The organism is Rubrobacter marinus (assembly GCF_011492965.1).
Taxonomy (GTDB): Bacteria; Actinomycetota; Rubrobacteria; order Rubrobacterales; family Rubrobacteraceae; genus Rubrobacter_F; species Rubrobacter_F marinus.
Map to the genome: position 1 here is coordinate 114,912 of NZ_CP045122.1, position 57,671 is coordinate 172,582.

General features: G+C 67.9%; 50 protein-coding genes, 2 pseudogenes and 1 riboswitch (2 of these 53 cut by a window edge). Of the genes and pseudogenes, 7 read left to right on the top strand and 45 right to left on the bottom strand.

Annotated features, from left to right (window positions below):
• From GBA65_RS21820 to GBA65_RS25675, 8 genes are all read right to left on the bottom strand, one after another.
• On the bottom strand, nt 1–996 hold the 5' portion of the coding sequence (locus GBA65_RS21820) for a cation diffusion facilitator family transporter (RefSeq protein ID WP_166398739.1). Its footprint begins 3 nt before the window's first position; only the first 996 of its 999 coding nucleotides appear in the window; its start codon is at nt 994–996; its stop codon lies off the left edge, out of view.
• Nucleotides 997–1,090: 94 nt separating this feature from the next.
• Nucleotides 1,091–1,825, bottom strand: a complete 735-nt coding sequence (locus GBA65_RS21825; RefSeq protein WP_166398740.1) for a ZIP family metal transporter — start codon at nt 1,823–1,825, stop codon at nt 1,091–1,093.
• Nucleotides 1,826–1,904: 79 nt separating this feature from the next.
• Nucleotides 1,905–2,339: a hypothetical protein gene (locus GBA65_RS21830; protein ID WP_166398741.1), complete on the bottom strand. Its 435-nt coding sequence runs from the start codon at nt 2,337–2,339 to the stop codon at nt 1,905–1,907.
• Nucleotides 2,340–2,479: 140 nt separating this feature from the next.
• The gene (locus GBA65_RS21835) at nt 2,480–2,707 is read right to left on the bottom strand and encodes a hypothetical protein (RefSeq protein ID WP_166398742.1); all 228 of its coding nucleotides are present in this window, start codon (nt 2,705–2,707) and stop codon (nt 2,480–2,482) included.
• 27 nt (nt 2,708–2,734) lie between these two features.
• Complete coding sequence (locus GBA65_RS21840) at nt 2,735–3,388, bottom strand: DUF305 domain-containing protein (protein WP_166398743.1); 654 nt, start codon at nt 3,386–3,388, stop codon at nt 2,735–2,737.
• A gap of 1 nt (nt 3,389) precedes the next feature.
• On the bottom strand, nt 3,390–3,896 hold the full coding sequence (locus GBA65_RS21845; protein WP_166398744.1) for a DUF3105 domain-containing protein: 507 nt from the start codon (nt 3,894–3,896) through the stop codon (nt 3,390–3,392).
• A 194-nt stretch (nt 3,897–4,090) separates the two neighbouring features.
• Complete coding sequence (locus GBA65_RS21850) at nt 4,091–4,387, bottom strand: hypothetical protein (protein WP_207956404.1); 297 nt, start codon at nt 4,385–4,387, stop codon at nt 4,091–4,093.
• Nucleotides 4,388–4,566: 179 nt separating this feature from the next.
• A complete protein-coding gene (locus tag GBA65_RS25675; protein ID WP_166398746.1) occupies nt 4,567–6,546 on the bottom strand; it encodes an LTA synthase family protein in 1,980 nt (659 codons plus the stop codon).
• Between the two features lie 831 nt (nt 6,547–7,377).
• Between GBA65_RS25675 and GBA65_RS21860 the strand changes: the two genes are divergently transcribed.
• Nucleotides 7,378–7,758, top strand: coding sequence for a CPBP family intramembrane glutamic endopeptidase (locus GBA65_RS21860; RefSeq protein WP_166398747.1), 381 nt, complete (start codon nt 7,378–7,380; stop codon nt 7,756–7,758).
• Here GBA65_RS21860 and GBA65_RS21865 read toward each other — a convergent pair.
• The 8 genes and pseudogenes from GBA65_RS21865 to GBA65_RS21900 form a co-directional block, all read right to left on the bottom strand.
• Entirely contained in the window at nt 7,747–9,954 is a 2,208-nt protein-coding gene (locus GBA65_RS21865) for a transglutaminase family protein (protein ID WP_166398748.1), read from the bottom strand. The genes GBA65_RS21860 and GBA65_RS21865 overlap by 12 nt on opposite strands.
• A gap of 189 nt (nt 9,955–10,143) precedes the next feature.
• A complete protein-coding gene (locus GBA65_RS21870) occupies nt 10,144–11,934 on the bottom strand; it encodes a VanW family protein (protein WP_166398749.1) in 1,791 nt (596 codons plus the stop codon).
• A 58-nt stretch (nt 11,935–11,992) separates the two neighbouring features.
• On the bottom strand, nt 11,993–13,072 hold the full coding sequence (locus GBA65_RS21875) for a S1C family serine protease (RefSeq protein WP_228282065.1): 1,080 nt from the start codon (nt 13,070–13,072) through the stop codon (nt 11,993–11,995).
• A gap of 98 nt (nt 13,073–13,170) precedes the next feature.
• The gene (gene mrdA, locus GBA65_RS21880) at nt 13,171–15,246 is read right to left on the bottom strand and encodes a penicillin-binding protein 2 (RefSeq protein WP_166398750.1); all 2,076 of its coding nucleotides are present in this window, start codon (nt 15,244–15,246) and stop codon (nt 13,171–13,173) included.
• Nucleotides 15,247–15,301: 55 nt separating this feature from the next.
• Nucleotides 15,302–15,847 (bottom strand): sortase, encoded by a 546-nt coding sequence (locus tag GBA65_RS25885; RefSeq protein WP_323127113.1) that lies wholly within the window; start codon nt 15,845–15,847, stop codon nt 15,302–15,304.
• A gap of 950 nt (nt 15,848–16,797) precedes the next feature.
• Nucleotides 16,798–16,995, bottom strand: a complete 198-nt coding sequence (locus GBA65_RS25680) for an undecaprenyl-diphosphate phosphatase (protein ID WP_266096640.1) — start codon at nt 16,993–16,995, stop codon at nt 16,798–16,800.
• A 5-nt stretch (nt 16,996–17,000) separates the two neighbouring features.
• Nucleotides 17,001–17,680 (bottom strand): annotated as a pseudogene (locus GBA65_RS25685) (undecaprenyl-diphosphate phosphatase).
• A gap of 221 nt (nt 17,681–17,901) precedes the next feature.
• Nucleotides 17,902–19,323 carry a VanW family protein gene (locus GBA65_RS21900; protein WP_166398753.1) on the bottom strand — a complete coding sequence of 474 codons (1,422 nt, stop codon included), beginning with the start codon at nt 19,321–19,323 and terminating at the stop codon, nt 17,902–17,904.
• Nucleotides 19,324–20,346: 1,023 nt separating this feature from the next.
• Between GBA65_RS21900 and GBA65_RS21905 the strand changes: the two genes are divergently transcribed.
• Complete coding sequence (locus tag GBA65_RS21905; protein ID WP_166398754.1) at nt 20,347–20,841, top strand: CBS domain-containing protein; 495 nt, start codon at nt 20,347–20,349, stop codon at nt 20,839–20,841.
• A 228-nt stretch (nt 20,842–21,069) separates the two neighbouring features.
• Here GBA65_RS21905 and GBA65_RS21910 read toward each other — a convergent pair whose 3' ends face one another.
• The 11 genes from GBA65_RS21910 to GBA65_RS21955 all read right to left on the bottom strand — a co-directional run bounded on the left by GBA65_RS21910 (nt 21,070) and on the right by GBA65_RS21955 (nt 29,955).
• Entirely contained in the window at nt 21,070–21,495 is a 426-nt protein-coding gene (locus GBA65_RS21910; protein ID WP_323127109.1) for a methyltransferase family protein, read from the bottom strand.
• A 201-nt stretch (nt 21,496–21,696) separates the two neighbouring features.
• Nucleotides 21,697–22,350, bottom strand: coding sequence for a methyltransferase family protein (locus GBA65_RS21915; RefSeq protein WP_166398755.1), 654 nt, complete (start codon nt 22,348–22,350; stop codon nt 21,697–21,699).
• 131 nt (nt 22,351–22,481) lie between these two features.
• On the bottom strand, nt 22,482–22,826 hold the full coding sequence (locus tag GBA65_RS21920; RefSeq protein WP_166398756.1) for an ArsR/SmtB family transcription factor: 345 nt from the start codon (nt 22,824–22,826) through the stop codon (nt 22,482–22,484).
• Nucleotides 22,827–22,908: 82 nt separating this feature from the next.
• Entirely contained in the window at nt 22,909–23,568 is a 660-nt protein-coding gene (locus GBA65_RS25690; RefSeq protein WP_266096627.1) for an Nramp family divalent metal transporter, read from the bottom strand.
• Complete coding sequence (locus GBA65_RS25695) at nt 23,555–23,968, bottom strand: divalent metal cation transporter (RefSeq protein ID WP_323127114.1); 414 nt, start codon at nt 23,966–23,968, stop codon at nt 23,555–23,557. The genes GBA65_RS25690 and GBA65_RS25695 overlap by 14 nt, the downstream gene beginning before the upstream one ends.
• A gap of 382 nt (nt 23,969–24,350) precedes the next feature.
• On the bottom strand, nt 24,351–24,938 hold the full coding sequence (locus tag GBA65_RS24850; protein WP_228282044.1) for a universal stress protein: 588 nt from the start codon (nt 24,936–24,938) through the stop codon (nt 24,351–24,353).
• Between the two features lie 292 nt (nt 24,939–25,230).
• Entirely contained in the window at nt 25,231–25,617 is a 387-nt protein-coding gene (locus GBA65_RS21935) for a hypothetical protein (protein WP_166398758.1), read from the bottom strand.
• A gap of 414 nt (nt 25,618–26,031) precedes the next feature.
• Nucleotides 26,032–26,493, bottom strand: coding sequence for a QcrA and Rieske domain-containing protein (locus tag GBA65_RS21940; protein WP_166398759.1), 462 nt, complete (start codon nt 26,491–26,493; stop codon nt 26,032–26,034).
• A 153-nt stretch (nt 26,494–26,646) separates the two neighbouring features.
• The gene (locus GBA65_RS21945) at nt 26,647–27,099 is read right to left on the bottom strand and encodes a DoxX family protein (RefSeq protein ID WP_166398760.1); all 453 of its coding nucleotides are present in this window, start codon (nt 27,097–27,099) and stop codon (nt 26,647–26,649) included.
• A gap of 163 nt (nt 27,100–27,262) precedes the next feature.
• Nucleotides 27,263–28,453, bottom strand: coding sequence for a ZIP family metal transporter (locus tag GBA65_RS21950; protein ID WP_228282045.1), 1,191 nt, complete (start codon nt 28,451–28,453; stop codon nt 27,263–27,265).
• Nucleotides 28,454–28,473: 20 nt separating this feature from the next.
• Nucleotides 28,474–29,955 (bottom strand): multicopper oxidase domain-containing protein, encoded by a 1,482-nt coding sequence (locus GBA65_RS21955; protein ID WP_228282046.1) that lies wholly within the window; start codon nt 29,953–29,955, stop codon nt 28,474–28,476.
• 51 nt (nt 29,956–30,006) lie between these two features.
• Here GBA65_RS21955 and GBA65_RS21960 point away from each other — a divergent pair, with 51 nt between their 5' ends.
• The 3 genes from GBA65_RS21960 (at nt 30,007) to GBA65_RS21970 (ending at nt 31,755) form a co-directional block, all read left to right on the top strand.
• Nucleotides 30,007–30,789 (top strand): metal-dependent transcriptional regulator, encoded by a 783-nt coding sequence (locus tag GBA65_RS21960; RefSeq protein ID WP_166398762.1) that lies wholly within the window; start codon nt 30,007–30,009, stop codon nt 30,787–30,789.
• 53 nt (nt 30,790–30,842) lie between these two features.
• A riboswitch (cobalamin riboswitch) is annotated at nt 30,843–31,002 on the top strand.
• A 33-nt stretch (nt 31,003–31,035) separates the two neighbouring features.
• A complete protein-coding gene (locus GBA65_RS21965; protein ID WP_228282047.1) occupies nt 31,036–31,254 on the top strand; it encodes a CbtB-domain containing protein in 219 nt (72 codons plus the stop codon).
• Between the two features lie 21 nt (nt 31,255–31,275).
• Entirely contained in the window at nt 31,276–31,755 is a 480-nt protein-coding gene (locus GBA65_RS21970; RefSeq protein WP_166398763.1) for a CbtA family protein, read from the top strand.
• Nucleotides 31,756–32,501: 746 nt separating this feature from the next.
• Here GBA65_RS21970 and GBA65_RS21980 read toward each other — a convergent pair.
• From GBA65_RS21980 to GBA65_RS21995, 4 genes are all read right to left on the bottom strand, one after another.
• The gene (locus tag GBA65_RS21980) at nt 32,502–33,239 is read right to left on the bottom strand and encodes a ZIP family metal transporter (RefSeq protein WP_228282066.1); all 738 of its coding nucleotides are present in this window, start codon (nt 33,237–33,239) and stop codon (nt 32,502–32,504) included.
• Nucleotides 33,240–33,377: 138 nt separating this feature from the next.
• Nucleotides 33,378–35,939 carry a heavy metal translocating P-type ATPase gene (locus GBA65_RS21985; RefSeq protein WP_166398887.1) on the bottom strand — a complete coding sequence of 854 codons (2,562 nt, stop codon included), beginning with the start codon at nt 35,937–35,939 and terminating at the stop codon, nt 33,378–33,380.
• A 48-nt stretch (nt 35,940–35,987) separates the two neighbouring features.
• Nucleotides 35,988–38,525: a heavy metal translocating P-type ATPase gene (locus tag GBA65_RS21990; RefSeq protein ID WP_166398765.1), complete on the bottom strand. Its 2,538-nt coding sequence runs from the start codon at nt 38,523–38,525 to the stop codon at nt 35,988–35,990.
• Complete coding sequence (locus tag GBA65_RS21995) at nt 38,522–38,899, bottom strand: ArsR/SmtB family transcription factor (protein ID WP_166398766.1); 378 nt, start codon at nt 38,897–38,899, stop codon at nt 38,522–38,524. Before GBA65_RS21995 ends, GBA65_RS21990 begins: the two co-directional genes overlap by 4 nt.
• Nucleotides 38,900–39,454: 555 nt before the next feature.
• Here GBA65_RS21995 and GBA65_RS22000 point away from each other — a divergent pair.
• Nucleotides 39,455–40,501 (top strand): annotated as a pseudogene (locus GBA65_RS22000) (AlbA family DNA-binding domain-containing protein); the annotation flags it as partial.
• Nucleotides 40,474–41,580, top strand: coding sequence for a tyrosine-type recombinase/integrase (locus tag GBA65_RS22005; protein ID WP_166398767.1), 1,107 nt, complete (start codon nt 40,474–40,476; stop codon nt 41,578–41,580). The pseudogene GBA65_RS22000 and the gene GBA65_RS22005, both read left to right, overlap by 28 nt.
• Nucleotides 41,581–42,159: 579 nt before the next feature.
• On the opposite strand, the gene GBA65_RS22010 is transcribed toward GBA65_RS22005, so the two are convergent.
• From GBA65_RS22010 to GBA65_RS22075, 14 genes are all read right to left on the bottom strand, one after another.
• Nucleotides 42,160–44,463: a vitamin B12-dependent ribonucleotide reductase gene (locus GBA65_RS22010; protein ID WP_166398768.1), complete on the bottom strand. Its 2,304-nt coding sequence runs from the start codon at nt 44,461–44,463 to the stop codon at nt 42,160–42,162.
• A gap of 15 nt (nt 44,464–44,478) precedes the next feature.
• Complete coding sequence (locus GBA65_RS22015) at nt 44,479–45,306, bottom strand: hypothetical protein (protein WP_166398769.1); 828 nt, start codon at nt 45,304–45,306, stop codon at nt 44,479–44,481.
• Between the two features lie 76 nt (nt 45,307–45,382).
• On the bottom strand, nt 45,383–46,474 hold the full coding sequence (locus GBA65_RS22020) for a hypothetical protein (RefSeq protein WP_166398770.1): 1,092 nt from the start codon (nt 46,472–46,474) through the stop codon (nt 45,383–45,385).
• The gene (locus GBA65_RS22025) at nt 46,467–48,524 is read right to left on the bottom strand and encodes a hypothetical protein (RefSeq protein ID WP_166398771.1); all 2,058 of its coding nucleotides are present in this window, start codon (nt 48,522–48,524) and stop codon (nt 46,467–46,469) included. Before GBA65_RS22025 ends, GBA65_RS22020 begins: the two co-directional genes overlap by 8 nt.
• A 148-nt stretch (nt 48,525–48,672) precedes the next feature.
• Complete coding sequence (locus GBA65_RS22030; RefSeq protein ID WP_166398772.1) at nt 48,673–49,338, bottom strand: hypothetical protein; 666 nt, start codon at nt 49,336–49,338, stop codon at nt 48,673–48,675.
• Nucleotides 49,339–50,047: 709 nt separating this feature from the next.
• A complete protein-coding gene (locus tag GBA65_RS22035; RefSeq protein WP_166398773.1) occupies nt 50,048–51,181 on the bottom strand; it encodes a protein kinase domain-containing protein in 1,134 nt (377 codons plus the stop codon).
• A gap of 372 nt (nt 51,182–51,553) precedes the next feature.
• Nucleotides 51,554–51,781 (bottom strand): DUF4926 domain-containing protein, encoded by a 228-nt coding sequence (locus GBA65_RS22040; protein WP_166398774.1) that lies wholly within the window; start codon nt 51,779–51,781, stop codon nt 51,554–51,556.
• Between the two features lie 3 nt (nt 51,782–51,784).
• Nucleotides 51,785–52,168 (bottom strand): DUF6883 domain-containing protein, encoded by a 384-nt coding sequence (locus GBA65_RS22045; protein ID WP_207956398.1) that lies wholly within the window; start codon nt 52,166–52,168, stop codon nt 51,785–51,787.
• 265 nt (nt 52,169–52,433) lie between these two features.
• The gene (locus GBA65_RS22050) at nt 52,434–53,105 is read right to left on the bottom strand and encodes a hypothetical protein (protein ID WP_166398776.1); all 672 of its coding nucleotides are present in this window, start codon (nt 53,103–53,105) and stop codon (nt 52,434–52,436) included.
• 84 nt (nt 53,106–53,189) lie between these two features.
• Nucleotides 53,190–53,612 carry a hypothetical protein gene (locus GBA65_RS22055; RefSeq protein WP_166398777.1) on the bottom strand — a complete coding sequence of 141 codons (423 nt, stop codon included), beginning with the start codon at nt 53,610–53,612 and terminating at the stop codon, nt 53,190–53,192.
• Between the two features lie 8 nt (nt 53,613–53,620).
• The gene (ruvC, locus tag GBA65_RS22060) at nt 53,621–54,169 is read right to left on the bottom strand and encodes a crossover junction endodeoxyribonuclease RuvC (RefSeq protein WP_266096638.1); all 549 of its coding nucleotides are present in this window, start codon (nt 54,167–54,169) and stop codon (nt 53,621–53,623) included.
• A gap of 55 nt (nt 54,170–54,224) precedes the next feature.
• Nucleotides 54,225–54,638, bottom strand: coding sequence for a response regulator transcription factor (locus tag GBA65_RS22065; protein ID WP_166398778.1), 414 nt, complete (start codon nt 54,636–54,638; stop codon nt 54,225–54,227).
• A gap of 935 nt (nt 54,639–55,573) precedes the next feature.
• Nucleotides 55,574–56,701, bottom strand: a complete 1,128-nt coding sequence (locus GBA65_RS22070; protein WP_166398779.1) for a hypothetical protein — start codon at nt 56,699–56,701, stop codon at nt 55,574–55,576.
• A protein-coding gene (locus tag GBA65_RS22075) for a hypothetical protein (RefSeq protein ID WP_166398780.1) crosses the window boundary here: on the bottom strand, nt 56,698–57,671 show its 3' portion. 307 nt of this gene lie beyond the right edge of the window; the window shows 974 of its 1,281 coding nt (coding positions 308–1,281); its start codon lies off the right edge, out of view; the stop codon is at nt 56,698–56,700. The genes GBA65_RS22070 and GBA65_RS22075 overlap by 4 nt, the downstream gene beginning before the upstream one ends.

The following is a 57,671-nucleotide window of genomic DNA, read 5'->3' on the forward strand; positions in this document are numbered from 1 at the left end:
CCGTGCGTCCCGTTTCTTTATCTCGGGGAGGAACTTGAGACGCCGTCCTTCCCCCTCGGCCTCGTGGTCGCCGACGTGGTCCACCTGAAGCGTGGTGTGCTCTAAGCCGAACTCCCGGTAGAGCACCTTCTCGACCTCGCGGCGCCTCTCGTGGCAGTCCTCGTTCTGGCCGACGAGGACGTGGGCGGCAAGGGCCGGGAAGCCCGATGTGATCTCCCAGACGTGCAGGTCGTGGACCTCCTCGACGCCCTCCACCCCGACCATCTTCCGGCCGACCTCGTTCACGTCGACGCTGCGCGGGGCGCCCTCGAGCAGGACGCTCGTCGAGTCGCGGAGGAGCTTCCAGGAGGAGCCCAGGACGAGTACTGCGATGAGGACGCTGATGATGGGGTCGGCGTAGCTCCATCCGGTGAAGATGATGATCAGGGAGGCAGCGATGGCGCCGACAGAGCCCATCACGTCGGCCATCACATGGCGCAAAGCCCCCTGTACGTTGAGGCTCTCGCCTCCCGAGCGCGAGAGGATCACCGCCCCCGCGACGTTCACCAGGAGCCCGAGGACGGCGATGAGGAGCATCCAGCCCCCGAGGATCTCCGGGGGGTCGGAGAAGCGCCTTATCGCCTCGTAGAAGATCCAGATCGAGATCGCCACGAGCGTGACGCCGTTGGCGAGGGCGGCGAGGATTTCGGCGCGCTTGTAGCCGAAGGAGCGGTTGGGAGTGGCGGGCCTGCCCGCGATCCACACAGCGAACAGGGCGAGCCCCAAGGAGGCCGAGTCGGAGGCCATGTGCCCGGCGTCCGCGAGCAGCGCGAGGGAGCCCGTGATCAGGCCGCCGACCACCTCCGCGGCGACGAAGGAGGTCGTCAGGGCGAAGACGACCGCCAGGGCCTTGCGATCCGCCCCGTGCCCGTGCGAGTGGCCGGCCCCACCGTGGTCGTGGCCGCTGTGGTGATTGTCATCATGGGAGTGTCCGTGCCCCCCGTGCGAATGTGCCATGTCTCCGAAGCCTTCCTTCCGTTCGGTCCTGCTTTCGCTTCGTCTCGTGGAGGTTGTCGCCGATTGTGGCCTGCCCTAAGGGGGGCTCACGTCGCTATTCCAGGTAGGCCGAGATCAGGGCGAAAAGGGCGAAGCCGCCGACGAAGAAGAGCGGCGCCAGGCGCCCCTCCCCCTCCTGTAGGGCCTCGTGGGCCTCGGGTACCAGCTCCTCGACGACCAGCGTGGTGAGGACGCCCGCCGTGAAGGTGAGCAGCATGAGCTGGTACAGCTCAGGGGCCCCGCGCATCCCCCAGTACCCGATCGTCGCGCCGAGGAAGATGGGCACCGCGAAGGCCGCGGATAAGAGCAGGCGCGTGCGCCTGGGGGTGCCCGCGTTCCTGAAGTTCGCCATCGTCGCGTACCCCTCCGGGACGTCCGCCGGCACCTGCCCCAGGGCAAGGAGCAGGCCCAGCCCCACAGCGACCGTCGAGCCTGTCCCGATTAGCACCCCGTCCGAGAAGAGGTCCACCGAGACCCCAAAAAAGATTACGTAGGGACCCGCGCTGCCCCCGCCGAAGCGCTCGCTTATCGCCTCGACGGCCGAGTCGACGGCGACGTAGAAGGCGCCGCCCAAAGCGAACGAGAGGACAATAAGCCAGGGCGGGTCGGCCTCGACCGCGCGCGGCATGAGCTCCACGGCCACCACCGCGATCACGATCCCGGCCGCAGCGTGCAGCGCCAGGCTCAGCGCGCGGCGGGAGGGACGGAAGAGCTCGGCGAGCAGCCCCCCGGCGAGATTGCCGACCGCAGGCATCGCGGCGAAAAGCAGTACGATAAGGTAATCTCTCATCGGCCGCTGCTCCAAAATCTCGTTGCAGCAACCCCGTTGCTCCCGCAACAGTAGGTGTGTCGGCAAAGCAGGATCGGCATCAGTGGTCTCCGAAACGCGTAAGCCGTCCGAACAGCGCGAACGCCAGCGCGGCGTAAACGACGAGCAGGAAGACCATGAACCAGCCCTCCTTGCTGAGACCTCGACCCCGCCGCAGCGCGACGAGCGCGACGACGAGCGCCACCTCCGCCGCGGTAGCCGATAAGTCTAGCGCGCCAACGCCCTCCACCTCCCAGGCGTGCGGCCCTAAGAACGGTATCCCTGCCGTACGCGTCACGAGCCACAGGGCTACGATCACGAGGTTGCCCGCGATGCCGACGGTATAGAAGGAGGATCCCCAGGGCCCACGCAGCAGGACGACGGCGTACGCTCCTTGGACGACGGCCGAGCCAACGAAGAAGGTCCCGTAGCCCCACCACTCCTCGAAGTGCTCGGGCGCCGCGAAGAGGTGGATCAGGGCCGCCGACAGGGACAACGTCGCTGCCGCGTACGAAGTTCGCGCCGCTCTATCCGTAAGAAAAGTCCCTCCGGTCCGATTCATCACTGCCTCCTCGAACGGAAGCGCACCGCGCTGCACCGTGAGGCCCTCGCGCGGAACCCGGATCCGTAAGGCCACTACTCCTGCCGGTACTGTTGCAGCGCCAACCAGAGCCCCGCGCCGACCTCGACCGCGGCCAGGGCTCGGACCAGGGTAGGCCGCTCTGCGAAGGCCTCCATCGCTACCTTGTAGCCCTGCGGCCCGAACCTCCACAGTAAGCTGTGCCTCCGTGGGGCCACAAGCCCGACTACCCCGTCCCCAACGACCAGCATCGCGACCAGTTCTGCGATATTCCTTGCGTCCATTGCTTGCTTCCTCTATGTTCTTCCGGTCTACTCGTCGGCGTCCATGTCCATCCCGTCCATACTCGGCTCTTGGTCTTCGACGGGTGGGGCGCCCATGTCCTCGAGCATCTCCTGCATAACCTCGATCTCGGCACGTTGGGAAGATTCGATGGCCCCGGCCAACTCCTCGACCGCGGGACGGTCCGTTTCTTCGAGGACGGCTTGGGCCATATCCAATGCCGCCCGGTGGTGGGGGATCAGCAATTCAAGGAACATCCTGTCCGCTTCCTCGGGGGACGCATCGGCGAGGGCTTCCACCTCTTCCGGGGAGGCCATGCCGGGCATGAGGCCTTCGGTAGGCATTTCCATCCACGCCATCGCGGGCTCGGATCCGGTGGGGGAGAGGCCCCAGGCGGAGAGCCAACCCTGCATCTGCCCGATCTGTCCCTGCTGCGTGAGGGCGATGTCCTCGGCGAGGATCCTCACGTCCTCATCCTCGGTCTTATCTCGCACGATCTCGGCCATCTCGACGGCCTGGGTGTGGTGCGCGGACATGTCCCTGGCGAACCCCGCCTCCGACGACCCTTCCCCGGGCGGCCTCCCCGACAGCCACAGCCACACCGCGAGCCCGAAGAGCACGACCGTCGCCGCCGCGAGGACCCAGACGAGGAAGGGATCCGCGGCCTTTCGCGAGCCCTTCATCCTAAGCCGTCTCCGCCGTCCCGCCGGTACAGGCCGCACCCGGCTCGGGGGTCTGGGGGCCGCGCCGGAAGGACTGTACGAACTCCTGGAGCTTGGGATCGTCCGCGCTCTCGACGGAGAGCTGCTTGCCCCACGCCGAGGCCACGATCGGGGTGTCCGCCGGAAGGTCGGCGTAGGGGCTCGCCATCAGGCAGTCCCGGCCCTCCACGAGCTCCCTCAGCCCGTCCTTGCCTTCCTGCGGGAGGTCTGGGGAGTAGGTGATCCAGACCGCGCCGTGCTCCATGGTATGCACCGCGGTCTCGTTCTGCACCGGCTCTTCGTAAAAGGCCGCATTTTGCCACACGTCGTTGTGCTCCCCGCCCACCGGCGGGCTCTGCTCGTAATCCACGGCGTCGGGGGTGTGGCCCTGCTCCACTTCGAACTCCTCTACCCCTGCGGGCTCTCCGCCGCCCCCGCTGCCCATGTCTATGACGACCACGGCGACGAAGGCCGCGAGTACCGCGAGCACCGCTGCCCCTATAATGATGGTTCCCCAGCTACGTTCCCTACCGATGCCTCTGCCCGCGGGGTTGGGGGCTCCCCGACCGTCGCTCTGCTTGCCCAACACGAATCCTTTCTCCTTGAACTTCGGGTACCGCCGGACATGGGCCGGGGGCGCCGCAAAGCCGCCACCGGCCAGGCCGGCGTGTTCGGAGGCCTGCTCTAGAGGCCGAAAAGAACCCGGGGAGGAGGGGTGTCGGGCGAAAGGTAGGTTTCGACGGGGCGTCGATGGTCGCCGACGAATCGCCGGCCGAGGAGCGACGCGAAGGCGAGCGTGGTGGCAGCGGAGTTCACGAGCACGGCGGCCACGCAAGCGGCCGAGAAACCGCCGCCGTGGGCCGCGTGCGAGGAGGACTGAGAGGGCTCGGGGCAGCCGCCTGCGCCGCACAAACCCGCCGCGTCGAGGTAGGGGTGCATCGCCAGGAACGCAGCCACAAGCACCGCAAGGAGCGCGACCATGTGTGTGCGGCGTACGGTCAACAAAGCGAACGAATTATACAAACGGTAGGGCGCATGTTGCGCCCCCGACCTGATCCGAGTCGGCGAGGTCCGAAAAGACTCGCGCACTCTTCCGAGCCGCGTACGCCGTCGGGTACTCGAAAGCGCAGAACCTCGGCCAGGGCGCCTGCGGGTCGGCGTCAGCCGCCGTAGTCGTCGGCGACGCCCTTGCGCCACTCCAGGAGCGCGTTCCGCCGCCTCTCGATCTCCTCGTCGGGGAGATCTTCGGCGAGGTTGCGCTGCTCCAGGGGGTCCTTCGACAGGTCGAAGACCTCGTCTGGCTGGTTGCCGTAGTGGTAGATGTACTTCTCGTTGCCCTTCAGGCTCGCCAGGCACTGGCGGTCGCCCCAGCAGCTGAAGTTCAAGGCGCGGTCCTCGGGGATCGCGCGTAGGGAGTTGCCGTCGTACTCCCCGCCCCGGATCCCGTACCCCAAGAGGTCGGCCACGGTCGGGAGGATGTCCGTCTGGTTGACCGGGGCCCCGACGCGCACGCTTCCGTTGAAGCGTTGGGGGTCGTGGACGATCATTGGTATCCTGAGGCCCTCCTCGTAGGGCACGTTGTCGTGCTGGCGGCGTCCGTCGTGCTCGCCGAAGGCCTCACCGTGGTCGCCGACGATCACGAAGACCGTGTCCTCATAAAGCCCCATCTCCTTGTACTGCTCGAAGAGGTCGCGCAGGAAGTAGTCCTCGTAGCGCACGGTGTTCAGGTACCGGTTCACCTCGTCCTCCTCGCCGAAGTCCTCGCGCCCGTAGCGATTGTCGGGGGCCCTGTAGTCGTGGTGGGCGGTGACCGTGAGGTAGGTCGCCATGAACGGCTGGCCTTCGGGTTTACGCTGCTGCAGCCACCTCCGGCTGGGGTCGAGCATGATCGCGTCCTCGTAGCCGAAGTAGTTGGCCTCCTCGAACCCCGTCGGATCCATGGACTCGACCGGGAAGAAATCCTGGTACCCGAAGTTCTCAACCACCTCCCGGCGCCGCTCGAACTCGCCCGTCGCCGACGAGAAGAAGGCCGTCCGGTAGCCCTGCTCCCCCAAAAGCTCGGGCAGGCACCGCGCCGGTATACCGTCGCCCAATGTCTCGGTGCCTCGGCGATCCGGGGGTGGGTTGATGCCACAGTTGATAGCGGTGAGACCGTTGGTGGTGTGTGGAACCACCGCGTAGGCCCGCTCGGCGAGTAGGCTGTCCTTCGCCAGCTCGTCCATGAACGGTGTTATGGTCGGCTCCCCCTCCTCCTGGTCCGAGGGGGTCAGGGACTTGTAGGGAGTCACAGACCGGGCGCGGGTCGAGTCGAGGACCACGACGACGACGTTGCGCTTCTGGGTTTGCGCCGTCTCCACCAGCTCTGCCGCCGGGGCCGGCTTCGCCGCCCGGGCCAACCCGGTGACCTCCGGGTTCGTCGCCGTCTCCTCGGTTGTCGACTCCTCCATCTCCTCCGCCACCACGTTGATGAAGGCGTCCCTGGAGAAGGACTCACGGGCGTCTGCGGGGCCGCCGGGCAAGAGCGCGAAGGAGAACATCGCGTACGCCGCCAGGCACGAGCCGACGGCGCCGAGCCAGGAGGCCCTCGGTGTCCCCGCCTCCTCCTGCGTGGCGGGCCACCCGCGCCACCGGCCGACGAAGCGCGTGAGGAGCCAGGGGCCGAGGATTGCGTAGGCGAGGACGGCCGAGACCAGCAGCCAGAGCATCGGGGACGCCTCCGAGGCGGCGACGGGCAGGACCTCCCCAAGGTTGGAGAGGGAGTAGAGGATGGTGTGGAAGTCCAGGGGGGAACCCGTGGCCGTAAAGAACCGGTAAGCCCCCGTCACGACCAGTGCGACGAGGATCGTCGATCCGTGGAATAGGGCGACGACGATCCAGCGGAGAAGACCCTTCCTGGCGACCGCGAACAACCCGATCCAGAGCAGCGCAAACCCCAAGGTGAACAAAAGGTCGGATCTCAAGAGCCCCAATGCCCCGGTAAGCCCCGCGTCTTCGGGCCTCGACGCGATGAGCGAGACTTTCAGGGCCAGATCGTAGACGGCGAACGGTACGAGGAGGGCGAGCAGGTACGCCCACTCGCGGCGGGTTAGGAGCAGGCGAGAGCGCCGGGGCGCTCCTCGTCGTGAATCTCGGGTAACCATAAATCGCGACGAGTTTAACAAAACTTTCACGAAATCCAGAATCCTGCACGACGTTGCGCGGACGCGGGCTCGGACACGGCCGCGGCGGCTTCTCCTCACCCCTCGCCTCCGGGGTGTCCTGCTGGGCGTCCTATCGCAACCAACCGCCCGAGCGACTACCCGTCCTCGGCGACGGGAGAACACAGTCGGATCACGGGCGCGAGAGCCCGCTTCGGTCTCCCAGAGCAGGGGCCGGATACACGCCAGACACTTAGGTCACCTTGCTCGCCTACGAGCAACCGGCTTGCGCAAAGGAGCGCGGGGGCCGGAATAATCGGCCAACGGCGATATACTCGGGGTGCTTATGAGGAAAGATCGTGGACGGCAGGGCATGAGCTTGGGCGTTCGGGCCGGGGTGGTGTCGGGGCGCAACGGTAAGTCCCCGAGAAGTCGGGCCGCGAGCCGTATCGCGTCGTGCCGCCGGGACGGCGCGTGCCCCACGGGGTGGGGTCGTGATCGAGAACCCGGCCGTGCTGCTGCTCTCGGTCGTGGCGCAGAACGTCGTCCTGGTCGTGCTTACGGTTGGGTTGTTCTGGGCAGGGTCTTCTTAGCCCGGAGGCTCGGCGCGGGGGCCGGTTACTCGTTGAGGGCTCTCGGCATCTCGAGGCCCAGGGGCGGCTTTGCCGCGGCGGCCGGGATCGGGTTCATCGTGGGCCTCGGGGTGGTGGTTGGTAGCCTCGTGATCGGGGCTTGAGCGCGCTCGTGTTGGAATCTCTGGGGTACTCGGCCGAGAACGAGGCTCAACGGTCGCTGCTTGGGGGCTTACGGGGTTGGGTGCAGGAGAGCCCGGGCGTGGCGATAGGGGCCGCCTTGCTCGTGATCGTGCTCTTCGGGCCCGCCGTCGAGGAGTTCGTCTTTCGTGGCGCCATCTTCGGCGGCCTGTACCGCCTGGGGGCTCTCTTTTCACGCAGGATGGGGGGGCGCGCGGAGGGTGCCGCCCGTTTCGCGGACCGGTTCTCTTTCCTGGGGGCGGCGCTCCTCTCGTCGGCCGTCTTCGCCGCGCTCCACCAATCCGCGGTCATAATCCCGGCGATCTTCTTGTTGGCCGTGGTGCTCTGCCTGCTCTACAGGAGGACGGGCAGCCTCCTATCGCCCTTCGTGGCGCACGCGACCTTCAACTCCTTCACCGTGTTGATCATCGTCCTGAGCGCCATAGGCGTGTCACCCCCTTAAGCGTCGTCGTAGGCGCGCCCACTGTGCCCTTTTCGCCAGCCTTCGCTTAAGAGATACCGCTACGGAGGTAGGGTTGATCGCCCCCAAAAAGCGCCTCCATCGCGGCACCTTACGGAACTCTCGGAGGGCATCCTCGTAGGGTTCGACGATCTTCGTCTCAGGCGCGGCCGAGTACAGGTGTTCGGAGTAGATCCGGGCGAACACCCCGAACGGTTCGACCTCCAAGCCCCGGTCCTTTGCAGCTCCGACCAAGCGCTCGGTGGGGGTGAGGGTTCGGTCGTCCGCGCCATACCCGTTCGACGCAAGGGGCCAGGAAACGTCCTCGAGACGGCCCGTGAGGTCGCGATACAGGGCCTCGGGCGTGGTTCGGGCCGCGAGCGCCCGCTTGAGGAGCGGAGTGCCTCCCGTGAGCAGGGCAAGCGTTAGCAGGATAGGGAGGAGCACGCCGGTGGTCGCCCAAACGCCGAGGCCCCTCCCCGCGGCGTCCGCCGGCTCCTGCAACGGCACACGTCCGTCGGGTTCAGGCTCATCGGCGCGGCCGGCGCCCCGATCGACGTCGGGAGGTACCGGCGCGCCGGGACTCGCGGTGCCCGAGGCGCCCGTGGGACCGGGCGCGTTCGCCTCCATGACGGAGGGGACGCCGAAGCCCGGCGTGGGGTCGAAGGGGTACCAGCCGACCTCGGGGAAGTAGATCTCCACCCACGTGTGCATGTTCTCCCCCCGCACCACGTACTCGTCGGGCCCGACCTCCTCCCCCGTCCTGGCGCCGTACACGAGCCGCGAGGGAACCCCGAGCTCGCGCGAGAGCAGCGTCATGGACGTCGCGAACTGCACGCAGAAGCCCTCTCTGCCGTCGCCGAGGAACTCCTCGAGGGCCCTGTCCGCCCGCCCGTAGTCCACGTCGAGGTTGTAGGCGAAGCCGCCGTCGTAGAGCAGGTAGCGCTCGATCGCCCGGGCTTTCTCGTAAGGCGTCGCGTCCTCGAGGCTGTAGTCCTCGCGAATCTTCCCGGCCGTGTCCTCCACCTCCCCCGGCAGGCCGCGCGGGAGCTGGAGGAACCTCTCGCGCACGGCGGCCGGGTAGTCGATGCCGGCCTCCTCGAGCTGCCGCTCGGTCGGTTGAGGGACCAGCGAGAGGACCCGGTAGCGGGAGCCGCCGGAGAGGGTCTCGTCCGAAACCCAGGAGCCGTCGGGGCGTTGTTCGGCGTCGGGCAGGGAGACCGAGGCCATGCGGTACCCTCCGAAGACGGCCTCGGTTTCGGCGTTCAGCACCTCGAAGCGCTGCTCGACGATGCGGGTCTCCACCCCTTGCGCGACCTCCCGGCCGTCGTCCTCCCCTGGGCGGACCCTGCTCGACCACCGCGCGCCGTCGAAGTAATCCAGGGTACCGCCGCGCCACAGGAGCGGCTCCTCGCTCCTCACCCTGAGCAGCTCGTTCTCGCGCCCGGCGTTCAGGTAGTTGCCGACGTCCGCCTCCACCGCGAGGCGAGAGGTGGTGCCGGTCCCGATCTGCGTCCAATCGATCAGCGCCGGGCGTATCGCCGCCCCGGCCAGCGGGGTGCTGGGCAGCGCGAGCACCAGGCCGACCACGATGACCCCCGCCAGGAGACCGCCGATCGGTCCGAGACGCCCACCTCCCGCCCCGGAGATCCCGGTCCCGGCCTCCCCGGAAGGGGTGAGCAGGAGGATGGCCACGCAGGAGGCGAGGAAGAGGGCGAAGTAGGGCCCGATCCCCGCCTCCTGATTGACCGTGCTCACGAGGCCGATGGTCAGGCCCAGCACCGCCATCGAGGGGACGGGGCTCCCCTCGTACAGCGTGGCCGAGGTCGCGAGGGCCACGAGGACGACAGCCACCGGTACGAGGATGATCAGGAGACCCGCCGTCGGCTCCTCGTAGGGGGGCGTCTCGGCGTACATCGTGCCGACCGCCTCGTACGCGTTCCGCCCGACGCGCGAGGCGAGCGAGCGCCAACCCCCCGGCGAGAGCGGAAGCCGCCCGTAAACGGAGACCAGCGCGTAGAGAGCGGCGGCGGGCAACATCAGCAAGAACCTGAAACGGCCCGAGGAGCCCGCGAGCAGGGCCACCAGCGCGGCCCCCAAGAACACCGGGAGCGCCCCACCGGTGAACAAGGTGGAGAAGGCAGCGGCGGTCGCCACTCCGGCGGCATAGAGAGGTGCCCTCACCCGCAATTGGTCCACTACCCGGTCCCCTCCCGACGCCTCGCCGTTTGCCCCAGGCACTCGCCGAAATCATCGGTACTACCCCGCGGACGTGGGGTAACGGAGCCGCTTCGGGCAAGACGTTGGAGTTCTCCGCTTCCGAGGGCCCGTCCGGTCGAACGCTCCCTGCTGTTAGGCTCCTCTATCGTTCGCATAATTCCTTTTCGGCTAAGGATTCACCGGCGCCGGCTCGAAGGCATCCATCGGTATGACCTCCCCGTTCTCCGACTCCAGGGCCCCGTAGGTGTCCTCGTGGAGAACCCCGTCGTAGACCACCTCCCCGTCCTCCGTGACCCTCTGGCGGGTCACCCACGTCGCGGAATACGGGGTCAAGGCGACCCGCCTGGAGCCCATCTCGACCTCCCTGCCCGTGGGTCGTCCCCAGACCTCGGCGTAGATGTAGCCGTCGTCGGAGACGTACTCGCGGATGAGCACGTAACCGTCCGAGGTATTCCGGAACTTCATGTCGAGCGCGCCGGCCCCGTTCTCGTCGCCGAACCACACGGTGGCGTCGAGGCCGGGCCGGATGTAAGGGAGCTGGGCGTAGTGGGGGCTGCGCTCGGTGACGTCGAGGCCCGCGTAGTTGGCGGCCATGTACAGGGTCGAGGTGACCTGGCAGAGCCCGCCGCCGTCGGCCAGGGTCTCCTTGCCGTCGACGATGACCTTCGAGGCGTTGTAGTCGAGCCCCGCGACGTTCTCGATCATGGAGAACGTTTCGCCCGGCGCCAGGACCATACCGTCGATGGCGTTCGAGGACATCCGGAGGTTCTCCACCCTCTCCGCGCTCTTGTCGCTCGTCAGCGTGTAGTCCGTGCGGTACCGGCCCAGAAGCTCCGTGGGCTTGAGCTCCTCGGCGCGGGCGGTGGTGAGCTCGGGCTCATCGGTGACGACGGGCACCTCGTACTCGCGTTGCCCCTCGAAGAGCCCCTGCTCGAGGTCCGCGAAGAGGGCCTCCTCGTCTATCGCCTTCCCGCTCTGGCCCGGTGTTACGGTGACCTCGCCGCCATTCATCTCGTATCCTGATTCGACCGGTTGGACCGCGAGCGCCGCGTACATCTCCGGGAGAGACTCGCGAAGACGATCGCGGTCGACCTCCACCAGAATCTCGCCCTCGCGGGCGGTGACGTCGAGGGACCGCCCGATCTGGGCCGGCGCCAGGTCCCACTGCCCAGCAGCGGCCATGAAGACCACCGTACCGGACATGGCCGCCCGAGCCTTCTCGGCCGACTCCTCGGCCTCCGGGGTGAGCACGCTCGGTTCCAGCTTCCTGCCCGCCACCTCGACCTCTCCGGTCGCGGCTTCCAAGGCCGTCGCGAGGTTGGCCATCGTGGCGGGTACGTCGACCTCGTACCCCTCCCTGGCCCCTACAACGCCGACCTCGGCCCCCTCGATCGAGACCGAAGCCTCCCGGGGCTCCTCGTTCAGCCGCGCGGCGAGGCCCTCGACCTTGGCCTTCGCGACCTTGGGCCGGTAATCCACCTTCGGGGCAACGCTGGCCGCGCCGAAGGCGGCCCGCACCCGGTCGCCGAAGCGCTCCGTCACGCTCCCCTCCCTGCCAGCGGCGTAGGCTCGGTCAACGGTGCCGGCGACGTCGAGATCGACGCCCATCTCCTCTCCGGAGAAGGGGAACCTCTCCGGGCCTCGTTCGAGCACGATTTCTCCGAGCACGCCCCGTTCGGGGTCTCCCAGGATCTCTCCGGCCTCCTCGGGGGTCTTGCCGCCCAAGTCCACGCCCCCGACCGACACCCCGCGATGGATCACGCCCGCATCGACCCCGGAGTCAAGCGCCACGAGCAGGGACGCGACGGCGCACAACACGATGGTCAGCGGGCCCACAAGCCTCCTCACCCGGACCCAGGCCGATCCTGCCGTGGCGCCCCAACGGTACGTCGCGAACCTATCGAATTCCCCTTTCGCCTTGCGCTGCGTAGTCTTCTTCTCGGTGTCCCACACGGTCACGTCCTCCCTCTGGGAGCTTCCCTCGGTGCTGCGGGGCGCACCGCTCGGCACATCCCCCTCAATCCTGGCGCTCCCCCAACTCGACGCTTACCTCCCGCTCCTCGCCCTCCCTCACGACGGTGAGCTGGAGCGCCTCGCCGGGTGTGTAGTCGCGCAATGCTGCGAGCAGGTCCCCCGAGCTTTGGACCTCCGTCGAGCCGGCGGCGGTCACGACATCCTGGGGCGCCACTCCGGCCTCATCGGCGGGACCGCCCGGCTCGACCTCAGCGACGAGAGCGCCAGAATCCACCGAGATCCCGAACCGTTCCGCAGCCTCCGGGGTGACGTCTGCCAGGGAGACCCCCAGGTATGGCGTGGAGACTTTCCCGTTGTCTATGAGCTGGTCGGCTACGGAAGTCGCCGTGTCCGAGGGGATGGCAAACCCGATGTTTTCGGCCCCCGTCTGGCTCGGGGGCAGGTAGGCGACGTTGATCCCCACGATCTCGCCGTTCCGGTTCGCAAGGGCGCCGCCGGAGTTGCCGGGGGAGATCGCGGCGTCCGTCTGGATCAGGTCCACGAGCGCCGTCTCCTGCCGCCCGCCGGTGAGCTCTGCGGGGACCTCCCTATTTAGGCCGCTGATGACGCCCTGGGTCACGGTCGACTGGAAACCCGAGGGACTGCCGACGGCGACCGCCAGTTGCCCGGCCACGAGGTCGTTGCCCCGGCCGAACCTGGCGGCGGGGAGGTCGCCGCGGTCCACCTTGATCACGGCCAGGTCGGTAAACGGGTCCCCGCCGACTACGCGACCTTCTTCGGTAGTCCCGTCGGCGAAGGCCACGCTGACCTCCCGGGCGTCTTGGACGACGTGATCGTTGGTGACGATGTATCCGTCGTCGCGGTAGATGACGCCGCTCCCCACCCCCTCGCCCTCCTGGGTCCCGAGTGGCGTATCCTGAACCGCCCGCACGTTCACTTGCACCACCGACGGGCTGATCTGCGACGCGACGCGCGCCGCGGGTTCCTCCGCCGGGGCGCCGGCGGACGGCGGGACGTCCGTCCGACCTCCCCGGGCGCGATCTTGGCCCGCGTCGCTCCCCGTGCAGCCCACGGCCGCAAAGGCCACGGCGAGCCCGAAGACGACTACGATGAATGTCCTCAAAATTTTTGCCTCCTGTCTTGGTGCGGAGCGTACGCTTCGTCTCGAAACTTCTTGCTGCAGATCGGTCGCTGGCCGCGTCGGCGGGCGTCGCACGCCGCTCACGACGTCCCTCCCGCAGTATCCAGTGGCGCTTCGGCGGTCCTGAACGGGTCGTCCGGGGATTGCTCCATGCCGTAGAATGCCTCGATCACGTGCCTGACGGCCGGGGCCGCCGTCACCTCGCTGCCCTCCTCGAAGGCGCCGCCGTCCTCGACCATCGCGAGCACGATGAGCGGACGCCCTTCGGTCTCGGCCCAACCGACATACCAGTTGACGAACCGGCCGCCCGTGAGCTCGCCCGTCCCTGTCTTGCCGAGCATAGGCAGGCGCGAGCCCTCGAACGGCCACTCGGCCGTCCCGCCCTCTTCGGTCACCTTCCGAAGACCGTCCTTGGTCTCTTCGAGGGCCGAGGCGCTCACGTCCGACCGTGCTGCGGGCTCCGGCTCGATCTTCTCGACGGTCCTACCGCTCTGGTCCCGGATCTCCTTTGCGACGTGCGGGGTGACGAGCGTGCCGCCGTTCTCTATCGCGGCGTAGCCCCTTATGAGTTGCGCCGGGGTGGCGAGGAGGTCGCCCTGGCCGATGGCCATGTTCACCCAGCGGCCGACGGTCCACAGCTTGTCCTCGGAGGTGCCGCCGGCCTCCTCCTGCCATTCTCGGGTCGGCACCCTTCCCGCAGCCTCGCCCGGGAGGTCGATACCCGTAAGGGAGCCGAAGCCGAACCTCTCGTAGAACTTCGGCAGCCAGTCCTCGTCGTCGGTGGCGTTCCAGATCCGGTCGGCGACCTCGTAGAAGAACTTGTTGTTCGAGTCCATGAGGGCCTCGGCGTAGTTCTGGGTGCCGTGCGTGCCGTAGCCCCCGTTCTCCCGCCAGCTCTGCCAGCAACCACCCGTCGCGCCCCCCGGGCGCCAGCACTCTCCGGTGTCGGTTACCGCTGTCGCGGCGTCGATCACGCCGGAGACGAGGCCGGCCATCCCCGTGAACACCTTGAAGGTCGAGGCAGCAGGATACGTCCCCGCTATGGCGCGGTTGGAGAAGGGGGCGTTGGCGTACTCGGAGTTTAGGTAGTCGAACTGCTCGACCTCCTCGGCCCCCGTTATGCCGCCGACGAAAAGCTGCGGGTCGAAGTCCGGGCGGCTGGTAGACGCGAGGATCTCGCCGTTGCGGGGGTCCATTGCGATCAGCGCTCCCCCCGAGCCCGCGTAACCGTTCTCCTGGGCGCGAAGGAGGGCAGCGTCGAGTTCCTTTTCTGCGGTCTTCTGGAGCTCCACGTCGACGGTGAGCACCACGTCCTTGCCGGGGACGGGTTCGGTGACGCGGGCGGGCTCGCCCTGCTCGGGGATCTCCTCATCGCGGCCGTCGTAGCGGCTGCCGTCGGCCATGCGCACCTCGACCTCCCGGCCCAACGCGTCGACGTTGTACTCCTTCCTGCCCGGCGTGCCCCGCAGAACGTCCTCGTAGGCGAGCTCGATGCCGCCCTTACCGACGACGGCGGCCTGCTCGAGGCCCTCGTAGATGCCGCCCCCGCCCAACTCCTCCGGCGTGACGGCGCCGGTGTAGCCGAGGACGTGCGAGGCGAGAGAGTTCTCCGGGTAGTTGCGCACGTAGTCTTCGTTGACGACGAGGCCCTTGAACTCCTCGGTCCTCTCGCTTACGTACATGACGTCCTCGCGGGTCGCGTTCTCCTTGACGAGCATCGGGCTGTACTGGTTGCCGGAGGAGAAGGCCGCGTCGTACTGGGCCAGCACGGCCTCCTCGTCGGCCCCGAGGATGCCCGTCAATTCTTCTACCTTCTCGCGGGGGATGGCGTTCGGGACGATGGTGACGTTGAGGCCGGGGACGTTGTTCGCGAGGACCTTACCGTTCCGGTCGTAGATCACGCCGCGCTCGGGGGGCAGATCGGTCGCCCGCGTAGAAGACGCGTGAGCGGAGAGCGCGCTGTCTTCGCTCGTGATGACCTGGAGGTACCAGAGCCTGAAGCCCAGAGTCACGAACACGGCCGCGACCACCGTCGCGAGCGCGACGACGCGGACCTGTATCCCGGCCTGGGTGATCGCGGACTTCGGATCCCGTTTCCCATCGGGCCTCCTATCCCTCCGAGTCTCGTTGCGGCGCTTGGCGTCAACCCGCGTCATGCTCGGGCTTCCTTACGAAGGTTCCCGAGCGCTGTAGCATCCACTACAGATACCCCTAAGAGATCAGCTCGGCCTGGACGATGAGCCTTCGGGAGTAGTCGGGGAGCGTGCACGTCTGCAGCGTGAGCACGTCCTTGCCCGGCACGGGCTCCGTCACGTACAGGTCCGTGGGGTTCACGACGAACTCCTTGAAGACCCTGTACGTGTACCGGTTGCCGTCGGCGTCCTCGACGAAGACCTCGTCGCCGTTCTCCAGGGCGTCGAGGTCCCAGAAGGCCAGGAAGCTCGGCTCGTTCGGGTAGCCCAGGCGGTGTCCGGCCAGGTAGGTGTTCGCCCCGTCTTCCCAGGGGAAGCCCGTACCCTCGAGGTGGATGCCGGCGTTGTTCTTGAGGGCCTCCTCGTCGTCGCCGGCGGCGTCGGGAAGGTTGCGCCCTCGATGCGGGCCATCTTCGGGATCGTGACCTTCAGCGTCTTGTCCTCGGGTCCTTCCCCCGCGGCCTCGGTGGCTTCGGTGGCCTCCCGTGTGGATCCAACCTCGGGTACGTTGAAGCCTCCGGGGTCGGCCCCCTTCGCGGCGGTATCGCCCGAGCCCAGCCCCAATGCGAAGTAAGCAATCAGCACGACGCCACCGGCTATGAGGAGCAAGCTCAACGCTCCCGTCAGCAAGCCTTTTGAGCGCAACTCTTTACCACCTCTCCGAATCGCTCTAGAACTTCTCGTCTTACGACCGGGGGCCGACCGACGCCCTTCGTTGGAGGACCGTTCGGTCGAGGATGGTTCCGGGCGACGCACGAAACCCGCGATGCTCGGGACGCGAGAGCCAGCCCAGCTGGCTCCGTGCCGGCCCGTCGCCGGACCTCCGCCAACGATGGCGTCGCTTCCGCCAGCAAGAAGAGCGCGGGTAGCCCGAGATGGTTACCGCTCTCGGGGCATTTTTTCGAGAAAGTTCCGGCTCGTCACCGCCCCCAAAAGGGGTACGGCTTAAAGCCGGAGCACCCGTAGGAGAACGACGGTAGGCCCACGCCGTCGTCCGAGGGCAACGGGACGGGGCCATGGCCCGGCGACTTGCGCGTGGCGCACGGGGTCGGCCTTGCAGGCGCGGTTCAGGCGCGACCAGAAGAAAGCTCCCAAAGACAGGAGGAAACCTACGGCGTAGTAGCCCAGATCCTCCGCATCCGCGCCCAAGGCACCGTCGTCCTCCTGCTCGGCCGGGGAGTCCGCAAGGGACAGGTGCCCCGCGATCGGGCTCGGGCCGACGAGGAGGAGTTGGTGTACGGTCCCTAAGGCCCCGTGGCACAGGAGCAGCGCAACCACCAACAGGGGGATCAACGCCCTCCCGATTCTTGTCCCGCGTACCGAGCTGATGCGCGCCTCCATCACGAAGATCCGGATTCCGTGGAGCATAGTATCGCGTCGTGGACGGTTCTTAAACAACGGTCGGTCGAGATGCACGGCCCCTACGCTCATCGGCCCCAACTCCTGCGCGAAACCGCCGCGTTGCGGGAGAACACGCCCGGCTTGTCCCGCTGGCGCGGCTGCCCGTGGCGGACCTCAGGCGCCCAGTAGCAGGAGCGCGGCCACCAGCGCCGCGAGCGCGAACCGGTAGTAGGCGAACAAGTTGAGGCTGTGCCCGGACAGGTAATTCAGCAGGAATTTGATCGCGAGGTACCCCACGATGGCGGAGGAGGCGAAGCCCGCAAGAAAGAACAGGACTTCCGGGCCGCCCATGCTCTCGCTCGCCGCCTTCACCAGGCTCAAGGCCCCGCGCCGACGACGATCGGGACGCTCAGGAGGAAGGAGAAGCGGGCCGCCTCCTCGCGCCTGAGGCCGAGGAAGAGCCCGAGCGTTATCGTCGCCCCCGAACGAGAGACCCCGGGACGAGCGCCGCCGCCTGGGCGAACCCGACGCCTAAAGCCTCGCGGAAGTTCATCGTGGAAACCCGCCGGCTCTTCTTGCCCACCGCCTCCCCGACCACGAAGAGCACCCCAACGGCCGCGAGGTTGAGGACCACGACCCACGGCGAGCGCAACGAAGTCCTGAGGAGATCCTCGAGGACGAAACCGAGGATCGCCGCGGGGACGGTGGCCGCTAGGACCAGGTAGGCGAGGCGCTGGTCGTCGTCGGAGAGGTCCGGCCTGGGGAAGGAGCGGAGGAAGGCGAGCACCATCGCGGTCAGGTCACGCCTGAAGAAGGAGACCACCGCAACTATCGTCCCCAGGTGCACCGCCGCGTCGAAGGAGAGCCCGAAGGTCTCCTGGTCCAGCCCCAGGAAGTACTGCCCCAGCAGGAGATGGCCGGAGCTCGAGATCGGCAGGAACTCCGTGAGTCCCTGAACCACGCCCAGAATTATCGCCTCGATCAGCCCCGACAAGGTTTCCTCCGTTTCCGTCTGATGAACCCGCCCATGTTGACAGGCCGCGCGCCGATCGGCCACATACGAACGGTGGGTTGCCCCACCGCGGTACGCCTCTCGCGCACCGCGATGCTTCGTCGTAGGCCGAAGGAGGTTCGGTGAGGGACACGGTAAGCGTTAGCGGCGCCGAGGCGCGACCTCGATGCCGACGCCGCCGACAATGGCGCCCGCTAAAGCTTTAATTGCGGGCAGGCGCGGCGGTGTCGAGGAGGACCGGCCGTCGCCTCTCCCAGGGCGCCAAGCTAATTCGCCCAGCCGGTTGTGTTGGACGGGTCGATCCAACCCGCGGTGCGCGGCTCGCTCGTCTCGTGCTTCATCTCCTCGGGAACGGGCGGGTTGTAGCTGTACGTGTCCGTGTACAGAGTGTCGTCGAAGACGACCTCCCCATCTTCGTCCGTCACCTTCTTGGAGGTAACCCAGGTGATCCCCGTCGTTAGGCTCTCCTCGACCTTTTCCGAGGACATTACGATCTGGTCGCCGGAGGGTTTGTTGCCGAGGATCTGGGCGGTGAGGAAGCCGTCCTCGTCCACGAATTCCCGGATCAGGATGTTCCCGTCGGTGGTGTTCTTGAACTTCATGTCCAGGGGCTCGACCCCCTCGCCGCCGAACCACACCGTCGCGTCGAAGCCCGGCTTTATGTAGGACAAGAGCGCGTAGTGGGGGCTGCGCTCGGTGATCTCGAGCCCCGCGTAGTTTGCCGCCATGTACAGGGTGGAGGAGACCTGGCAGAGACCGCCGCCCTCTTCCAAAGCCACGCCGCCGTCGGCGAAGACTTTGGCGGGCTCGTAGTCCAAGGGCTCCAGTACCGCGAGTGCCGAGAACTCCTCCCCCGGCGCGAGCACCGTCTCGTTGATGGCGCCCGAAGCCTTTCTGAGGTTCGCCTGGCGGCCCGGGTCCGGATCCCAGGCGTAGTCCGTCTTGTACTCGCCGAGCAGCTCCGTCGGGGCGCTCGCGCGAGCCTCCTCCGTGGAGACCGCGGGCGCCTCCCGCTTCTCCGCCAAGGCGACCTCGCCGCTCAACCCCTCGAGCGAACGACCGAGGTTCTCGAGGGTCCCGTCGACGTTCACGCTGCGCCCCTCGACGGCGGGCTCGACCTCGACCTCGCCAGCCTCGGTCACGGTCGGAGCGGCGTCCTTGGGCTCGGTGTTCAGCTTTTCCGCCAGGCCCTCGGTGGCCCCGCGGGCGGCGGCCTCGTCGTAGGTGGCCTCGGCCGTCACGCCGACCCCGCCTCCGACGTAGGAGCCGAAGAAGTCGGAGATTCGCTGGAAGGGGCCGCCGCGCCGGCCGACGGAGTAGGCCTCCTCGACCGCCGAGTCGGCGTCCACCTTCACCCCGAGCTCCTCGGCGGTGAAGGTGGCGCCGTCGCCGAGGTTTATCTCCCCGAGCCTCCCGGAGACGTGGCGGGTGAGGGCGTCGGCCGCCTCGCCCCTGGTCATGCCGCTCAGGTCGACCTCGCCGGAGTGGACCCCGCGGCGGATGGTGTCGCCGTGCACCACGGAGTAGTCCACGAAGATACCCCCGACGAAAAGCGCCCCGGCGGCCGCGGCGATCGCGGCCAGGCGACGACGGCGAAAGTTCGCGCGCCTATCCCCCTTCGCCTTCGGGAGATTACGACGATGTTTGCGGGACCCGTAGGGCCCGGCAGTTCTGTTCAGCTCTTTCAAGGTCCGCCCCTCCTGCAGTGTCGATCGACGCAACCTCTTGCTTCGACGACGTAGCCCTCCTGCGAACGTTGCCGATGCGTGCTCCGTCTGGTGGTGCCTCGATCAGTTACCTTATCGCACCCTACGGCGAATTTGGTCGTAAAGCTCGCGCCGTGCATGAGCAAGCCCGACGGAAGACCGCATGCGGACGGCATACCGTCTGCTTCAAAAGCGCGCCGATCATGCGTGCAGGGGCAAACCTAGCCACGACCCTACGCATATCCGTCGTACGGGTGGCACAAGACCCACCCCGACGGACCTCGGTTCGCCCGTCGTAGGCCGGGCGTTTCGGAAGAAGCGTGATGGTCGGCTTACCCTCGGCCACTGGAACCTCCGTGCGGCCTCGTTACCTCGAAGCAGTTCGGCGAAACGGGAGATCGCGCGACGGTTTGGTTTTATACGAAATATGGTATGAGTGTAGTTGTGTTGGTGGGAGCCGCAGAGGTGGCGAGATGAGGTTCGAAGTCCTGCACGCGGAGGGCTGTTCGGGGTACGAGGCGACGGAGAGGAACCTGAGGGAGGTACTCGCCGAGGAAAGCATGGAGGCGGCGGAGGTGGAGTTGGTGGAGGTGCGCACCGACGAGGAAGCCCGGCGTCTCCGGTTCCCCGGCAGCCCACGGTTCGGGTGGACGGAAGGGATCTCTTCGGATCTCCCGGGGAGTCGGGGAGAGGCGGGTGGGGGCTTGGGTGACGAACCTACGCGGCCCCGTCGGGCTGCGAGGCCACCCGAGCGCGGGATGATCCGGGAAGCGCTCGAAGCGAGGAGAGGAGGGCCGATGCCGAAGGCCGTGCTTAGGGACGAGGTGCGGGAGCTGCTGGAGGACGGGGCGCAGCTCGTGGAGGTGCTGCCCGCGAGGAGTACGAGGAGGCGCACCTCCCGGGGCCATCAACATACCCCTCAGGGAGCTGGACCGGGAGGGGACCGTCGGGCTGCTGCGCAGGGACGCGCCGGTGATCGTCTATTGCTACGACTACCTCTGAGACATGAGCCCGCGGGCCGCGTGGCGGCTCGAAGGTCTCGGTTTCGGGGAGGTCTACGACTACGTGCCCGGGAAGGCGGATTGGTCCGCGAGCGGCCTCCCCACCGAGGGGACGCTGGCGAGCGTTCCGAAGATCGGCGACGGGGCACGCGCCGACGTGCCCACCTGTTCGCCGCGGGAGGGGGTAGGGGCGGTCCGCGAGCGCGTCCGGGCGGCGGGTTGGGACAGGTGCGTGGTCGTCGACGAGGGACGTGTGGTACTCGGCCTGCTGCGGGAGAAGGAGCTCGCCTCGGACCCCGAGACGAAAGCGGAGGACGCAATGAGGAACGGCCCCGCCACGTTCCGGCCCGACGAACCGGCGGAGAAGATCGCCGAGCGGATGCGCCGGCGCGGGGCGGCCGCCGTGCTGGTCACGACGCCGGACGGCAAGCTGGTGGGCCTGCTGCGTCGAGACGAAGCCGAGCGGCTGGCCGAGCGCGCGGCGTCGGAGTTCGGCTAGAAACCACCAGAAACACCGACCAAGGAGCTACGCTCGATCGGCCTGACCAGGCTGGTTTCTGCCATCCGTGCAACGGATGTGTGTAGCGGCGGCTGTGGCTAGGGATGCGGGGGACGGGCAGGACCGCTCGGGTTCCGAAGCGAGTGCCGCTCGACAGGGAACCCGGCCGCCAGGTCGGAGACGCGCGGACCGAGCTCACCCGGCGGTGGACCAAGACTCCCCCGCAGCTCACAGGGCGGGGAACTTCGCCCCTGCTCTCAAACGCCCGAAGCCGGGCACGAACCGGCCGACCCTCGAAGCGTACTCGGCATAGCGGACGCCATGCACGCGGAGCAGGTACGGCTCCTCTACGAGCCTTACCTGGATCTCGACCGCGGCGACCAGCCCCGCGACGGCCAAGAGCGCCACGAGATTTGGCACCAGCAGCGCGAGCCCGAGGAAGGCCGGCACCATCGCCGAGAAGATGGGATTCCTGACCAACGCGAAGGGTCCCGCGGTGACGAGCTCGGTCCTCTCGGCCTGGTCCACTCCCACGCGCCACGAGGCGCCCATGGCAATCTGCGCGAGAAGGGTCCCCGCGAGGCCCGCGAAGAAGAGGGCGAAGCCCAGGGCGTGCCCCGCGGGTCCATCGATGAAGGAGACCGGCCGGAGCACGCCAACGAGGTCGAGCAGGGGGCGGCCAGCAAGAGCAAGGAGGCGCCGACGAAGAGCACGCCCCGACCCACTCGGCGGAGAGCGGACGTCCGCTTATCCCGTTGAAGCCCGTCGAGCCGGTGGAGCGCACCTGCAGGAGCGCCCGTCCGCCGAAGGCGAGGGCCAGGTAAAGCGCGTAGAGCGCGAGCGCCCAGGCCGCCATCACACCGGCCTCGTGAGGCCGAGGAAGCGGGGCGTGGTCGCGCGGTAGCGTCGGTACTCCTCGCCGAACGCACGCTCCAGGTGGCGCTCCTCGATGGAGAAATAGACCCGGTGGAGCACGAAGAAGGCGGCCACGAGCAGGAGGGCCTTCGGGGAACGTCCCGCGAGCGCCGCCCCTAGCAGCGCGAGCCCCCAGCCGACCACCTGTGGGTTGCGGCTGTAACGGTAGGGACCGCTCTTCACCAGCTCGCCCTTCTCGAGCCCGGACATCTGTTCGAAGGAGCGAAACTCGCGCACGCCTGCGGCGAACAGGGTCGACCCGAAGAGGACAAGCGCCCCGCCTAGCGTCCTGGAGGGCATCCTGCCCAGCGGCAGCGGCCTGGCGCGCCGGGCCGCGAGGATGGTCAACCCGGCGTGCAGCAGGTAAGATGCCCAACCCACCGCCGAAGAGCCCGACGAGAGCTGCCCTCGCTCCTCGTAGTCCCTCCCGACCTTCCGCAGGAGCCACGACGCACCGGCAGCCGACGCGGTCAGGAGCATCGCCTCGCGCCGACCGAACTCCCCCAGAAGGCCGTGCCTTCGGAGGGCGAAGCGGGTTATCATCCCATCCCCGATGGCGGCCACCGCCAAGAGCTCCTCGAGTCTCCTACCCATCGCGGCACGCCCTTTCGTCATTCACATGATTATTTATTCATATGAGTAAGTGTACATATATTAGGCCGGGCGTCAAGCCGGCAGGCCGCTGCCGGTGGGCGCGTAGGGCGGTTCTTCGTCCGGGGAGGGGCTCAGTCGTCGTCGTGGCGGACGTGCTCGAGGGTGCCTATGAGCAGCTCGCGCACGTGCTCGTCGGCCAGGGAGTAGAAAACCATCTTGCCCTCGCGGCGGTGCTTGAGCAGGCGGGCGTCGCGCAGGACGCGCAGCTGGTGGGAGACGGCCGACTGGTTCATACCTAAAGTACGCTGCAACTCCCCCACGGAGAGCTCCTCCCCCGGCAGGAGGGCGCAGAGTATACGCATGCGAGTGAGGTCACCAATCACCTTGAGAAGCTCGCTGGCCTCCCGGATCTCGCGCTCGACGGGAGCGGCTTCGGGTACCTCCCGAATCTGGCCGGTGCGGTCGGTATCTTGCATGCGGTTATTGTACCGGCGGGGTTCGTGGGGAGTGGAAGTGCCCGATGGCCCATCGGGGGCTTCGTGGGACCGCCGTTCTTTTTTAGCCGAAGAAGGTCTGGTAGATGAGGAACACGTTCAGCGAGACGATCAGCGCGACCACCATCGTGGCCACCGCGGTGGTGAGGCCACGGTTGACCAGCGCGCCCATGATGCTGCGGTTGCGGCAGAAAATCAGGAGCGGGATCAGGGCGAAGGGGATACCGAACGAGAGGATCACCTGGCTTATCACGAGGGAGCGGCTCGGGTTGACGCCGATGGCGAGGACGATCAGGGCCGGGGCCATCGTGATGAGCCGCCTCAAGAACAGCGGGATTTGGCGGTTGATGAACCCCTGCATGATGACCTGCCCGCTCATCGTGCCGACTGAGGAGCTGGAAAAACCCGACGCAAGCAGCGCCACCCCGAAGAGGATAGCCGAGTGGTCGCCGACGAGGGTGCCGAGCTGGTCGAAGGCCTGGTCGATGTCGGCAACCCCTGTGAGGCCGTTGGCATTGAAGAGGGCGGCGGCCATGATGAGCATCGAGGCGTTGATCGTGCCGGCGATCGCCATGGCGATAACCACGTCCACGAGCTCGAAGCGGAAGATCTTCCGTCTCTCCTCGTCGTTCTTGCCCACGACCCTGCGCTGCGTGAGCGCCGAGTGCAGGTAGATCACGTGCGGCATGACGGTCGCCCCGAGGATGCCGCTAGCGAGCAGCACGCTTTCCGTACCGGCGAACTGGGGCGTGAACAACCCCGCCAGGATGCGGTCCCCTCGGCTGGGCGTAGAACATCTGGAAGGCGAAGGAGACCACAATCACCGCGAGCAGCGCCGAGATCGCAGCCTCCAACGGCCTGAAACCCCGCCGCTGCAACTCCAATATTCCGAACGCCGCCACCGCCGTGATGAGTCCCGCCGGCAACAGCGGTATCCCGAACAGCAGGTTCAGGGCCAAAGCCGCCCTATAAACTCCGCAAGGTCCGTGGCCATAGCGATGATCTCCGCCTGCACCCACAAGGCGAGCGAAACGGGCTTGGGAACCGCTCGCGGCACACCTCGGGAGGTTCTTGCCCGTGGCGATCCCGAGCTTGGCCGACATCGACTGTATGAGCATCGCCATCAGGTTCGAGGCCAAGATCACCCAAAGGAGGAGGTAGCCGAACTGCGCCCCGCCGAGATGTTGGTTGCGAAGTTGCCCGGGTCTATGTACGCGATCGCCGCCACGAATGCTGGCCCCAAAAACGGCAACAGCCCCCTGAGGCCCTTGCTTTTCCCCTCCAACGAAGCGTGCGCCGCCTTCGCCGTGGCGCTCTCCCCCGGCAAGACGCCCTCGACCATTCCACCGGTTTCGGGAGTACGACCGCCCATCTAAACCTCTTCTAGTAGGATCACGGAAGAATTTTGCTTTAGCTAATCGGGAATTCTACCAACCCTAATAGAAATATCCATAATTCCTAATACAAGAGGTTGGGCGGTCTAACAGCGCGGTCGGCGACCGGATCCTAGCGGACGACCAGCACGGGGCACCGCGCGTGAACGAGCACCCTCCTGTACACCCCTCCGGTCAACGCGCGATCCAACGCTGAGGTTTCGAGCAGCGCCGAGGCCCCTGGTGGCCCCATGACTATGCAGTCCGCCTCCACCTCCTCGGCCGCCCGCACGATGACCTGCCAGGGTCGGCCCTGGGCTATCAACCCCTCGTGCCCGACGCCGCTTTCGGAAGCCATCCGCCTTATGTCGCGGACGGCTGCTGCGCTCTCCCGTTCCAGCTCCACCACGAACCTGCCGTAGCGGAGGCCCGAGCGGAACGCCAGGTGCTTGTTGACGACCCCAGCACGAACAACTCCGCGCCTAGGTTTTTCGCCAGGTACACGGCGTGCTCGCCCGCCCTCAGGGAGGGACCGGAGCCGTCCGTTACCGCAAGCAGCCTCGCGTAGTTGTGGTCCTCCGCCGCGGATCGTCCTCCCTTCGGTCTCGAAATCGGCACCGCACTCGCGCTTCTCGCGTCGCGGGGGGACCCGAGACGCTCGAGAAACGCCGCCGAATCTCGCTGGAGTTCCGGGGCTCTCAGAGCGCACCGGCGTCTCCATTCCCAGTACCTATCGACGAGGCCCGGCATTCTCCTCCCGTCCGGTAGTCTTCGACCGTGCGATCATAGTCCGCGCCCCTCGGCCTGCATCGGCTTCGTCGACGGCGCAACAAGGTTGCTGAGACAGCGGATCGTTCTCCGGGGTCTCGACTGGTGGTGGCGCAGGGACGAGCGGGCGAAGGCCCAGGCCTGTGAGGTCGGCACGCCTGCTCGGATTTTGGTCCCGCCGGTGGCCACGTTTGCTGGGCGGATCCTGCGTTGCCCGAGGCCCGGCGCCCTGCGCGGTCCGGCGCTTATACGACAAGCCTACGGAGCGCATCTTCGCCCGTCATGTCGAGGTCCACGGGATACCCCGCCTCTTCGTCTTTCCAATAAGCCGCCTCGATAACGGTCCGCCATCTCCACTCCGAAGCGAACCTACCGTCGGAGCAACCGTCCTCGAGAGCGTTGGCCATCACGCGCCCCTTGTGCAGCTTTATGAGCCTCTTGATCGTGTAGGAATCCCGCCTGGAGAGAGCTCGCCATCTCCGTTCGAGGTCCGGCAACGCGGCCACCAACTCCGGCGCGCCCGGTTCGTTCAACTCGGCGGCGCTTTCGAACAGCGCCCACACCTCGCTCCCGTGCGGCGAAAGCTTGGCGGCCTCGCCCTCTATCAACCCCACGAGCCGCAGATCGTGCAATACCCCTCCTTCTCCCAGCGGCGGCCGCGCTTTCGCCCTCCGGTTCCGCCGCGAATTTGCGCGGCAGGTAGAAACCCGAACGACTCTGCGCGCCGAGGGTTTTCGCCGGGTACGCGGCGCGCTCGCCGGCGTTAGGTGAGCATCCGGAGCCGCGAAGCGCCGCCGGAGCGGCCGATCTTCACCGTCGGAGCAAGGGCCGCGCCTTTGTAAGGTTCGTGCTTCACCAGCCTGAGCGCCGCTAGCTTCTTGAGCGTGGGGTGCCGACGGGGCGGCGATTCTCATGCGTCCGACCGGTCGACGGGTGGTCGCCCTGCCCTCGTCGAGCTCCGGCTTCTGGATCAGCCCCACGTACGGACGCATCGACCTCGTCGGGCCCGTCGACGCAGTGGGGCTCCCCGACGGAAGGAGAGGGCTCTATGCTCGGCGCACCTCCTCGCCTTCGACCCGGATTGGCACCTCGGGTAGGGGACGGTTCGCCGGACCGTTCAGGACCGCAGCGCCGGCCGCCGGGTCGAAGACCGAACCGTGGCAGGGGCAGGCGAGCTTGCCGTCCCTGTAGGCGACCGCGCAGGCCTGGTGCGTGCAGACGGCGGAGTAGGCCACGAGATCGCCGTTTTGAAGGCGCACCAGCACGCTCTGCTGTCCCGTATCCGCGTCCGTGAAGGGGAAGGCGCTGTTGGGCGCTACCTCGGACTCCTTGACGATGGCCTGGCCCTTGCCGACCTTTGGTCCGGCTTCGGGGGCGGCGCCGACCGTCGTGGCCCCTCCGTTCCCGGCGGAACCACCGCCGCCTCCGCAACCGGCTATCACCGAAGCTCCCACCGAGCCCAGCCCCAGCCCTATGAATTTCTTCCTGGACAACTTCGCTTTGCTCAAGAAAATCTCCTCTTTACCATTTACGGATCTCCAACGCTCGTGCGGAGGGAGGGTTGCACCCCGGGTCCGAAACTCCCTCGCCCCGGAGCAACGGCGGCATACAACGTACGATCCCGGCGCTATCGAGCCCTCTCGCGTCTACACGTGGTGTTGTTAGTCCTTTGGGGCGGCCGTCATGCGACCGCCGCGCACGGTCGCCCCGATCACCAGTCCTGCGCCTACCAGCACCACGTTCTTGATGATGTACTGGCCTTCGAGCGTGGGCGCGTACGGTACCTGCGTGAAAGCCTCGCCGGGGAACAGCAGCAACGGCAACCAAGCGCCCAGCATCTGGAAGGACAGAAGCAGCAGAGTAAAGCGCATAAATTTGCCCGCGATGAGGCCGAGGCCGATGGTGCATTCCAGGGTCGCTAACAGCACTATGCTCGCGCCTGCCGGGATGGCTCCCAGGCTGAGGACGTCGATCGTGCGTATCGCCAGGTCCTGCGCGGGGCTCATGCCGGGGAAGAACTTCAGCACGCCGAACCAGAGGAACACGATCCCCAGACCGACGCGCAACACCATCACGCTGTAGCGCGAGAGCCAACCCGCGATCCTCGCGTCCATCCGATCGAAACGAAAACGTAAAGCTTGCGTAGCATCCTCCTTCGGAAGTTTGTTTGTCCTTCGTCTTTGCGGGGGCTGTGCCGAAGACGGCGTGTTCCCCGGCGCGCCTTACGAAGCTGTTGGGCGCGGCTCCGACGTGAAACCGCGCCCGGACGGGATCTCCCTACACGCTCACCAGGAGGGCCGTCGCGTACATGATCGCTATGCCGGCCGTCAGCCCGCCGAGGTTCGTGCCGGAGAGGGCCGGGGCCTTTGTTTGGGCTGAGTCCTTGAGCAGGAGCCGCGTGACCTCGTATATGACCTGGAGTATCGCGCCGACTCCGACAGCCAGGAAGAGGGCCGAAAGCAGGTTCGAGTAAGCGAAACCGGCGATCCAGGTCCCAAGGATGGCCGGGCCTCCCCCCAGCAGTGCCAGCCCCACGAAATGCCAGAGGCTTGGTCTGCGTTCCTTGAGGATGGGTGCCGCGATGCCGACGCCCTCCGTGATGTTGTGCAGGGTGAAGCCTATGATAAGGAACGTGCCGAGGGCCGCTTCTCCCAGGGCGAACGCCGCCCCGATGGCGAGTCCCTCCCCGAGGTTGTGCAGGCCTATCCCCGCGGATATGCGGTAGGAGGTCGAAAGCCTACTCGACTCGTCGCGCCCGCGCCGGAACAAGCTTTCGGCCCCCAGGAGCCCGAGGAACGTCAATAAGGCCACCAGCAGCACCATGGGGACCCCGGAGAAGACCCCCGGCAGTTGCCCGGCGAGCTCTACGGCCTCCAGCATCCCGTCCACCACCAGCCAGACCAGGAGCCCGACCGTAAGGGCCAGGACGAAGTTCATGCCCGAGACGCCGAGGCGCCTCAAGAACGGGTACCACAACAGCCCCAAGGACACCGGCACCACCCCGACGTAGAACCCGATAAGCGCGTAGCGGAAGAGCGACTCTCCCGAGAAGCCCGGCGTGAGGGCCGCCAAAGGCACCTCCGCGTCGAAGGTCGTCCCGGTGTTCGTGATGAGGGTGATCGCATACGCCTCGCCCTCGACCCACGTGTAGGGGATGTTTATCTCGGTCGAACCCAAGGGCGGGATCGTGTTCCCCGACTCTACCTCGAAACCCGTCAGCGCATCGTTCACGTTGACCTGCGCGATCGTCACGGGGTCCGGGCCGCCGTTGGTGACGGAGACCACCATCTCGTACTCCGTCGGCAGGGCCACCCGCTCGACGGTAAGGTCCTCCACGGGCGGCAGGTCACTCCGCGCCACCCCGGCCCCGTTCAGCACGATAAAGGCCAAGAGCAAGCCCAGCCCCAGGAGCGGTATGAGTCCCAGGAGCACCCAGCCCGGCCCGCGTCCCTCATGCCTCTTCTCCACCTTCTGTCCTCCTACCATGCTTACTCCTCCACCTCGAAGAAGCCCAGCCAGCCGAGCTCGGCGAACTCGTTGACGTGGGCGTGGAACATGAAGTTGCCGGTGCGCCCGTAGGTGAACTCCATGATCCCGCGCTCCCCCTGGGCGAGCATCTTGGTGTCCGTGTACTCCGTCGGCTCGAGCTTCGTCCCCGTGGGGTAGTAGTCGAAGAAGTTCGCGTGGATGTGCATGCTGTTTATGAGGTCGAACTCCGTCATGTTGACCAGGTACACCCGAACGGGCTGCCCCTTCTTTATCTGTATCGGGTGCCGCTGGTAGTGGAAGGCGACCCCGTTGACGGTGTAGACCTCGTTCTCGGTATCGAAGTTGGTGTCGAAGCCGTTCATGACCATGACCATCTCGTCCGCTTCCGAGCGCCCCTCCTTGGGGTCGACGATGAACGCCCCGTAGAGCCCCTTCTCGACGTGCTTCCTCAGGGGCGGGACGTGGCAGTGGTAGAGGTGGCACCCGAACGGCTCGGCGTCGAACTCGTAGACGAACTCCTGGCCCGGACCGACGAGCTCGAACGTCCCGTCCATGTTCGCATCGTGGATGCCGTGGAAGTGGATGGTGTGCGGGTGCGCCCCCCGGTTCTTGAACGTGACGCGCACCCGGTCCCCTTCACGGGCACGCAACGTCGGCCCCGGCACCTGCCCGTTGTACGCCCAGGCCGGATAGAAAACCCCCGGCGCCACCTCTATCTCCACGTCCTCGGCCACGAGCTCGTACTCGCGGACGGTCCTGCCGCCCTCTTGGCGTTCCTCTCCCCAGTAGAAGTCCCTCAAAAACTTCGAGGGGTCGAACTTGGAGAGGTCCACGTCCCCTTGCCCTCCGTGCTGCCCCACCATCCCCTCGTGTCCTCCGGCATCCATCTCCTGCCCGTGGGCCAAACCGGCATGGGCACCCGCCGCCACGCCCGCGGCACCCAGAGCGCCCGTGACGCCCGCGGCCCGCAACCCCAACGCGCCACCGGACATGCCCAAGGCGCCCGCGATGCCCGCGGTCCTCAAGAAGTCCCGACGCGAGAATCCGGGCACCGGCTCACCCGTTCGCACGGGCTCCGCCCCTTCGACCGAGGCTGGAGCATTCGCCCGCCGGCCGGACCGCGCAATCGCCGCCAGCGCGACGACGAGCGCCGCCTCCGCCGCCAACGCGGACAGGTCCAGCACCCCCATCCCCTCCACCTCGCCCGCGTGCGGCCCGAAGAACGGGACCCCCGCGGTGCGCGTCACGACGTACAGGGCGATGAGCGCGAGGTTACCGACGACGCCGAGGAGCAGCAAAGCCCGCCCGGGCTGGCGCAGCAGGGCCACGCCGAAGAATCCCTGGGCCGCGGCGGCCGACAGGAAGAAGAGCCCGTACCCCCACCACTCCTCGAAGTGCTCCGGCATTACCCACAGATGCGCCAGCGCGGCCAACAGCGAGAGAACCGCCGCGCCGTACAAGGTCATTCTCCGTCGCTCCATCGTTACCCCTACTCTCTCATTCGGTGTTTTAGTTTTGGCTAAAATATAAACTTGGATATCCTAACGGTCAAGTCTAGGCACTTCTTGACAAGAAAACGGGGTTGTTTAGACTTGTATTTAGAGATGTCCAATGCCACGACAACCCCGCCGCCTTCTTCTTCGGTCGGCGACTACGTGAAGGCGATATGGGAGCTCGGCGGCGGTACGGGCACCGCTTCGACCAAGGAGATCGCGGATCGGCTCTCGGTCGCGCCGGCGTCGGTGACGAACATGCTGGGGCGCTTGCGGGAGCGGGGTTTCGTCGAGTATGAGCGTTATCGCGGGGCGTCGCTCACCGAGGAGGGACGCTTGGAGGCCTTGAGGCTGGTCAGGCGGCACCGTTTGATCGAGACGTTCTTGCTGGAGCACCTTGGGTACTCGTGGGAGGACGTGCACGAGGAGGCCGAGCGGCTCGAGCACGCCGTCTCCGACAATTTCACGGAGCGCTTGGCGGAGATGCTGGAGCACCCAGAGAGAGATCCCCACGGCGAGCCCATCCCCAAGGTCGACGGCTCGCTCGCACCGGACGACTCGCGACCCTTGGTCGATACCGAGGCCGGGGAGCGCGTCCTCATCTCGCGGGTGAGCCACGGGGTCGGCGGCGACGACGCCCCGATTCTGGTCTACCTGGGGGAGCGCGGTCTCGTCCCCGGGCGTGAGCTGGTCGTCGGGGAGGTCCGTGCCCTGGACGGTGTCGTCGTCGTGGAGGACGAGGACGGAGTCTCGCACGCCCTCGGTCCCGCGCTGGCGGCCTCGATCTTTGTCCGGACCTACGCGGAGTCTGCGCAGGAGTAGTACGAGGCGAGGATTGACGAGCACCGGTACGACCGCTATGCTGCCGAGCAATAGACGTAGTAAGGGCGGAGGGGTCCAGGAAGCCGGTGCGAGTCCGGCGCGGTCCCGCCACTGTGACCGGGGAGCAAGCCCGAAAAGCCACCGCGCAAGCGGGAAGGCCGGGATGAGCGACGATCCGGGAGTCAGGATACTGACCTGCCGCCCATAGTGCCTGGACTGGGGCGAGGACCCCGAGAAGGAGATCGTATGGAAAAGACTTTTTCCCCCGAGCGGCGCATCTCTTTGGGGGAGATGCCCTTATGGAGCTGGTTGTTGGTGGCCCTCCTGCTGGTGGTGCTCTTCGCTCTTCTTTCCGCTAGCGGGGCCCTGCTCTCGCCTTTGCTCGGGCAAGCGGCGCAAGTCGCCGACTACCTGCACGAGTTCGCCCACGACGGCCGCCACCTGCTCGCCGTCCCCTGTCACTAGGCAGAAACGGGAATCGGACAGATGGTCGCACGGTACCTGTACCGGGGCCTGGTGGCCGGATTGCTGGCGGGCCTCTTAGCAGGGATCTTCGCCTTCTTTGCGGGCGAGCTCTCTGTCGACCAGGCCATCCGGCTCGAAGAGGCCGCCGCACACGCGCATGAGGAGGAAACCTTTAGCCGCCCAACCCAGAAGGTCGGGCTCTTCTTTGCCACGAGTTTCTCTGGGGCAACCGTCGGGGGGATATTCGGGGTCGCGTATGCGTACTTCCGCGGTCGCCTCGCGTCCAAGAGTGATTGGACCCGCAGCTTGTCGCTGGCCGCAACCATCTTCGCCGGGGCATCCCTGGTACCGTTTCTCAAGTACCCTGCCAACCCTCCCACAGTGGGAGATCCGGAGACCATAGGGGCTCGCACGGCGTCCTACTTACTTTTGGTCGCGCTCTCGCTGCTCGCGATCGTGGCGACTTGGTACGCGGCCAAGGGTCTCCGGGGCGAGGTGTAAGCTCTCCCGTGCGCCACTTGACGGTGGGAACGGGCTTACTGGCCGTTTTGGGGTGCTTTTCGGCGCGCTGCCGGCCGGCGCCGATCCCGGGAGTTCCCGGCCGGGCCACTGTGGGAGTTCCGGGTTTCGTCTTTGGGCAGTTTGCTCGTGTTCTGGGTGGGCCTCGGGGTGGTCTTCGGGGTTTTGTGCGAGCGGGCGAACCGAAGAGGAGGCGCACGTAAGCATCCGGTGCGCTAACCTCCGGGGGGACGCGCGCTAGTCCCCGGCGGGCTGCCGAAGGTGGGGAGGTACGTACGCTGGACGGTCCCGCTGCCGTCCAAGATTGGGTTGCTCGCGCCCTCGTATCCGCTGGTGGCCTCTCGCGCCGCCCCTTCAAAGCAGGTCGAGGCCACGGGTCACGGCAACAAAGAGGATCGCGCCCGCGATTGCCCAGGCGAGCCTGCGGGCGGCGGACCCATGGTCGGGGGGCTTCAAAGGCCGTCGGGTGCGGCGGATCTGGTCGTCACGGAACGTGCGCCTACTCCTCATCGCCCTCCTCCTGCGCCCCCCCGAGGGTCTCGAAGCCCTGCCGTTGGAACGCGGGCGGCATCGCGAGGGCGCCCGCAGGGTGGCCTACCACCGAAGGCAGCGCCGATCCCCAAGCCGACCAGGAGCGCGAGGAAGAGTTAGGAGCACGCCCGCGTTTATGCCGCGTCGCCCTACAAAGGACTGGCATTCGTTCGCGCGACGCCCCTGACTCTCCCAACTTAACCTCCCAGTAACGTGAAGAGGACGAGCGTCGTCGCGGCGAGCGTGGCCACGAAGAGCACGCCGGGGACCCTGCTCCGGTGCTCCGCCTGGGCCTCCGGGAGCAGGTGGGAGGCCCCCATGTAGGCGAGCACCCCCCCGGCGGCGCCAACGAGCAGGCCCAAAGCCCGGTCGCCGGGGGCGGGCAGGGCGGTGGTTAGGGCGGCGGCCAGCGGGATCGCGAGCCCCAACGGGACCGCCACCCGCAGGACCTGGGCGCGCGTCGCGTGCGCGGCGGCTAGGATCGCCGCCAAAGAGATCCCGACCGGCGCCTGGTGGACCAGCACCCCCAGACCCACCGCTCCGGCGGCGGGCGCGGAGAGCTCCGCGCTGACGCCCAGCGCGAACCCGTCGGCGAGGTTGTGGACCGCCAGCCCCATCACGAGCGGCGCGAGCGCATGCTCTCGGACGTGCTCGGCCGGCGAGTGGTGGGTGTGCGCGCGTGTGAAGGTCTCGACGAGCAGCAGGAACGAGAACCCCCCGACGAAGCCCCAGACGGCGGTCCTCCCGCTCAGCTCCAGGGCCTCGGGGAAGAGGTCTGCGAACGCCAGGGCGAGCAGGAGCCCCGCCGCGACGGCGACGGAGTACGACCGGCCCCTGACGCCCATCCCCTTGCCGAGCAGGGCCAAGAGGCTCGCCCCCGAGAAGCCAACGGCCGAGAGCAGCGCCGCGAAGGTCGCGGTCACCGGCGTCGCCACCCCGCGCAAGGCGCGCGACCACCCGAACCGTGGCCGGCCGGGGTCGCATCCGCGTCGGCGACCACCCTCCTTCGCGCGAAAAGCTTCCGCGCGTTGATCTCCGTCGTAGGCTCCTTCCGCGACGACGCCCGCTCCATCCTAGTTCCGTCCGTAAGCCAGCAGCCGCAAGGCGTTGAAGACGACCAGGAGCGTGGAGCCCTCGTGGAAGACCACGGCCGGGCCGATGCCGAGGAGGCCGAACGCGGTCGCCGGGATCAGCAGGACCACCACGCCCAGGCTGACCCAGAGGTTCTGCTTGATGGTACGGCTCGTGGCGCGACTGAGGCCCGTGGCGAACGGGAGTTGGCGGAGGTCGTCGGACATGAGCGCGACGTCGGCGGTCTCCAGGGCCACGTCCGAGCCCGCGGCACCCATGGCGATGCCGACCGTCGAGTTGGCCATCGCCGGGGCGTCATTTACGCCGTCGCCGACCATCGCCAGCTTGCTCTCCTGCTTGCGCAGTTCCTTTATCGCGCCAACCTTGTCCTCTGGCAGCAGGTCGCCCCGCGCCTCATCGAGCCCGATCTTCTCGGCCACCGCGTCGGCCACGCGCTGGTTGTCGCCGCTGATCATGATCATGCGCCGCAGGCCGACCTGGCGCAGCTTCTTTACGACCTCCGCCGCCGACCCGCGCGGCGTGTCCATGAGGCCCAACACGCCGAGGTAGCCCTCTCCTCGGCGCACGATCATCGTCGTGCGCCCGTCGCCTTCGAGCCTCTCGACGGTCCTTCGGATCTCACCCGGCAGCTTCTCCCCGTCCCGCTCGAAGAGGTCGTCCTTGCCGATCCACACCGGCTCTCCGTCGAGCCGGGCCCGCACGCCTCGGCCCGTGAGGCTCTCGAGGCCGTCCGCCTCCGGCATCGCGGTTCCTTCCAGCCGCTCCGCGCCCCCCTTCGTCACGGCGGCGGCCAGCGGATGGTCGCTGAGGCGCTCGACCGCCACGGCCGCGCGCAGGAGCTCTTGCTCGTCCGCGTCCTCGTAGGGCACAACGTCCGTGAGGCGGGGCTTGCCCTCCGTGAGCGTCCCCGTCTTGTCGAAGGCTACGGCCGTTAGCGTGCCGAGGTTCTCCAAAGGTCCGCCGCCCTTTACCAGCACGCCGCTCCCGCCGGCCCGGGCCACGCCGGAGAGCACGGCGCTGGGGGTGGCTATCGCCAGGGCGCAAGGACTCGCCGCCACCAGCACGGCCATCGCCCGGTAGAAGGCGTCGCCGAAGGGCTCGCCGGTCAGGAGCGGCAAGGCGAGCAAGAGCGCCACGAAGCCGAGCACGGAGGGGACGAAGATCCGCTCGAAGCGGTCCGTGAAGCGCTGGGTGGGGGACTTCTGGGTCTCGGCCTCCCGCACCATCCGCACGATGCGAGCCAGCGTATTGTCCTCGGCGCGCCGCGTCACCTTTACCTCCAGCGAGCCCGCGCCGTTGATGGTGCCGGCAAAGACCCTGCTCGCGGCGTCGAGCTTCTCCGGGGCCTCCATCGCGGCTTCGGTGTCGTCCACTGGCCGCTTGTCCACGGGGACGTTCTCGCCGGTGACCGGCGACTGGTCCACGCTGCTCTCGCCCCCCACCACGAACCCGTCGGCCGGGATGCGCTCGTTGGGCTTGACGATGACGACCTCGCCGACCTCTACTTCCTCGACGGGCACCTCCTCCCGAGCGTCGCCGCGCCGCACCAGGGCCGTCTTGGGCGCCAGCTCCGCCAGCGCCTCTATCGCCTTCCGGGCGCGGCCCATCGCGTAGTGCTCCAGGGAGTGCCCCAAAGAGAAGAGGAAGAGCAAGAGCGCCCCTTCGGCCCACTCGCCCAGGATCGCGGCGCCCGTGGCGGCTATCAGCATGAGGAAGTCGATCTCGAAGCGCCCGGCGCGCACGTTCTCCGCGGCCTCACGCAGCGTGTAGAACCCGCCGAAGAAGTACGCGGCGAAGTAGAAGCCCAAAGGCACCCACCCCGTAACGTCGGTGAGCACCGAGAGCAAGAAGCCGGTGATGAGGGCGGCGCCGGAGAGGATCGCGAAGATCAGCTCGGTGTTCTCGCCAAAAACGCCGCCGTGGTGGTGACGGTCGTCGTCTTCCTCGTGGTCGTCTTCTCCGCTGCCGGCCTCCTCGGCATCGAGAAGAGCACGGTCACGAGGGACGTGGGGGTCGGGCTCCGGGGCCTCTTCGAGCCCGTGCCGGACGGGCCCGTCCCGGTCTTCCCCGCGAGCGCGTTCGCGGGCGCGCCGATCTCGCACCACCCGGACGCCCAACTTCTGCAGGTTCTCCCGGATCTCGGCCTCGTTCGTGAGCTCCCAGTCGAAGCCCACGCGCAAGGGGCCCGACGCTGTAGCCTCCGCCTCCACCACGCCCCTCGTCCGCTTGAGCCGCTCGGCCACGGTGCGGGCGCGGCGGGGGTGGTCGATGCCCTCAACACTCCAGAGCGCGTGGCCGAAGCGCTCGGTGAGGCGTGCCCCGGCGCGTTCGGAGATCCGGCGGATGCGCGGCAGCGAGAGCGCGTCCGGGTCGTAGTGGATGCAGAGCTTGGCCGGCTCGCCGTCCGGGCCCTCGACTATGTGCGCCTCCTCGACGCCTTCGCGGTCCTCCAGCTCCTCGACGAGCCGCCCGACGCACTCGTCCCTCTCGTCCGGCACGTACGGGAGCAGCACGGGTATCTCGAGTTGCAGCTTGCCGGTCATCACGATCCTTCCGTCGCACCATCCGTACCGGAGCGGGCCTGACGGGCCCTACCTCCCGCGGCCGTCCTCGACCGCGACGCCGGTCCGTACCTCGCCGGCGCAGCAAGGGTCGTCGCAGGAGGAGGCGGCCGCTTCGGGGCGAGCGGCCGCCGGGTCGGCGGTCGCCGCGCTCTTCTTCGCGCGCCGCGGCGAGTCCGCGGCGCGGGCGCCTTTCCCCCGGAAGAGCCTCAGGCTGTTCGCGGTCACGCCGACGGAGGAGACGGCGTCCTCGAGCACCGCGAGCCACAGCGGCACCAGCCCGACGGGGGCGAGCACGGTGAAGATGCCGTTGAGGAGGATCGAGACGAAGATGTTCTGCTTTATGGTCCTGTCCGCGGAGCGCGAGAGCCTCACCGCCTCGGCGAGCTTGAGGAGGTCGTCGGACATGAGCGCCACGTCCGCGGCCTCCAGCGCCACGTCCGCGCCGGCCGCGCCCATGGCGAAGCTCACGTCGGCGGCGGCCAAAGCCGGGGCGTCGTTTATGCCGTCGCCGACCATGCCGACCGCGCGCTTCTTGCCGCTCGCACCCTCGCGGGCGACGGCCTCGCGCACCGCCTCGACCTTGTCCTCCGGCAACAGCCGCGCCCGGTAGTCGATGCCGAGCCTGCGGGCGATGCGTCGCGCGGGGGCCTCGGCGTCTCCGGTGAGCATGACGAGGTCCTCCACCCCGACCTCCCTCAGGGACCGCAGGGCGGCCTCGGCGTCGGGCCTTATGGAGTCGGCGAGGCCGAAGACGGCGATCGGCCCGTCCTTTGTGCCGAGGATCACCGGCGTCTGGCCGGCCTCTTCCACGTCCCCGAGCGCTGCGGCGGCGTCGTCGAGCGGCACGCCGCGCTCGTCGAAGAGGCGGGGGCTCCCGACGAGGAAGCGCTTACCCCCGATCTCGCCCTCCGCCCCCCGGCCCGCTATCGAGCGGAAACCCTTCACCTCCGGAAGCTCCCTGCCTTCGGCGGCGGAGAGGATGGCGTGCGCCAGCGGGTGCTCGGAGCGACGCTCCAGCGCCCCGGCGAGGCCGAGCGCCTCGGCCTCGCCGGCCTCGCCGACGGCGATCACGTGCTCCACCACGGGCCGTCCCTCGGTGAGGGTGCCGGTCTTGTCGAAGAAGAGGGTCTTCAGCCTGCCCGTCGCCTCCAGTGCCTCGCCGCCCTTGATGAGGACGCCGCGCCTGGAGGCAGCCCCGATCCCGGAGACCACCGAGACCGGCGTCGAGATCACCAGGGCGCACGGGCAGGCGACGATGAGGAGCACCAAAGCCCGGTAGAACCAGGTCGCGAACTCCCCCCCGAAGAGAAGCGGCGGCACGGCCGCGACGGCGACCGCGGCGGCGATCACCACGGGGGTGTAGATCCGGGAGAAGCGTTCAACGAACTGCTCGATCGGGGCCTTCGTGCCCTGAGCCTCCTCGACCATGCGCGTGATCTTCTGCAGCGTGGACTCCCCGGCCTCCCTGCTCACCCGCACCAGGAGGCCGCCGGAGCCGTTGAGGCTGCCGGAGAAGACCTCCTCGCCGATCCCCTTCTCCGCAGGGGTGCTCTCCCCGGTCACCGGCGACTCGTCGAGCGCCGAAGAACCCTCGACTACCTCCCCGTCCACCGCGACCCGCTCGCCGGGTCGCACGATCATGGTGTCCCCGACCCGCACCTCTTCCACTGCCAACAGGACCTCCCCGCCGTCCCTGCGCACCAGCACCTCGTCGGGGGCGAGGCGGGCCAGCGCCCGCACCGCGCCGCGGGTCCGGTCCACAGCGTAAACCTGCAGGGCGTTGCTCAGGGCGAAGAGGACCACGACCAGGGCCGCCTCGCCCCAGGCGCCGATAAGAGCGGCCCCGACGACCGCCACGCTCATCAGCACGTTGATGTCCGCGTTCCTCGCCCTTACCGAGGAGAGCGCCGCCCGGAAGATCGGCAATCCCCCGACCGCGATCGCGGCCGCATAGGCGCCGGAGCTGGCCCATCCCGGCAACCCGAGAAGCCACAGCACCGCGCCCAGCGCGAACAAGAGCCCGCCGGCGAGCGTTAACAGCACCCTCGGCTGTCGCCAGAAGGAGGCGTGCTCCGCCTCCCCGGGGCGCTCCACGCCGTAGCCCGCCTTCTCCACCGCCCTCTCTATCTCCGCGGGCTCCACGCCGGGGTCGTGCCGGGCGTCGAGGCGGCCTGCGGCGAAGTTGACGGTCGCCTTGTACACGCCCGGAAGCTGCCCGACCCTCTTCTCCACGGTCGCCGCGCAGCTCGCGCAGTCCATCCCGGTGACACGCACCACCGTGCGCTCGGCGTTCGTGCTTACGGGTCCGGCGTCGTCGCGCCGCGGCCCGAGCGGGACCACGACGGGAGCGGACGCGTCCCCGCCGGAGGGCGCGCAGCACCCGTCGGTGCAGCCGGAGCCGTCCTGGGGCCGCCGGGCCGGGGACTCGACCCGCGACGTGGTGCCTTCGGCGTTCTCACCGGCGGGAGCGCAGCATCCGTCAGTGCAGCCAGGGTCGACGGGTTGCTCGGGAGTCCCGTTCGGTCCCTGGTCCGGCTGGAAAACGGGGAGTTGCCTCTTCTTCACGCGCGGACCTCCGCGTCCCGCGAGACCCCCGCCGATTCCTCAAGCACGGCGGATAACAGCGAGCGCCCCGCGTCCGTCAGGGAGTACATCACCAGCTTGCCGTCCCTCCTCGAGCGGACTAGGCCGTGCGACCTCAAGACCCTGAGGTGATGGGACACAAGGTTCTGAGAACGCTCGGAGATCCAGGCCAGATCGCAAACGCAGAACTCCCCGCCCTCCCTCAGCGCGGCTGCCAACGTGAGCCGCGTCGGGTCGGCCAGGGCCCGAGCGCGCTCGGCGGCCCCCCGGGCGGTCTCCTCCTCGAGGAGCTTTTCGCGAATGCCCTCCGCGCGGGGAGCATCCAGGCAGAGAAGGTCGCAGTGATCGTTCGTCATATCAACACTCCAACATTCATTAGTATATTGTAGTCTAGTTTAGCAGGCCCTCGTGTCCTGCGCTCCCTCCACGGCGCGCGGAAGCTCGCGAAGTAGCCTAAGGGTTCGCCCTCCGCGAAGCGCGCCACGATCCCCGACTTCCTCAAGCACGCCACCTACGACGACAACACCCGCTGGCCCCGAGACTTCAACCTGAAGGACTACGGGGCCTGCTCGCCCAATAACGCGTGATCAAATTCCGAATAATGTTGCACTATTTGCGCCACCGGCGCGGTGAGTGACCCCCTGAGGGCCCCGAAAGCGGCTTCCCCTAGCCGAGTGCCCCTCTTGCGCTCGCGCAACATTATCACAATAATGTTGCATTGCTGTCGGAAGAAGGATCCGGGGCCGTGGGTAGGGGAGGAGGTGCACGTTTGTCGTTGAGGTTCGTACCGGTGGACGGGATCGAGGAGGGCCACCTCGTGGGCCTGGTCGAGGCCGGGTGGCCGAGGGGCGGGAGATCGACTACAAGCTTACGCTACCGGGGGGTCGGACGCGGACACGAGGGAGTTCCTCGCCGATGTCTCGTCGTTCGCCAACGCCGGCGGCGGCGACGTCGTCTTCGGGGTCGACGAAGCAGAGGGCACGCCCACCGGTGTACCGGGCCTCGACGAAGACCTCGACGCCGCCGTCCTGAGGCTGGAGGGCTCGATACGCGACGGCGTGGAGCCGCGCATCCAGGGCATCCGCTCGCGGGCGGTACCGCTCGCAGGCGGGAGGAGCGCGCTCGTGCTTCGGATCCCGAGGAGCTTCTCAAGGCCGCACGTCGTCGTCTTCAAGAACTGGTCCAGGTTCTTCACCCGGAGCTCGAACGGCAAGCACCAGATGGACGTCGACGAGGTGCGGGCCGCCTTCCTCGGCTCGGAGGCCATCGCGGAGCGGGTCCGGGCGTTCAGGGCCGACCGGCTCGGGCGCATAGTGTCGGGCGAGGGCTCGGCGACGCTCGAGGGAAGCGCGCGGGCGGTGCTGCACGTCGTGCCGCTCTCGGCCTTCGACTCGCCCCCGCCGTTCGTCGATCTCCAGACGGAGTACGCCCTGCGGCTGCTGCGGCCCCCCGGCCACGGCCGATCGCCCCGGTACAACTTCGACGGCCTCGTGAGCGAGGGGCGTTACCCTGGCAGGGGCATCGGAAGCTACGCCCAGCTCTTCCGGACCGGCGCCGTCGAGGCGGTCGATGCCACACCCTTCGACGACGAATACAACAGGTCGGTCATCGTCGCGCACCAGCTCGAGGAGACCACGGTCGAGGCGCTGAAGCGTTACCTCAGGCTCCAGCGCGAACTCGACGTTTCGTCCCCCGTCGTGGTGATGCTCGGCTTGGTGGGCGTGAGGGGCTACGAGATTCCGGACGGAGGCGGCACCTCGAGTTACATCCGCCCCGTGGACAGGGATGACCTCATCGTCCCCGAGGCCCTTCTGGAGGCCGGGCCGAGTTCGGGAGAAGGGGAGGTCGGGCTCGCGTTGAAGCGGATGTTCGACGCGGTGTGGAACGCCTGCGGCTACGCGGAGTCGCCCAACTTCTACGATGACGGGCGATGGACCCGGCACGCCCGGGGTTGGTAGCGGTGGGTTCGGGACCGATCCCGCCGGACCGCAGAGCGGGTCTCGCCGAGACCGGCCCCGAGGAGCGGGCGCGATACCTCGGCGAGGCGGTGGAGTTTTTTCTGTGGTCCAAGGGCGCCGGGGGCCGCAGCGATAAGACGCTGGCCGACTACCGCACCAAGCTCGAGGCCTTCAAGCGCTGGGCCGCCGACGGGGAGGGCGACGTCCCCCTACTATATATAGACGCCCGCAAGCTCGAGTCGTACCTCATCCACCTCAAGGAGCGCGGCGTGCCCCGGGCGGACGGCGGGGAGCCCAAGCCCCTCTCGGACTCCTCCCGCAAGGCCCACCTCGCGGTCCTGAGGAGCTTCTTCTCCCACCGCACCGCCCGCTTCGGCAGCGCCAACCCCGCAGCAGCCCTTAACGACGTGCGCTTCCGCAGGCGCGCCCCGAAGAGGACGTACCTCACGGAGAGGGAGGCCGGCCGCCTGCTCGCCGCCGCCGAGCGCGAGGCGAAGGAGGCAAAGGAGGCGGCGACGAGCGCCGGGGACGCGCGGGCGAGGCGCGCCGCCGAGGCGAGGCGCCTTCGGGCCTTGAGGGACCACGCGGCGATCTCGGCGATGCTGTACGCGGGCCTGAGGATCGAGGAGGCGGCCGGCCTCATGCGCAAGGACCTCCGCTTCGACGAGCGCGGGGACGACGAGGTCCTCGTCAGGGGCAAGGGCGGCAAGGAGCGGCGCGTGCCGATGCACCCCAAGCTTCGGGCGAGCCTCAAGCGGCTCGTCTCGGCGCTCGGACCCGAAGGCGCCGCGGGGGACGGGCCCCTATTTCGGAACGACCGCGGCGGCAGGATCACGGAGTCTTCGGTCAGGCGCAGGCTCTACCGCTACGTCAGGGAGTCCAGGCTGAGGAAGGACGACCTTACCCCCCACGACCTCAGGCGCACCTTCGCCACCTGGTACCTGGCCGAGAACCCCGAAGGGCTTCGCGACCTGGCCGAGCTCCTCGGCCACTCGGACCTCACGCAGGTGATGAAGTACGCCCTTTCCGACGAGAAGCGGGCCCGCGCCGGCGTCCGGAGGATAGGGGAGGGCGGCTGAGCGCGACCCCACCGGTCCCGTTGGAGTAAAGCTCGTGGGGGACGACCGAGTGCCGACGGTACGCTCCAAAGCCCGGCGCGGCCACCGCCTCCAGTGTAGCGCGGCCTTCAGTTACCCCGAGTGCAAGGGCGGACCGCGCGAACAAGTCGGTGAACGAAGGTTTCGGTTACCTGCCCGGGCGGTTGGGCTATTCATGAGTCACGAGTGCCAGCCTCGTGAACCTCAGCAAGTCCCCCTGGGCGGCTACGGGGGAGTCGGACGCAACGGGTACCACGGGGTTACGGTAACGGAACCGCTGCCAACTCCTACCTCGCTCCTGAGCGCTTCCGTGATCACGACCGTTCTGTTTTGCGGGTCAGCGGGTACGGCGCCCTGCGGTCGATCGGGTCCCTCGGTCCTTGCGAGACGTCGCAGTGGCCGGCGTCACCGCAACACCCTCCGTGTCCGAAGATGTAAAAGAACCCGCGTAACCCGACGCCCCTTCCTTCGGCGTCGGTGCGGCCTCCACGCCCGTTACAAGACCCGTCCGTGCAGCGGCCTGTCCGGGGCCGCGGGGTCCTCCCAGAGGCTCGCTGGCCATCACGAGCACTTCGAGTAGCCGCACGCGTTGCACTTCTGGCACCCCTCGAGGTGGGCGAGCTCGCCTCCGCAGTCCGGGCAGGCCCCGACGATGGGGAGCATCGGTTCCTCGGGGAGGGGTTCCTCCCCGGCGAAGAGGTAGTGCTCGGCGAAAGCCTTCGCCACCCCGTCGGGGACGGAGAGGACCGCGTTCGGGCCGAAGCCGGCCGGGTGCCCGTCCTGGATGCCGCGAAGTTGCTTGACGATCTCGGCCGGGGGGGCACCGTGGGTCTCGGCGAGGGAGATCATGCGCCCCAGGGCGTCCGAGAACGCCGACGCCGTCCCTCCGGGCTTGCCGAGGATCACGAAGCACTCCCTGGGGCCGAACTCGTCGTCGTTCATCGTCACGTACATTGGCCCGTGTCCCGTGCTCATCTTCTTCGTGACCCCGGTCAGGGTCGCGGGGCGACCGTTGCGCGCCTCGGCGAGCGTGGGCGCTGGGTTCGTCGTGGGAGTCGGCTCGGCGACGGACGAGCTTTCGCCTCTCATAGCGCCCGTGGAGAGAACCTGGGCGTCGCGGGAGCCGTCGCGGTAGACCGCAATCCCCTTGCAGCCCGTCTCGTAGGCAAGCTTGTAGGCGTCCTCGACGTCCGCCGGGGCGGCGTCGTGGGGCAGGTTGATCGTCTTGGAGATCCCCATCGAGGTGTGCTTCTGGAAGGCGGCTTGCATGCTCACGTGGAACTCGGGGCTTATGTCCTGGGCCGTGACCCAAACGCGGCGGACGTCCTCCGGGACGTCGGGGAAGGTGTTTTGATCCCGAACCGAGCCGTGCTTCGCCACCCCGTTCATCAGGTCCTCGGAGAAGAAGCCCCTCTCCTTGGCGACCCGGACGAACTCGGGGTTCACGTCGGGCATCTCCATACCGGCCTGGTGGCGCGTGAACGCGACGGCGAACAGGGGCTCGATGCCGCCCGAGCAGCCGGCGATGATGGAGATGGTCCCGGTCGGCGCGATCGTGGTGACGGTCGCGTTGCGCACCCGGTCGCCGCGTTCCTCGTGGAGGGAGCCCCGGAAGTGGGGCATCACACCGCGCTCCTCGGCGAGGGCCCGGCTCGCCTCCCACGCCTCGTCGTCGACGAACTTCATCACCCCTTCGGCGAACGCGATCCCTTCCTCGGAGTCGTAGGGGAGGCCGAGCTTTATGAGGACGTCGGCGAAGCCCATCACCCCGAGCCCGATACGCCTGTTCCCCTTGCTCATCTCCTCGATTTCGGGCAGGGGGTAGCGGTTCACCTCCACGACGTCGTCCAGAAAACGCACGGCCACCCGGACGGCGTCCGCGAGGGAGTCCCAGTAGACGATCGGTCGTCCGGTCTCGTCCCCGCCGACGAAGCGCTCGAGGTTGATGGAGCCGAGGTTGCACGAGTCGTAGGCGGGGAGGTGGGCCTCGCTGCAAGGATTCGTGCTTTCTATTTCACACTGCGGCGTCGGGTTGTGGTCGTTGATCCTGTCTATGAACACCACGCCCGGTTCGCCGTTGCGGTGCGCCCCCTCGACGATCTTCGCGAAGAGGTCGCGGGCGCGGATGGTCCTGGCAACCTCGCCGTTCCTGGGGTTGACGAGGTCGAAGTCCCCATCGACCTCGACGGCCTCCATGAAGGCGTCGGTGATCGCGACGGAGATGTTGAAGTTGTTGACCTTGTCGTTGTCGTTCTTGCAGGTGATGAACTCCTCGATGTCCGGGTGGTCCACCCTGAGGATGCCCATGTTCGCCCCGCGACGGGTTCCGCCCTGCTTTACGTGCTCGGTCGAGGAGTCGAAGACGGCCATAAAGGAGACCGGCCCGCTCGATACGCCCATCGTGCTCTTCACGAAGTCGTTCTTGGGCCTGAGGCGCGAGAACCCGAAGCCCGTGCCGCCGCCGGACTTGTGGATGACGGCCTGGTGCTTGAGGGTGTCGTAGATGCCGTCGATGGAGTCCTCGACCGGCAGGACGAAGCACGCAGAGAGCTGCTGGAGCTCGCGCCCGGCGTTCATGAGGGTCGGCGAGTTCGGCATGAACTTCCGGGACGTCATGAGCTCCAGGAAGCGCACGCGCCAGTACGCGACGCGGGTCTCCCGGTCCGTCTCCGTGGCGCCGTCGCCCAGGGGATGCGGGAATAGGCGTTCGGCCTCGGCGATGTTCGACGCGACGCGCCGGAACATGTCGATGGGCTCCTCGATCGGCTCGCCCCTCTCGTTCTTTTTGAGGTAACGCTTCCTGAGGACGGCGAGCGCGTTCTCGCTGAGGTCCGGATGCGTGACGTTGCGTTTGCTCGTATCCATCGGCGTCCTTTCGATTCAGTCAAGGTCGTCGTTCCGGGGGGCGCCGCCACTGCGGGGGCCTCCGTGAAAGGAGGGGTCCCCGCGGCCGCCGGGATCGGGTACGTGCTTCGCGCGCTCGCGGAGACGACGCCGCATGAACACGCCCGGGCAGCAAAAGCCGTGCAGGGAGACGGGGAGGTAGACCAACAGACCGACGGCGAGCATCAGGTAGGCCGCCGACGCCACCAGCGGGAGCACGTACTGGGCGAAGAGCGATCCGAGCGATGCCGGCGGAGCAGACTGCGCGAGGGCGTGAGCCCCGCCAGGGGAGACCAACGCCACCACGAGACAGGCCATCGACCGCTTGAGGTCGATGAGTAGGCGTTCACCCAAGTAGACCGCGTACCCGACGACCTCAGGAGGAGACAGGTTTTTCGGTGCGTCCCTGGCCGCCCGCCAAGGCGCTTCCCACAACTTGCGGGAGGAGTTGCGCCCGTGCAGGGTGATGCCGGTTCTTGGGTTCAGGGCGTTGCGGATCCAGAGCCGCTCCTGCATCCCCTCCTCGGACAGGCAGGAGAACAGCTCCTGACGCTCGGCTTCGAGGTCGGAGAGCTCGGCTTCGATGCCTTCGGCCGTGGCGTCCGTCAGGGATCGCACCTCTTCGAGGAGGCTCGATCGGCGTTCGGTCTCCGCGGGGGGCGAGACAGGGGCCATGAGCTCCCGCTTCAGGTCCGCCTCGGCGCGGTAGTGATCCTGGCGCAGACGCGCCAGCAGGCGCTCCCTTTCTTCCAATCGGCCGAGCCGACGCATCAGGACCGCCAACCTCTGGGCGTCGACCATCGCGCTGCTACGCTCCAGGCTCAACGCACGTCCTCATCACCGATGTTGCCGCCGGTGTGCTCGGTGCGTTCCACTACAGCGTCCGGGTCCTTGACCACCGTCATCGAGTTGATCTTTCCTCGCTCGGCCCTGCGTTTGCTGGGGCCGCCAGCATGGCCTCGGTGATCTCGCCCAGGGACGGCGGCTTCCGTTCACCGTCCCTTATAAGGCCGAGTTGAGCACGGGCGGCGGCCTCTTCGGCGAGGCGGCGCTCGGCCTCCGAGACGAACCCCCAGGCGCCGAGCAGATACTCCCTCGCGAGCGGGAGAGCGAACAGGACAACCGCAAAGATTGCCGCGGTGACCGCGACCGCCGCGTGTTGCGGCAAGGGCGGCAAGGCCGCTGCGAGGCAGTAGGCCGCGAACGGCACGCCGACAAGCAAGAGCACCTGCCGGTTTCGCCGGTGCGCGCGCTCGAGGAGCGGAGCGCGCCGCAACGTCTCGCGCGGGTCCTCGCCCGGGGGCGCGTCCTTGACCCACCCCCACGGACCTTCGTGCAGGGCGTAGGAGGGGGGCACCTCTCCGTCCCATTGCAAGTAGACGGCGCGCCCGTCGTCGTTCACCCACCTACCCTCGAAGAAACCGGTCTGCGCCATCCGGTGGAGCAGGTCGCTCCTTTCCCGCGTGAAACCCTCGATCCTCTCCTCCGCGTCGGCGATCTTGTCGCCGGAGACGGCGAGGAATGCTTCGGCATCGAGCGCGGTGGCCCTGGCCTCCTCGGGGGATCCGGCCGGGCTTCTCGCCGCGCTGACCGCCGCGCTCTCGCGGTCCTTGATGCGAGAGACGAACCGCAGGTTGGCGTCGCGCTGTTCGTCCAGGTAGCGGAGCCGGGCCAGCAGCGAGCGTTGGCCGGCGTGGCCGTCTCCTTCGTCCGGTGCGGCTGCCGGTTCCGGGGGCTCGCCGCGGTTTTCGCCTGCGGGCGCCGCACCGTGGGGCGATTGCGCCTTTGCGCGGCGGTCGAGGGCGCGAACCTCCTCGTCGCGGGGGGCATCTTTCCCCTTCACGCTGAGGCACTCGAACGGACGGCGCCGGGCTCGGGGCGTGTTCTGATCCCGATCATCTTCCTCCTGGTCCCGTCTGGTGGGCGGCGTGAGGTCCTGCGCTTCGGGCAGGGGACCTCGCGCCGCGGCATCGGAGCGTTCCGTGTTAGTCATCGTGGTCCTCCTCCGCCGAAGCCCCGCGTAACCTTTCGAGTTCGCCGAGGCGCCACCTGATCTCGAAGGAGTCGAGATCCCTCCGGTCCTCGCGGTCGACGTGGTGCAAGACGCCCCGGAGGAGCTCACGCTCCCGCTCCACGCTCGCCAGCAACGCGACGAGCGCGGCCGGATCGTCCGTCAGCGCTCGCAGGGTCTCGTCGTGCCTGAGCCGCTCTTCGTCGAGCTGCATCGCCAGGACGTCCTTGCGTACCCCGGGGATGCGCCCGTCGGCGAGCCTCCTCGACAGCCTCGCCATCCGGTTGGTGGTCCGGGCGAAGCCGTCCGCCCTGAGGAGCATGTGCTCCGCCACCTCGCGGGAGGGCAGGGTCGCGGCGAGGCCCGCGAGCGGCACGTGCGCGACCCCCGCGCCGTCCGGCGGGGAGAGGAGGGCCGCGAGGCCGTGTCCTTCTTCGTGGCGGGCCCAACTCGGGGTGATCGGCCTTGACGACCACGGCCAGCGATTGTCGCGCAGCTCGAACGGGTAGCCGCGGGGGTCGGCGAGCTCGACTCTGGGGGCGCAGAGCACCCCGCGCTCCGCGAACTCGCCCTCCATCCTGCCGGCGAGCGCACACGCCTCCCGGAACACCGAGAAGGTGACGTCGCCGGTCAAGAGGTCGACGCCCTCCGTCGAGCCCGGCGCCCTGCCCCAGGCCAGGGAGGGCGGGTAAGCGTCGCGCAGGCCCCCGTGATAGGCGTAGAAGTCCTCGCTCTCCACGTCCTCGTGGAAGTTCATCCGCACCCTGTAGCAGCCGGCCGGTTGCAGGCGCCACCGCGCCCGTACCCTGCGCTCGTAAGGACCGAGCCCGGGGAACGCGCGGAGCCACGCGCGTACCGGTCCTTGGGGGTCGTCGCGCAGGGCTCGGGCGGCGACGAGCACCCACGGCACCCACCGCGTAAGGAGGCCCTCGCCGTCGGCGGACCTCAGGGGCGCCTCCGAAAGCCAGGCGGAGATCGCGGCCGGGCCCGCCCGCCGACTCCCGCTCCCGCCCCGGGCGTCTCCCTCTTCGGCGGTCGCGGCGTAGCTGGCGACGTAACGCCGGTGGGGGAAGCTCTCCGGCACGTCGAGGACGAAGGCGCCGAAGATCCCCGCCCTGGGGTCCCTGCCCGGCGCGTCCTCCGGCCCGCCGAAGACGCAGGCAGTGGCGGCGGGGTCCATCCCGGGCAGGTCGTCGCCGGCGACCCTGCACGGATCGTTGGTGGGCGAGGGGGAGAAGGCGAGCTTGCGCGTCTCGTGCTCGAGGCCGTCGAGCAGCGCGCCCTCGTAGTCCTCGGGATCGCCGATCGCAAGGACGCCGGCGAGGAGGTGTCGCGGCGAAAGGTCGCGCGGGGCGACGTCGGGCGGCACCTCCTCCTGCAGAGATCGTGGGTCGACGGGGCCTCCGCCTGATCGTGGGTCGACGGGGCCTCCGCCTGCTCGAGCGCGACCGCACGGCCGGAGGGGCGGCCGCCCCTCCGGCCCATCGCTTCCCGAAGCGGACGAGGGGGTGGGCGGGTTGTGGTCGGCGACCGCGAGGTTGAGGCGCTCCACGAAGTCCTGAAGTCGCCTCCTCCTCGGGCCGGCGGCGACGAAGCGGGCGCGGACGATGCTGGTGTCGAGCTTGTCTGGGACCGGTAGGTCCACCTCGACGCGCACGACGAACGCGCTCCTGAAAACGGCGACGGCGAGCAGCGCAAGCGGCAGCGCCGCAAAGAGGGAGACGGGGTACCCTTCGAGGACCAGGACCATGGCAGAGGCGAGGCAGAGGGTCCGAAAGAGGAGACGGCGCGCGAAGCCCGGCGGGCACGCCCTGCGGCAGTAGACCGTCATACCGGGCGCGTAGTAGAAGCTGGCTTGCCCGTCTCGCCCGTAGTCCACGACGAGCCTGCGGTCCGTGGCCGTCATGCTCTTGACGCCCCCACCGAGCAGCCCGCCGACGACCCACCTCAAGGGCGGCCAACTCTCCCCACGCCCAGAGCCGGCGGAGACGACGTCGTAGGTTGCCAGCGTCTTCTCGTTCTCGTGGGTCAACAAGGAGCACCTCCCGCGAGGCCGCGTGGTAGTAGAGACCGGATCCATGGTTCGGAGACGCTGGTCCTTCCCCCGGCGCGCCGCGCCGGCGCCAGGGACGGGGGGCGGGCCGCGACGGCGGGGCGCGCGCAGAGCCTTACTGCTGCCATCACGCCCCCGCCTGACCCGCCGCGTCGGTCGAGGGGTCGCCGGAGGCGGCCTCGCGAATCGCCCGGCGGAACGAGTCGAGCATCTCCTCGCGGGCGGCGGGCTCGGATCCGTCGAGGACCACGTTGCCGTGGGGCTGGACGGTGATCTCCTGGTAGCCCCGTCCCTCGTTGTACATGGTCGAGAAGAGGTACTCTTTTCCGGGCTCCAGCGGCCTGTCGGCGTAGGCGCGCTCGGCGATCATGCCGACGATCGGGTACTCCTTGCCGTCCATGGTGCCGCCGAACTGGCCCACGGTGAGGCTCGTGCCCTTCTCGGCGGGCTGCGCGCCCCCGCTCTTGAGGGGCTCGACGACCGTGACGGCGAACCGCGTCATCGGTTTGCCCCGGTTGCCGGGGCGCGAGCTCGTGTTCTTGACGACCTCCAGGCCGACGACCTGGCCGACCTCGCCGACGAAGACGTTGTCGGAGGCCGCGGCCACGTCCTTCGGGGCGGTCGAGGGCACCCCGTAGTCGACCTTGAGGGGTTCGACCCGTTCGTTGATCTCGTTGCCCGCGTCGGCGCTATCGCCGGCCGGAGGCGCTGCGACGAAGACGTAGATGAGCGCCACGCCCCATACGGACAGGGCCAGCGCGACGAAGAGCAGGATCCTTTTGCCGCGGGACACGGCGGCGGATGTTCTCATGGGCGTGCGGAATTGGCGGACCGCCCCCGCCTTCGGTTCCCCTCAGAGCCGAGTAGGCGTTACTTACGGCGGCCTGGTCAGATCGTGGCCCAGGGGAATTATATCTGGGAGCGGTAAGGGCTGTCCAGACGGCTGCCGGGCGAAGGCCCGCCCTCCGGTTCTCGCGCTCTCGGACCCCGGCGCTACCCCGTCCGGCGGAGATCAGCCGCGCCTGCCCCCGGCGGGGGCCCCGTCGTCGCCGTCCCTACCGGGGCTGGCGTCCTGGCGGGAAGCAGGCGGGGATGGATTCGCCGCAGGCGGTTGCGCCCGGGCGGGCGGAGCGGCTTCGGGTGCTTGACGTTGTGCGGGCGGGGCAGGGCGCGGGTTCGGGGCTTACCTTGCGCGGGGGATGCCGGTTCGGGGGCCGGTTCGGCGACCTCCCTCGGGGCGTGGCCGGCTCGGGTCGCGCGTCCGGCGCGGGGGCCGGTGGCGAAACCGGGGTGGGGACGGGGTAGGGGTCGCAGGACGCGGTGGGGGCGCGGGGGCCGCTTGTTCGGGAGCGTCCTCGGAATACTGGGACGCGATCGACGGGTCGGCCACGGGAGGCTCCTGAGCGACGACCGGGGGACGCTCGACCGGCGGCTCTGGCTCTTCGGTCGAGGGGACCGGCGAAGCCGGTCGGGGTCTAGCCGGTTCGGGTTCCGTCGTCGCGCTATCGACCCGGGGTGCGGGCAACGGCTCCGGCGGTTCGGGCGACGGGGCGTGCAGTGGCGCGGTCGCCCTGGGCGCGGGGCCTTCGGAGGACGATGCGGTGCCCGCCAGAGCCCGAGAGGGTCTCCGCCGACGAGGGTAAGGGCGGGCAGGGCAAACGCGGAGACGAGCGCGGACGCCGCGACGATGGCCTTGGCCCGGCTGGGGCGGGGCCGCGCGGCGGGGGTCGGCTCGGACGGGCCGCCGCGGAGGCGGGCGGGAGGAAGACGCCGTCGAACTCCTCGACGAGGTCTTGCGCGCTTGCGGGCCGGTGATCCGGGTCCTTGGAGAGCAGGCGGAGGGCGAGGTCGGCGAGGGGCAGGGGCACGCGCGGGTTGAGCACCTTCGGGGAGGGCGGGAGCTCCGACACGTGCTTTAGGGCGACCGCGACGGGGTTCTCGGCCTCGAAGGGCACCGTGCCGGTGAGCATTTCGTAGAGGACTACGCCCAAAGAATACAGGTCGCTCGCCGGCTCGACCGGTCTGCCGCTTGCCTGCTCGGGCGACAGGTAACGGACGGTGCCGAGCACGACGTTGGTTCGGGTCGCCGCCACGGTGACCGCGTGGGCCTCGGCGGCCTTCGCGATGCCGAAGTCGACGACCTTGACCCCGCGCGGCGGCGCGCCGGCGAGGAGGATGTTCTGGGGCTTTATGTCCCGGTGGATCACGCCTTTGGAGTGGGCGTCGTCGAGGGCGAGCGCGACGCCCCGGGCTATGGCGACCGCCTCGCGAGGGGGGAGCGGGCCTCCTTCTTCGCGCAGCCGGGCGGCCAGGGTAATGCCGGGGACGTACTCCATGGAGATGTAGGGACCCCGTTCGGGATCTCGGCCGGCGTCGTAGGTCTCCACGATGTTGGGGTGCGAGAGCCGCGCGGAGTTCTGCGCCTCCGCCCTGAAGCGGCGGAAGATCTCTTCGGTCTGGGCGCGTTTTCCGGCGGCGGAGACGACGTCGCCCCGTAGGAGCTTGATGGCGACGGGCCGCTCCAGGACGCGGTCGCGGGCGAGGTAGACACTTCCCATCCCGCCCGAGCCTAAGCGACGGACGACGTCGTAGCGGCCGTCGATCAGAAGGCGCGCGCTTCCTTGCATGTCCGGCATTGTACCCTCCTGGCCCGTCGACGGGTTTTTCGGGGTGGTCGCGTCGTCGGGATGCTATCCGTGGGTCCGAACCTCTTGCTGCGTGCTCTGTTGCCCCGGAGGTGGGCTTGGTAGTCGGAGGATGGGGTGAACGGATACCAGCGGCGGGCGTACGAAGTGCGGGGAACGGTTCGATGACGATGCGCCCCAACCGTCTCGACTACCTTAGCGATCCGTCTCACGATAACCGGGGGTTTTCGCGGGTACATCGTGGCAACACGGAACGGTCGAGGGTTCTCGATGCCAAGAGCTGGCGGTTTGCCATGCACCTCGTGCGGGTCGAGCGGCCGTAGCGTTCCGCCCACGGAGTGGACGTGCGGGCCGCGCCTTCTCTTAGGCCGGTTCGGGGAGGACCCGGAGTAAGCGGCTCAGATCCGGGGAGTAGACGACGAGCGCCTTGGTCTGTCCCTCGTCGTCGGCGTACTCCACCATCACCGCCGGCTTCGGGCGCTCGAAGGTTTGCACCACTACGCCCGCATCTCCGGCGCGTACCGCGACCTGCTCGATGTCCGCGGGGGCGCGTACTTCGTCCAGGTCCGTATAGGCTGTCGTGCGGCTCATGGCTCAGATTCTACCCTCTCGTTCCCAACGCCTCCACTGCGTGGTCTTTACGTAGAGCGTGGTGAGCCTCCGAAAATCCTCTCCGTACAGGTAGATCCAGCCCGTTCTCGCGGGGGCGGCCTTGCCTGCCGGGCCGTCGATCACGATGTCCACGTAGTAGACGCGCCCCCACTCGGTACTTTCCCTGAAGGTCGCCGGATGGACTGGCAACGCTTCTACGATCTCGGCCCGAAGCTCACGCCAGTTGCCGCGCTCTTCGCTGAAACCCAGCGTAGCGAACGGGTGGTGCTTGGTGGGGTGGCGCAGAGGGTAGCGGACCTTCCCTTCGGGGAGGAGGGCCGCCTCGTAATTCGGTAAAGACCTCGGGTGGGGTTCGCCGGTTCCCATCCGCGCCACTATAGCCGAACCTTGCCTCCCGTCCGTCAAGCTACGAGGCGTCGATCCGGGGAGCGGGAGGTACCCGGGTCGGAGACTCAGGGCCTTTGCAAAGTCCCTGGGACGAGCTGCAACTTCGCTCTAATCCACGATAAGAATTTCCGAGTTACGATGGGACGCGACAGTAACCATGTAGGATCGAGCGAACGTTGCCGCGGGCCGCGGTTGACAACCCTATTCGTTGCCGGTGAAGGACTTTATTTTGTAGTTAAGAACTTTATTCTCCGCTGGCGGCTTCTCGGCCCTCGGCGGGGGTGAGACGGTCGATCCACAAATCCGCTTCTTCGCGAGTCAAAGCGGTCAACGACTTGCCGATGCGCCCCTCGAGGCGAGCTACCCCGTTCTCGCCCCTGAGCTCCTCGGCGAGGGTGCGCAAGAGGTCGACCTGGGACTTCCTGGCCTTCTGCTTCGTGCCCTTCTTCTCCGAGGGGGCTTGCTGTTCGTCGTTCGGAGGCAAGCCGTTGGCCGCGGCATTCGGTACGGCCTGAACGGAGCTGTTGGTCCGACTCTGGCTACGGCTCGATTCCTGGGCGACGGGTGGGGAGGGCACGTCGTCGCCGTCCGACATCTCCTCCAGGGAGGCGACGCCCACGTTCACGGCGTCCCGTAAGGCGCGTGCCTTCGCCCGCGTCTCCGCCATCCTTATGGTGTGCTGAGCGATCATCCTTCCGACGTTGTCGGGGCTGGCGTCCCCGATGCCGGAGAAGGCCTTGCCGTCCTCCATCTCGACCGTCGCCTTCACGATCGCTACTTGTCCGTTCTCCGGAGTGGGGACCTGGACGAGGTCGGTGTCTATGGCCTTCAGGCCGCGGGCGTGGGCCTCGTCGAGTAGGCCTGCGAACAGCACGAATTGCTTACCCTGGCGTGTGATCATGAACTCGTCGCGCATGCTCTCCCTTTCGTTTGGAGGGATTGTACGGGCCGCGGGCGGCCTTTCACCCCTTCAGGGGGGCCGACCGCGCGCGTCGGGGCGCTAGACCCTGTGCCCGACGAGGCTTTCCACGGCGGCGCGGTCGAGGTGGCTTAAAGAGGGCTCCCCGAGCGTCCCGTAAGAAACGCCGGCCCGCTTTTGGGCGCGGACCTCGTGGTGGGAGAAGGCGACGAGGGCGAATTCGTCCCGGTCCTCCCGGGCGTCCCTGCCGCCGCGATCGTAGTGCTCGACGAAGACCGGGCTCGGCCCGCCCCACCGCGTCAGGGCGAACAGCGAGATCACCTCGGCGGCCACCAGCGGAGCGGCGTTCGTGACGCTCGCCCCGGGGTTGTCCGCGAGCCTGGAGAGGATCACCACGGGGGCGTCGCGGGCCGAGTCGTCGGGCTCGTAGATCCGGACGCGGCATTTCGATCGCGAGCCGTTCGGACCACGGTAGGGGAGGACCACGTCGGCGGCGAGATGCACGGGGCGGCCTAACGTGACCCGGGCCGGGAGGAGGGCGTCCGTGGCGGCCGCGCTGCGGCGTCGCTGGCGGCTTCTTGCGAGCGTGCTCCTCCCATCCTGACCGTGAAGGCGTGGCAGATGGCGATGGCGAGGCCGTCGGCGGCGTCGTCGGGACGCGGTATGTCCGGCAGCTTCAGGAGCGCCTTGACCATCTCCTGGACCTGGCGCTTGTCGGCGCGGCCGTACGAGGTGATGGCCTGCTTGACCTGAAGCGGCGTGTACTCGGCTACCTCTATCCCGGCGCGGTAGGCCGCGAGGATCGCCACCCCCCGCGCCTGCCCGACGCTGATCCCCGTGGTGACGTTGGTGTTGAAGAAAAGCTCCTCCACGGCGACGGCCTGGGGCGCGTACCCTTCGACGAGCTCCGTCACCCCGTCGAAGAGGCGCCCCAGCCTCCTCGGCATGGGCCACGTCGAAGGGGTGGTGATGGCCCCGTGCTGGACGTAGCGCAGGCGTATGCCCTCCTGACGGATCACGCCCCAGCCCATCGTCGCCGTCCCGGGGTCTATCCCCAGGATCGTTCTTCCGATGTTGGTATTCGGTGAGCGCAAAGAGGTCCTCCGTCGGACGTGGTCAAGTTGCCGAGTCGATCCTCGTCCCAACGATGGCGTTGGCCAGCTCGGCGACGTCCCGGCTGGCCTCGACCGCCGCCGCGTCCGCGCCCGAGTCCTTACGAATCTGCTCGATGTCGGCCCTCATGAAATCCTCCTCGTCCGCGAAGAGCACCACCCTCCCGACCCCCGCCAGGCGAAGGGCCAGGACGAGCGAGGCGGGCGAGCACCCGTCCCCGGCCGCCTCGCCGATCGCGGGGTCCACCACCGCGACGTCGGGGCCGAGCTCGGAGGCCAGCCGCAGGGCTCCGTCGCCCGTACGGGCCTCTCCTACGACCTTGACCGGCACCGAAGGCCTCCACCGGTCGGGGTGCTCGCCTTGGAGGAGCTCCTTCAGGCCGTAGCGCCTTACGGGTTGGGAGTCCGCAAGGAGCACGGTGAGGGGGAGCTCCCGAGTGTCCGGGCCGTTCAACGCGGCCGTTGGAGGCACAGGACCACCACGGACCGAGGTGGTCCCGTGCCCTGCGTCGGGTTCCCGATGATCGTTCTTCCTCCCTCTGTTGCGCGCCGTATGTCCGGCCCTTTCGTTCGATGGTAACGGAAACGGGCTCGCTTCCGCGGCGAGCGACAATCGAAAGCCTCGCGGCGGGGTGGGCCGTGCAAGCACGGCGCCTTCCGGGCTTTAGAAGGGAAGGAGGGCGTGAGGGTGCCGGCGCCCTCCGGGCGGCGTCCGACGGGGGTCTCATTACCTATGTGGGGCACGCGGAACAGCGGTCAGGTCGTCACGGCCAACACCAAAGCCCCGCGAGGGCTACGAACCCGATCCCTGCGCACAAGGTAACGAGCTGGGGGAGCAGACCGTCTTATCTAGCATCGGAGACTGCCGCCCCGCGACCCGGCGGACCGCTATCGTGAGGAGAACACACATCCCGAGAGCTGAGGCGGCGAGTTCGGTGAGCATGTATTCGACGAACCCGAACGACTCCGAGCCACGCGCGAAGTACAGGACGAGCGCGACCAGGCCCAGGACGGCGGCATCTTGGATCCGTGAAATCCGGGAGCCACTTCGATCCCCACGCTCACCGTTTTGCGTTCTCAGGTGCTCATACCTCCTTCCCTCACGGTTCCCGAAGCCCTTATACAAAAAAGAAACGCCCAACCCTGCGCTGCGGGTCATGCTACACCACGGGCTGGTGGCAACCCTACCGCGATCTCGAGCTCGTGAAAGAGGCCGAGGGCAAAGGGTAGGAGCGCGATGCGGAACGACACGGGCGCACCGGGTACAAGATGGAGCAGCTACTAACGGAGCTCGGCGAGCCGATCGCGGTCTCCGGCGACCGCGTGGAGTAGACCCTGAGCGCGAGACGTCGTCTACTTCAGCCGGTAAGCGGACCCGCCACCGGTTGAAGCGGCAGAGCCGCCGTCTTCCTCGTCTGCTTCCCATAGGCTCGCGGGTACCTCGGCCGCATAGGAGAGCGCCGAAAGAACCTGCCTGCCGAGTTTTGCGGAGCCGGCATCTAGCACCCCAACCTGCAACTTTGGAGCGTCTTCACTGCCCAAGCCCTGCCCAAACAGCTTGTAGTCCAGTGCCTGCGGTACCGTAGAAGCAGCAGCCGGCTGAGAGATCAATGCCCCCACGACGCCGACAATCTCTTCGGTGTACTCCGGCGAGGGCAGGTCCTCGAAGAAATCAGTGTCCAAGGCCAGCTTCGCCAACTGACGCGCCTTGTTGGGGGGGACATCCCCGAAGGTAAGCCTCTTACGAGCATACTCGGACCACTCCTCCTCGGGGGTCCATTTGGTCTCGCAGGCGAAGCGTACCAACATCACCCCGGCGACAACGGCGGCGTTGTAGCACGTGCGCAGCCTGAGCCAGCGCGCCTCCTCAGGCCCCTCGTCCGCCCGCTTGCCTACGGATGAGAGCGTCTGGATGATGCGGTTGAGGTTGGTGAGCGGATGGCCTACGAGCAGCATTTGACGTAGCTTGAGTTCTTCCTTGGCAAGCTCTCTTACCAAGTCGCCGTCCTGCTGCTGAACGCGCTGCTTCCTCAGCGTCGTCAGCCGGTCGAGCGCGGGGTCGGCTTCGCCGTAGGGCGAATAGGACAACTCACCGTCCGCTGCCTTGCCGGAGACTTCTCTCGTCTCCACAATTTCCACGCCTCCCTGCGCGCTGAACTCCCTAGCTTGCCACGGCACGCGGGGCAGCACCACCACCGCGCGATCGACGCGGGCGAAGGAGGCGAGGCCGCGGGTCCATAACACCCTCTCGTACGGCTTGGGCCTCTTGCGATCCTTACAGTCGGCGATTAGTTTCTCCTCCGCGAGTGGGACGGAGAACCTGATGGCAAGCACGTCGATGTCGGTCACATCGGCGGAGCCCGCCGCAACCGCGAGCTTGACGCCCCGTCTCACCAGATAGCCCAAACCCTGGAAGTAAGCCGCCGTTTGCAGCTCCAGCCCCGGGCCCTTTCGCTCGATAGAGCCTCCGGAAGCACTCATGTTCTGAGCCCCTCCATGAATGCCCTTACCGACTTGGCATCGTGACGCACGATTCGCCTGTAGGCGGCGACTTGCGGGGCCTCGGGGCCCGTGTAGCCTAGCGGTAGTTGCAGGTTTTGCGGAACGGATCTCGCCGCTATGGTGTCGCTGACGCCCGACTCGAAAAGGTCGAGCACTATCTGCGCTGGTTCCCGCCTACGGAGTTGCATTGAGAACTGGTTGCCGACTCGGTCGCCGGCCCGCACGGTCCGGATCACTCCGCTGGCCTCAAGGGGCACGTAGTCCTGCCCTATAGCGGTGCACGGTCCAACCTCCCCCTGGCTCAACAAGCGATCGACGAGCACGGCAGGATCGTTGATGCGTCCCCTGGACACAGTGCTCCTGAGCTGCCCGTAACGGAACGAGGAGAGCAGCATCTTGGCATGGTGGAAGACGTCATCCTCCAAGTGGGAAGTTTGACTCCCGACGGAAGGCGGGGCGAGCCCGGCGGACGTCACGAACTCGACGCTGCCGCTAGGGCTAGGAACCTTGGAAACGTCCAGGATACCGAGACCTACTGCCAAGCCCTTGGCAGACTCGGAGAGTCTGAGTTCATCCAGAGGCATCCCCGGTCGCCGGCCGACTCGCTCTATGGCTTCGTCCAACTCCTCACGGCGCTCATCGGAGAGCATCGGGAGGGCCTTGGCGATGCCTTTCACCTTGTCGCCGAATTGGTAGCGGTTGAAGTAAAGCTTTTGGCGCTGGTCTATGGTCTCGGCTACGCCCAGGAGTTCGAACGATGAGACGAGCTCGATCAGGTGGTCGGCATCCTCCTCGACGAGTAGATCCGAAAGGTACTCCTTGACCTCCGACGAGAGACGGGGACGGAGTAAGCAGAACTCGAGCAAATCAGGCAGCACCCTCTCGAACCCGCTCAGCGCAAGCCCCGACAAGATGTCGGAGGTTGTAGCGAGAACACGCTGGCGGCTGA

Excerpts from the sequence above, each read along its gene's own strand:
- GBA65_RS25675 (WP_166398746.1), bottom strand. The coding sequence starts at position 6,546 with ATGGTTACCCGAGATTCACGACGAGGAGCGCCCCGGCGCTCTCGCCTG.
- GBA65_RS22040 (WP_166398774.1), bottom strand. The coding sequence starts at position 51,781 with ATGAGCCGCACGACAGCCTATACGGACCTGGACGAAGTACGCGCCCCC.
- GBA65_RS21840 (WP_166398743.1), bottom strand. The coding sequence starts at position 3,388 with ATGAAGGGCTCGCGAAAGGCCGCGGATCCCTTCCTCGTCTGGGTCCTC.
- GBA65_RS25695 (WP_323127114.1), bottom strand. The coding sequence starts at position 23,968 with ATGGCGATGCTCATACAGTCGATGTCGGCCAAGCTCGGGATCGCCACG.
- GBA65_RS22035 (WP_166398773.1), bottom strand. The coding sequence starts at position 51,181 with ATGCCGGACATGCAAGGAAGCGCGCGCCTTCTGATCGACGGCCGCTAC.
- GBA65_RS21850 (WP_207956404.1), bottom strand. The coding sequence starts at position 4,387 with ATGGTCGCGCTCCTTGCGGTGCTTGTGGCTGCGTTCCTGGCGATGCAC.
- GBA65_RS22010 (WP_166398768.1), bottom strand. The coding sequence starts at position 44,463 with ATGGATACGAGCAAACGCAACGTCACGCATCCGGACCTCAGCGAGAAC.
- GBA65_RS21965 (WP_228282047.1), top strand. The coding sequence starts at position 31,036 with ATGGAAAAGACTTTTTCCCCCGAGCGGCGCATCTCTTTGGGGGAGATG.
- GBA65_RS21945 (WP_166398760.1), bottom strand. The coding sequence starts at position 27,099 with ATGGACGCGAGGATCGCGGGTTGGCTCTCGCGCTACAGCGTGATGGTG.
- GBA65_RS24850 (WP_228282044.1), bottom strand. The coding sequence starts at position 24,938 with ATGGAGACGCCGGTGCGCTCTGAGAGCCCCGGAACTCCAGCGAGATTC.
- GBA65_RS21920 (WP_166398756.1), bottom strand. The coding sequence starts at position 22,826 with ATGCAAGATACCGACCGCACCGGCCAGATTCGGGAGGTACCCGAAGCC.
- GBA65_RS21985 (WP_166398887.1), bottom strand. The coding sequence starts at position 35,939 with ATGACCGGCAAGCTGCAACTCGAGATACCCGTGCTGCTCCCGTACGTG.
- GBA65_RS21905 (WP_166398754.1), top strand. The coding sequence starts at position 20,347 with ATGAGCCCGCGGGCCGCGTGGCGGCTCGAAGGTCTCGGTTTCGGGGAG.
- GBA65_RS22045 (WP_207956398.1), bottom strand. The coding sequence starts at position 52,168 with ATGGGAACCGGCGAACCCCACCCGAGGTCTTTACCGAATTACGAGGCG.
- GBA65_RS21955 (WP_228282046.1), bottom strand. The coding sequence starts at position 29,955 with ATGGAGCGACGGAGAATGACCTTGTACGGCGCGGCGGTTCTCTCGCTG.
- mrdA (WP_166398750.1), bottom strand. The coding sequence starts at position 15,246 with ATGACGCGGGTTGACGCCAAGCGCCGCAACGAGACTCGGAGGGATAGG.
- GBA65_RS21970 (WP_166398763.1), top strand. The coding sequence starts at position 31,276 with ATGGTCGCACGGTACCTGTACCGGGGCCTGGTGGCCGGATTGCTGGCG.
- GBA65_RS22050 (WP_166398776.1), bottom strand. The coding sequence starts at position 53,105 with ATGCGCGACGAGTTCATGATCACACGCCAGGGTAAGCAATTCGTGCTG.
- GBA65_RS21915 (WP_166398755.1), bottom strand. The coding sequence starts at position 22,350 with ATGGGTAGGAGACTCGAGGAGCTCTTGGCGGTGGCCGCCATCGGGGAT.
- GBA65_RS22070 (WP_166398779.1), bottom strand. The coding sequence starts at position 56,701 with ATGAGTGCTTCCGGAGGCTCTATCGAGCGAAAGGGCCCGGGGCTGGAG.
- GBA65_RS21995 (WP_166398766.1), bottom strand. The coding sequence starts at position 38,899 with ATGACGAACGATCACTGCGACCTTCTCTGCCTGGATGCTCCCCGCGCG.
- GBA65_RS22020 (WP_166398770.1), bottom strand. The coding sequence starts at position 46,474 with ATGACTAACACGGAACGCTCCGATGCCGCGGCGCGAGGTCCCCTGCCC.
- GBA65_RS22005 (WP_166398767.1), top strand. The coding sequence starts at position 40,474 with ATGGACCCGGCACGCCCGGGGTTGGTAGCGGTGGGTTCGGGACCGATC.
- GBA65_RS21825 (WP_166398740.1), bottom strand. The coding sequence starts at position 1,825 with ATGAGAGATTACCTTATCGTACTGCTTTTCGCCGCGATGCCTGCGGTC.
- GBA65_RS21835 (WP_166398742.1), bottom strand. The coding sequence starts at position 2,707 with ATGGACGCAAGGAATATCGCAGAACTGGTCGCGATGCTGGTCGTTGGG.